General features: G+C 41.3%; 45 protein-coding genes (1 of these 45 running past the window's edge). 25 read left to right on the forward strand and 20 right to left on the reverse strand.

Translation table 11 applies throughout. From position 1 onward, the window contains the following. Nucleotides 1–61 precede the first annotated feature (61 nt). The 5 genes from RCZ04_RS10715 to RCZ04_RS10735 all read right to left on the reverse strand — a co-directional run bounded on the left by RCZ04_RS10715 (nt 62) and on the right by RCZ04_RS10735 (nt 7,008). Entirely contained in the window at nt 62–496 is a 435-nt protein-coding gene (locus tag RCZ04_RS10715) for a septal ring lytic transglycosylase RlpA family protein (protein ID WP_460486032.1), read from the reverse strand. Nucleotides 497–578: 82 nt separating this feature from the next. Continuing rightward, nucleotides 579–1,979, reverse strand: a complete 1,401-nt coding sequence (locus RCZ04_RS10720; RefSeq protein ID WP_460486033.1) for a PorP/SprF family type IX secretion system membrane protein — start codon at nt 1,977–1,979, stop codon at nt 579–581. A 9-nt stretch (nt 1,980–1,988) separates the two neighbouring features. Beyond that, a complete protein-coding gene (locus RCZ04_RS10725; RefSeq protein ID WP_460486034.1) occupies nt 1,989–5,291 on the reverse strand; it encodes a T9SS type B sorting domain-containing protein in 3,303 nt (1,100 codons plus the stop codon). Nucleotides 5,292–5,802: 511 nt separating this feature from the next. Further along, nucleotides 5,803–6,747, reverse strand: a complete 945-nt coding sequence (locus tag RCZ04_RS10730; RefSeq protein ID WP_460486035.1) for a hypothetical protein — start codon at nt 6,745–6,747, stop codon at nt 5,803–5,805. A 57-nt stretch (nt 6,748–6,804) separates the two neighbouring features. Further along, the gene (locus tag RCZ04_RS10735) at nt 6,805–7,008 is read right to left on the reverse strand and encodes a hypothetical protein (RefSeq protein ID WP_460486036.1); all 204 of its coding nucleotides are present in this window, start codon (nt 7,006–7,008) and stop codon (nt 6,805–6,807) included. A 758-nt stretch (nt 7,009–7,766) separates the two neighbouring features. On the opposite strand from RCZ04_RS10735, the gene RCZ04_RS10740 reads away from it, so the two are divergent. Together RCZ04_RS10740 and RCZ04_RS10745 are read left to right on the forward strand one after the other, a co-directional pair. Next, on the forward strand, nt 7,767–8,438 hold the full coding sequence (locus tag RCZ04_RS10740; RefSeq protein ID WP_460486037.1) for a response regulator transcription factor: 672 nt from the start codon (nt 7,767–7,769) through the stop codon (nt 8,436–8,438). 2 nt (nt 8,439–8,440) lie between these two features. Further along, nucleotides 8,441–9,715: a sensor histidine kinase gene (locus RCZ04_RS10745; RefSeq protein WP_460486038.1), complete on the forward strand. Its 1,275-nt coding sequence runs from the start codon at nt 8,441–8,443 to the stop codon at nt 9,713–9,715. A gap of 99 nt (nt 9,716–9,814) precedes the next feature. Here RCZ04_RS10745 and RCZ04_RS10750 read toward each other — a convergent pair whose 3' ends face one another. From RCZ04_RS10750 to RCZ04_RS10785, 8 genes are all read right to left on the reverse strand, one after another. Next, nucleotides 9,815–10,579, reverse strand: a complete 765-nt coding sequence (locus tag RCZ04_RS10750; RefSeq protein WP_460486039.1) for an exodeoxyribonuclease III — start codon at nt 10,577–10,579, stop codon at nt 9,815–9,817. Then, nucleotides 10,579–11,241 (reverse strand): 2-deoxyribose-5-phosphate aldolase, encoded by a 663-nt coding sequence (gene deoC, locus RCZ04_RS10755; RefSeq protein WP_460486040.1) that lies wholly within the window; start codon nt 11,239–11,241, stop codon nt 10,579–10,581. The genes RCZ04_RS10750 and deoC overlap by 1 nt, the downstream gene beginning before the upstream one ends. A 197-nt stretch (nt 11,242–11,438) precedes the next feature. Continuing rightward, nucleotides 11,439–12,083, reverse strand: a complete 645-nt coding sequence (locus tag RCZ04_RS10760; RefSeq protein ID WP_460486041.1) for a hypothetical protein — start codon at nt 12,081–12,083, stop codon at nt 11,439–11,441. A gap of 5 nt (nt 12,084–12,088) precedes the next feature. Further along, the gene (locus RCZ04_RS10765; RefSeq protein ID WP_460486042.1) at nt 12,089–13,093 is read right to left on the reverse strand and encodes a hypothetical protein; all 1,005 of its coding nucleotides are present in this window, start codon (nt 13,091–13,093) and stop codon (nt 12,089–12,091) included. Nucleotides 13,094–13,133: 40 nt separating this feature from the next. Next, nucleotides 13,134–15,272 carry a S46 family peptidase gene (locus RCZ04_RS10770; RefSeq protein WP_460486043.1) on the reverse strand — a complete coding sequence of 713 codons (2,139 nt, stop codon included), beginning with the start codon at nt 15,270–15,272 and terminating at the stop codon, nt 13,134–13,136. A gap of 42 nt (nt 15,273–15,314) precedes the next feature. Further along, a complete protein-coding gene (locus RCZ04_RS10775; protein WP_460486044.1) occupies nt 15,315–16,001 on the reverse strand; it encodes an LOG family protein in 687 nt (228 codons plus the stop codon). Nucleotides 16,002–16,109: 108 nt separating this feature from the next. Beyond that, the gene (locus RCZ04_RS10780) at nt 16,110–17,276 is read right to left on the reverse strand and encodes a vWA domain-containing protein (RefSeq protein ID WP_460486045.1); all 1,167 of its coding nucleotides are present in this window, start codon (nt 17,274–17,276) and stop codon (nt 16,110–16,112) included. Continuing rightward, entirely contained in the window at nt 17,273–18,016 is a 744-nt protein-coding gene (locus tag RCZ04_RS10785) for a porin family protein (protein WP_460486046.1), read from the reverse strand. The genes RCZ04_RS10780 and RCZ04_RS10785 overlap by 4 nt, the downstream gene beginning before the upstream one ends. 926 nt (nt 18,017–18,942) lie before the next feature. Here RCZ04_RS10785 and RCZ04_RS10790 point away from each other — a divergent pair. The 4 genes from RCZ04_RS10790 to metF all read left to right on the forward strand — a co-directional run bounded on the left by RCZ04_RS10790 (nt 18,943) and on the right by metF (nt 24,073). Beyond that, nucleotides 18,943–19,917 carry a homoserine O-acetyltransferase family protein gene (locus RCZ04_RS10790; RefSeq protein ID WP_460486047.1) on the forward strand — a complete coding sequence of 325 codons (975 nt, stop codon included), beginning with the start codon at nt 18,943–18,945 and terminating at the stop codon, nt 19,915–19,917. A gap of 188 nt (nt 19,918–20,105) precedes the next feature. Continuing rightward, on the forward strand, nt 20,106–22,520 hold the full coding sequence (gene thrA / locus RCZ04_RS10795; protein ID WP_460486048.1) for a homoserine dehydrogenase family protein: 2,415 nt from the start codon (nt 20,106–20,108) through the stop codon (nt 22,518–22,520). A gap of 25 nt (nt 22,521–22,545) precedes the next feature. Next, on the forward strand, nt 22,546–23,148 hold the full coding sequence (locus RCZ04_RS10800) for a GrpB family protein (RefSeq protein WP_460486049.1): 603 nt from the start codon (nt 22,546–22,548) through the stop codon (nt 23,146–23,148). Beyond that, nucleotides 23,117–24,073, forward strand: a complete 957-nt coding sequence (gene metF / locus RCZ04_RS10805) for a methylenetetrahydrofolate reductase (protein WP_460486050.1) — start codon at nt 23,117–23,119, stop codon at nt 24,071–24,073. Before RCZ04_RS10800 ends, metF begins: the two co-directional genes overlap by 32 nt. 20 nt (nt 24,074–24,093) lie before the next feature. On the opposite strand, the gene yihA is transcribed toward metF, so the two are convergent. The 5 genes from yihA to RCZ04_RS10830 all read right to left on the reverse strand — a co-directional run bounded on the left by yihA (nt 24,094) and on the right by RCZ04_RS10830 (nt 28,968). Beyond that, a complete protein-coding gene (gene yihA, locus RCZ04_RS10810) occupies nt 24,094–24,693 on the reverse strand; it encodes a GTP-binding protein (RefSeq protein ID WP_460486051.1) in 600 nt (199 codons plus the stop codon). Between the two features lie 3 nt (nt 24,694–24,696). Further along, a complete protein-coding gene (locus RCZ04_RS10815) occupies nt 24,697–25,452 on the reverse strand; it encodes an alpha/beta fold hydrolase (RefSeq protein ID WP_460486052.1) in 756 nt (251 codons plus the stop codon). Between the two features lie 217 nt (nt 25,453–25,669). Beyond that, on the reverse strand, nt 25,670–26,026 hold the full coding sequence (locus tag RCZ04_RS10820) for a hypothetical protein (protein WP_460486053.1): 357 nt from the start codon (nt 26,024–26,026) through the stop codon (nt 25,670–25,672). 1 nt (nt 26,027) lies between these two features. Next, nucleotides 26,028–26,669, reverse strand: a complete 642-nt coding sequence (pdxH, locus tag RCZ04_RS10825; protein ID WP_460486054.1) for a pyridoxine/pyridoxamine 5'-phosphate oxidase — start codon at nt 26,667–26,669, stop codon at nt 26,028–26,030. A gap of 181 nt (nt 26,670–26,850) precedes the next feature. Then, nucleotides 26,851–28,968 (reverse strand): peptidylprolyl isomerase, encoded by a 2,118-nt coding sequence (locus RCZ04_RS10830; protein WP_460486055.1) that lies wholly within the window; start codon nt 28,966–28,968, stop codon nt 26,851–26,853. A 954-nt stretch (nt 28,969–29,922) separates the two neighbouring features. Between RCZ04_RS10830 and RCZ04_RS10835 the strand changes: the two genes are divergently transcribed. From RCZ04_RS10835 to rpoB, 8 genes are all read left to right on the forward strand, one after another. Next, nucleotides 29,923–31,305 (forward strand): leucine-rich repeat domain-containing protein, encoded by a 1,383-nt coding sequence (locus RCZ04_RS10835; protein WP_460486056.1) that lies wholly within the window; start codon nt 29,923–29,925, stop codon nt 31,303–31,305. 242 nt (nt 31,306–31,547) lie between these two features. Continuing rightward, nucleotides 31,548–31,733, forward strand: a complete 186-nt coding sequence (secE, locus tag RCZ04_RS10840; protein ID WP_460486057.1) for a preprotein translocase subunit SecE — start codon at nt 31,548–31,550, stop codon at nt 31,731–31,733. An 11-nt stretch (nt 31,734–31,744) separates the two neighbouring features. Next, a complete protein-coding gene (gene nusG / locus RCZ04_RS10845) occupies nt 31,745–32,296 on the forward strand; it encodes a transcription termination/antitermination protein NusG (RefSeq protein ID WP_002673668.1) in 552 nt (183 codons plus the stop codon). A 48-nt stretch (nt 32,297–32,344) separates the two neighbouring features. Beyond that, a complete protein-coding gene (rplK, locus tag RCZ04_RS10850) occupies nt 32,345–32,782 on the forward strand; it encodes a 50S ribosomal protein L11 (RefSeq protein ID WP_460486058.1) in 438 nt (145 codons plus the stop codon). A gap of 12 nt (nt 32,783–32,794) precedes the next feature. Continuing rightward, nucleotides 32,795–33,484, forward strand: a complete 690-nt coding sequence (gene rplA, locus RCZ04_RS10855) for a 50S ribosomal protein L1 (protein ID WP_460486059.1) — start codon at nt 32,795–32,797, stop codon at nt 33,482–33,484. Nucleotides 33,485–33,506: 22 nt separating this feature from the next. After that, nucleotides 33,507–34,022 carry a 50S ribosomal protein L10 gene (rplJ, locus tag RCZ04_RS10860; protein WP_460486060.1) on the forward strand — a complete coding sequence of 172 codons (516 nt, stop codon included), beginning with the start codon at nt 33,507–33,509 and terminating at the stop codon, nt 34,020–34,022. A 53-nt stretch (nt 34,023–34,075) separates the two neighbouring features. Continuing rightward, complete coding sequence (rplL, locus tag RCZ04_RS10865) at nt 34,076–34,459, forward strand: ribosomal protein bL12 (RefSeq protein WP_460486061.1); 384 nt, start codon at nt 34,076–34,078, stop codon at nt 34,457–34,459. Between the two features lie 222 nt (nt 34,460–34,681). After that, nucleotides 34,682–38,491, forward strand: a complete 3,810-nt coding sequence (gene rpoB / locus RCZ04_RS10870) for a DNA-directed RNA polymerase subunit beta (protein ID WP_460486062.1) — start codon at nt 34,682–34,684, stop codon at nt 38,489–38,491. Nucleotides 38,492–38,616: 125 nt separating this feature from the next. On the opposite strand, the gene RCZ04_RS10875 is transcribed toward rpoB, so the two are convergent. Then, a complete protein-coding gene (locus RCZ04_RS10875) occupies nt 38,617–39,756 on the reverse strand; it encodes a PDDEXK-like family protein (protein ID WP_460486063.1) in 1,140 nt (379 codons plus the stop codon). 243 nt (nt 39,757–39,999) lie between these two features. Between RCZ04_RS10875 and RCZ04_RS10880 the strand changes: the two genes are divergently transcribed. The 8 genes from RCZ04_RS10880 (at nt 40,000) to RCZ04_RS10915 (ending at nt 51,666) form a co-directional block, all read left to right on the forward strand. Then, nucleotides 40,000–40,512, forward strand: coding sequence for a GNAT family N-acetyltransferase (locus tag RCZ04_RS10880; protein WP_460486064.1), 513 nt, complete (start codon nt 40,000–40,002; stop codon nt 40,510–40,512). A 116-nt stretch (nt 40,513–40,628) separates the two neighbouring features. Next, nucleotides 40,629–41,693, forward strand: coding sequence for a hypothetical protein (locus tag RCZ04_RS10885; RefSeq protein WP_460486065.1), 1,065 nt, complete (start codon nt 40,629–40,631; stop codon nt 41,691–41,693). 167 nt (nt 41,694–41,860) lie between these two features. After that, entirely contained in the window at nt 41,861–42,232 is a 372-nt protein-coding gene (locus tag RCZ04_RS10890) for a hypothetical protein (RefSeq protein ID WP_460486066.1), read from the forward strand. Nucleotides 42,233–43,186: 954 nt separating this feature from the next. Continuing rightward, nucleotides 43,187–47,476 (forward strand): DNA-directed RNA polymerase subunit beta', encoded by a 4,290-nt coding sequence (rpoC, locus tag RCZ04_RS10895; RefSeq protein WP_460486067.1) that lies wholly within the window; start codon nt 43,187–43,189, stop codon nt 47,474–47,476. A 3-nt stretch (nt 47,477–47,479) separates the two neighbouring features. Then, a complete protein-coding gene (locus tag RCZ04_RS10900; RefSeq protein ID WP_460486068.1) occupies nt 47,480–47,791 on the forward strand; it encodes a DUF3467 domain-containing protein in 312 nt (103 codons plus the stop codon). A 437-nt stretch (nt 47,792–48,228) separates the two neighbouring features. Beyond that, the gene (locus RCZ04_RS10905) at nt 48,229–48,561 is read left to right on the forward strand and encodes a PadR family transcriptional regulator (protein WP_460486069.1); all 333 of its coding nucleotides are present in this window, start codon (nt 48,229–48,231) and stop codon (nt 48,559–48,561) included. A gap of 3 nt (nt 48,562–48,564) precedes the next feature. After that, entirely contained in the window at nt 48,565–49,923 is a 1,359-nt protein-coding gene (locus tag RCZ04_RS10910) for a PspC domain-containing protein (protein WP_460486070.1), read from the forward strand. 111 nt (nt 49,924–50,034) lie between these two features. Further along, nucleotides 50,035–51,666, forward strand: a complete 1,632-nt coding sequence (locus RCZ04_RS10915) for a S8 family peptidase (RefSeq protein ID WP_460486071.1) — start codon at nt 50,035–50,037, stop codon at nt 51,664–51,666. A gap of 110 nt (nt 51,667–51,776) precedes the next feature. On the opposite strand, the gene RCZ04_RS10920 is transcribed toward RCZ04_RS10915, so the two are convergent. Then, entirely contained in the window at nt 51,777–52,382 is a 606-nt protein-coding gene (locus tag RCZ04_RS10920) for a superoxide dismutase (RefSeq protein ID WP_460486072.1), read from the reverse strand. Nucleotides 52,383–52,545: 163 nt separating this feature from the next. Here RCZ04_RS10920 and RCZ04_RS10925 point away from each other — a divergent pair, with 163 nt between their 5' ends. From RCZ04_RS10925 to RCZ04_RS10935, 3 genes are all read left to right on the forward strand, one after another. Further along, nucleotides 52,546–53,418, forward strand: a complete 873-nt coding sequence (locus RCZ04_RS10925) for a hypothetical protein (RefSeq protein ID WP_460486073.1) — start codon at nt 52,546–52,548, stop codon at nt 53,416–53,418. Nucleotides 53,419–54,130: 712 nt separating this feature from the next. Next, complete coding sequence (locus tag RCZ04_RS10930; protein WP_460486074.1) at nt 54,131–56,722, forward strand: DNA gyrase/topoisomerase IV subunit A; 2,592 nt, start codon at nt 54,131–54,133, stop codon at nt 56,720–56,722. Nucleotides 56,723–56,727: 5 nt separating this feature from the next. Continuing rightward, on the forward strand, nt 56,728–57,671 hold the 5' portion of the coding sequence (locus RCZ04_RS10935; protein WP_460486075.1) for a DUF6377 domain-containing protein. It continues 667 nt past the right edge of the window; only the first 944 of its 1,611 coding nucleotides appear in the window; it begins with the start codon at nt 56,728–56,730; its stop codon lies beyond the right edge, outside the window.

The raw sequence follows: 57,671 nt of genomic DNA on the forward strand, positions 1-57,671 counted from the left end.
GAGAGTATGTCGCCGCCTTCTTACAAAAGTCCCCAAAAGCGTATGCTTTTGGGGACTTTTTCTATTCTACTATTTCTATATCTACTTGTATTAATCCTTTGTTCTTGCTCTCTGTAATTTCCATAAAGGCTCGTTTAGTGAGGTCAAGCTCCCTGCCTTTGGTAAAAGGGCCCCTATCGGTAACGGTTACTATCACTGACTTACCATTCACACGATTTGTAACTTTCAACTTTGTACCAAAAGGCAACGAGGGGTGCGCTGTAGTGAGCTTACTATTACTAAATACAGCCCCACTGGCAGTCTTTTTCCCGTTGAACTTATCGTGGTAATAGGTCGCAGTCACATTGGTCTTATATGCACCTGTTTTTACATTAGCACTTTTTTTTGTTACTGCTTTTTTCCCGTCCGAATATCTATGACTATCTACAGTACTACAAGCTTGTAATACTAATAGCCCTATAAGGCATATTGCTATTTTAAAAAAGTTATTCTTCATATATTTTTTCTATTATTAGTATTAAAAACAAAACGATGCTTTACATTAGCAAAGCATCGTTTTTTATATTACTTAAAATGCCTTATAAATTTCCTACTTTTAGTACCCAGATATTAGAGTTCTTAAATTCAGGGCGCTTGAGCAAGTTCAGTAATGCTTCTCCTGCTTCTCCGCGCGATTCAAAAGGTCTATCAATGTAGATATAAGTCATATTATTCTGACTGTTCTTAAAGGTAAATACCTTGATACCTAAATTCTCTATATCTCGTCTCATTTGGTAGGCTCCTTTGGCATTTTGGAATACCCCTGCAATTACGTAATAACCTTGCAATACGCCATCTATTTTTGGGTCTTCAACTACAGTTATACGTTTGTCTAATTCCTCTTGAACGGTAGGTGGTTTAGGAGGCTTAGGAGGTTCTACCGTACGGGTTTTCGTTTCTGTTACCGTAGGAGTTACTACCTTAGGCTCTGGCGGTGTTACCACAGGAGGTTCAGGTGGTTTTTTGTTAATAGGTTTCTTAATATGATGTTTGCCACCAAACTGATAAGAAACTACCACGTCATAACTTCCTCCCAACTCAGCTACATAATTAGCAATGGTTTGTTCGTAGCCAAACCCTACGCTTAGATGATTAGTTACGTTGAAACCTAATCCACCGAAAGCCCCATATTTCTGGTCGTAGCCAGCATATGCCCAACCTAAGGGGACATCTAACATTACGTGTCCACCTAATTGGAAGTTGTCTTTTGTCTTCTTGCCTTTAGCATATACAGTAAAAAAGCCATCTTCTAAGAAATCACTGCGAGAATCTAACTCTTTGCGGTACATCACGTGAGCGGTGAGCGATTTCTCGTTAAAAGGTACCGCCATTTCTCCTGCCGAAAACGAATAGTCTAACAGGTTCTCAGCGGTAATACCAAAGTGCCAAAAGTTAAAGTTTACATCTACCCCTGGTTGTAGGTTGATGATACTCGTAGGCTTTGCATTTTCTATCAAGGGGTCTTGCACGTTTGCGCGCACTTTGTTTCTATCAATGCTACTGCGGGCAAAGGCCATGTTTAACCCTAAGCGCAAAAAGTTATCGTCTGATATTTCTACTTGGTGCACGTAGTTCCCCAGTATTCCTATATTAGCAAATATACCTGCCGTACGTTGAAAAACCAACCCGTGTGCCATATTGTTGCCGTCGTAGTAATCATTCTTTCTTCCGGCATCGCCACCCCATTTCTTACCATAAGAAAGTCCAAAGGTATTAAACTTATCCTCCTTAAAGCCCATCCACTGGTTACGGTGAAAAAAGGTAATTTGCGACTCGTTCTTGCTAAATATCGGGAACGCAGGGTTCATCAGGTAAGTGTTGTATTTTACAGCCGTGTGCCCAGGCATTTCGTAGGGTAAGTAATTACCATCACTTTGTGCAAATAAAAACTGAACACTAAGCGCCAACACTGCTATCGTTATGTTATGTATTGTCTTCATCGTCAATTCTTATTTAAGTATTGTAATGGTTCCTTTCTTATCCACGCTTCTCGTTTCACCGTTTTCGGTAATCTCACCTTTGAGGGTGTAGATATAGATAAGTGCGCGCTTGCCAAGGTCGTTAAAGGTGCGCTCATCGGGCCACGTATTCTGGTAGTTGTTCGTTGAGAGCACTTCCTTACCTTCTTGTGAGTATATGGTAACCTTCACTTTAGGAGTGAGGTATACCGATGGTATTTCCCATTTGTCGTTAATACCGTCGCCGTTAGGGGTTACCACATTAGGCACTTCCACCACTTGGTAGATATTCAGTTCAAACGGCAATACATTCTCGCCTGCCGATGGGCACGATTCTTCCCTTAGCGTATAAGCACCCGACATATCCTCAGAGGTCACCTCCAAAGTCGTGCCGTATTTCACCGTGCCGTCGTCTTTTGTCCAGCTGAATTTATTACCGCCTTCGGCTACCAATTTATCACCTATGCGTACGTCGAACCTGCGCTCACGGGCAGTACTGGTTTGGTATACTTGTTTCACGGGAGCAGTGCCTTGACTCTCGCGCACTAAACTTAGTTTCAAACCGCCTACTTGGTAGTTCTTCACCTGTATGTGTGCGCGTTTGGGGCAACCGCCATTATTGATTTCCAAATAGTACTCGCCTATTTCGTTCACGCTTGCCGTTGGGTTCTCACTGCCTATAGGGGTGTCCTCCTTATAATTGGCACTCGTTACTTTCTTCCATACGTATGAAAAACTATCGGCTACTGATGAATTAGGGTCGAAGCTATCAGGGGCTACCGTAAGGCTAATAGTCCCGCCTTCACAAAGGTATACCGTGCCTTTCGCTCCGTCAGCTGATGATATCTCAAAATCTGGAATAGGAGTAAAGGCTACCGGCTTTTCATCCGATGTCTTGATAATCGTACCATAGCTCACTCGCACTGAATATTTAGCCGACTCCGAGTTGCCTGCACGCGATACTACAAACTGCTGTCGGGTCTCCCCTGGCACATCGTTGCCGTCTTTCAGCCATTGGAAGTTAAAAAACTGATAATCTACTTTCTTTACTTCCACTTGCTCACCACTACTGCTGAGCTGTACCGTTATTTTCTGTACCTCAAGGGTGGTTTGCGTACGGGTTTCGCAGTTAGTAGTGGCCACCGTTCCCACTTTCACGCCTTTAATATCAGCAATGGTTTCAAAGTAAATAGGGGTAAGGCTGATACTCGTTCCACAAGTGCCACCATCGGTGATTTTTGCTTCGTATACGTCAGCCGATACAGGCGTATCAGTAACTGTGTATTCCACACCCGTAGCGCCTGTTATTACGGTGCCGTTTTTCTTCCATTCCACAGTAGGGTTGGTCATATTGTGCGATATTTTCAGTACCGTAGTTTTTGCAGGGTAGTAAATCTCGCGAGTGTTCATATCTTCCGCCCAACGTGCTGTGATAACAGTGCGCTTTGCCACTACCGAGTTGGACGTAGCGGGGCAACCTCCGCCCGTACCGCCTATGGTAGCGTAATACACTCCTGTGGTAGTTACCCCATATTGGGTCATTCCTACCCCTTGTGCTATTTGCACGCGGTCTTTAAACCAAGTGTAAGTAGCTGTAGGGTCGGCACCAGTGGTAACCGTGAGCGTATACACCTCTCCACAGAAATCCACATTGTCTACACTGTTGTTAATGCGTAACGCATTGCTGTCCTGCAATTGAATATCCAATACATTCGATTCAGGAATGGCAGGAAACCCCGAAGCCGTTATTTTCAAGCGGTATTTGCCGTTTTGGGTAGCGCTGTTAAGGGTGATTTCTTGCGTGGTATTGATATCGGTAAATGCACCGCCCGTTTCTCTTTGCCATTGGAAAGTGAAAAACGAATAGTCGCTCGGGTCTATTGCAAGCTCAGTAGCACCCGATACGGCTGTGATTTTGTCTACCGTGAGGTCTATGCTGTTCGTCTCGCAAGGCTGATAAGAAGTTTTAGGCTTGATGCTCACCTTGAAGCTATCAGGGGCTTTAAGTTCGTACTCCTCAGTTTCTACCGTCGAGGCACAACTGCCCGTTTGGGTTACTTGGGCTTTGTATTTGCCTGCGCTGGTGGCTACATAAGTATTGGCAGTTTGCCCCGGTATTTCCACCCCGTCCTTAAACCATTTGTACGACGGATTTTGGGCAGTAGTGTTTACGCTGAGGGTACGCTGTTTGTTGGGTAACAATACATTGCCCCCCGTGGTAGTAATATTAGCTTTAATAGCATCTTTATGTTTTATTTCTATCTCATTGGAGCGCACATCGCAGGCACTGCCGTTGCCTATCTGTACGCGGTATTTACCTGGAAGATTATTGGGGGGCGACACCACATAGGTAGCCACCCCGTTAGTTTCGCCCAATTTAGTATTGTCGCGATACCACGTATAAGTCTCATTGCCCGCAGGAGCAGCAGTAAGGGTAAAGCTCTCTGAACTACATATCTCAGTAGCCGAACTACTCAATATTAACGACTGCCCACCGCCTGCAACTTTTACAGTGATGTTGTTGGACTTTGAATAATTTCGGTCAAAGCAGTTATCGCCGTAATCGATAGCTACTATATATGTTCCTTCTTCAGTTACAGTAAGTTTAGGACCTGTTTGATTAGGTATTTTAATTCCCCAAGAACTACCGTGGTAAGAAGGGTCAAAAGGTTTTCTATACCAAACATACTTGTAGTCAGAAATATTGGTACTTCCAACACTAGTAAAAATTTGTGCTACTGATATTTCTAATGACTGTCCAGGACAAAGATTTATATTACCTGAAGGAGTAGTTTTTAAAGCTTGTGCTACATTCATATAAGAACCTTCAAATTCCTGATTAGGACTACTACCAATAGTAGCTATTATTTCGCTCGCAGGGTTGGTTGAACGTACGCGAATCCGGTATTTTTTACCCTTTAAAGTCTTAGGGAAAGTTACATAGGCTTCAAAGGTCTGGGCTGTATTTAATGTCTTTCCAGGCCAAAATTTTTCATTCTGAGTTTGTAGTACAGTTGGGTTATTGAAACTTCCATTAGCATCGGAAAGTTCAAATATATATTTATTATCAGCATTTGGAAGAGGGGGTGACCAACGTACACTAATTCTAAATCCTGAATCATCTTTTGGATTGTTTGGCTGAAGTTTCCCATTGTTAGTAGCACTTGCACAAACAAAAGAAAAATTTGTTTTTGCAGAAACTAGTTTATTATCTTGTCCTTGCACTCCTTCTATACCAAGGAAGTATAAGAGCAGAAAAACACTTATGTATTTAAAAAAATTGCTTACTTTCATTTTAAAATACGAATTAAAACATTGCTAAAAATACTATAAATCATACCCACTGGGTACTATACACGGTGCAAAGATACGAAAAAGAAATATCTACACAAAAATAATTGTCCATTTTTTTTACACTCTTCTGTTACCTTTACTCAACGTCCTTACCTGCTTTCTGTTATAACTCGCTGAAAATTATACACTTTTTACTATATAATCCCACTTCACATTCCCTATACCATCGCGCTACTCCTGTGAAATTTTAAGCATCAATTAAGAATCTTTTAAGAATGTTTAACGCAAAGCTTACGCAGGTAAAAGCTAATAGGTAAAACCACAACCGATATAATCCCCGTCGCTACTTTCCCCCTTTCCGTCACTATTTCCCTCACTATTTCCGCCACCACATTTCTCCTCTCCTTGTGAGAAGTCTACGAATAGGAGAGTATGTGATTGGGGGGAGAATATTAATCAAAAAAGGTACCCAATCTTTGGATACCTTTTTTACTGAGAATGTAAATTGTCTCTAATCTTCTATAAAAATAACTTTTTGAGCCTCTGGGTTACTTATCACATCTTTTAAAATAGAAACATAGAAGTTATAAGGTTCTATATCAGAGAATACAAGAAAAGATTGTAAGCTACCACAATCATAAAAAGCTATAGCTTTATTTTTAGGCATTAATTTTATATTTGCAGATCTCAAGCGTATAGCACCTCTTGGTTGAGAGTCTCCTATACGTATACCTAAAAGGGGAGGATAGCCTGGGTCTATTACCACAGAGATAGCTTCTTTATAATAGATTCCTCTAGAAATGGCATCTTCTTTATAGTAATTCTCAAAGCGGTATTTGCCAAAAAGAATATTTTTATAACGAGCATTTAAAACTTCTTTAGAGTCTTTTGAATTATAGAACGAGAAAGGAACATCTGGATCCGAAAGAGAGGGACACTTTGCTCCACTGATATTTTTAGGAATAAAAGGAGGAATAAATCTATCTATTTTTTCTTCATTTGACACAACCAATCCTATGTCTAAATGATTAGCATATAATATCAAAGGAAAGTTTTTTTGGTGCAAGTCAAAGAAATGAAATTTTTCAGTTTCATCAACGTATACAGATTTTAATAGTTCTACATATTCCTTATAGGCATCATCTGTTGGAAAAATGTAAAAACAAGTTGCTTTATAACGAAACTCATTCTCAAAAGAATAAGCAGGATAAAAATTAAAATTAATGGAAAAACTATCATAGAAAACAACAATACGCTCTTTTTCCATTAAACCAAAATTTAAGTTTTGAGGAGTATTTTCTCCTTCTTTTAAATTACAAGTAGCTTCAAATCTTTGTGGGTATTGAAAGAATTTTTTAGCCTTTAATTCTTTAGGAATAAGATATCCTGTTTCAGTGTGTGTAATTTCTTTTCCTTCTGGATTAACAATCTCATATTTTGCAAAAAAGGAGTCCAATAATTTGTTAGACCCTTTTAATGTTGTTTCTTCATTTGGAATAGCACATTCTGTATTCTACCAAGTAGGATAATTTTCAGGGATATATTCAGGAATATTAAACCTCTTAAAGTCTTTTGCATATCCCAAAATAATTTGGTTAGTTTTTACGGTAGGGGTAGCGGTACCGTTATTACCGTTGTTATCACAGTTGCAATCTTTGTCTTTACTACAAGACGCTAAGGCTAACCCAATAGCCAAATAGAATAAAAATTTCTTCATAATGTTGTAATTTTATATGTTATTTATGCCACAAAAGTACAACATATTTTTTAACTGTGCAATTTTTTTCAGTTAAAAGTTACTAAGAGGGTAAATATAAAATACTTGCATCTCTGTTATAGCTGTAATCCCCGTCACCATCTTCCCCCTTTCCGTCACTACATTCCCCCTCTCCTTGGGAGAAGTCTCCGAATAGGAGAGTATGTGATTGGGGAGAGGATTCCCTTCCCCGTCACCACATTTCCCCTTTGAACGGAAGTCCGCGAGAGCGGAGTATGTGTAAAGAGGAATGTTTCCTCCTAGTGCCTATGGCCTAAGGCCTATCACCTATTCCTCTTTCTTTCGCCTCGAAACCCCGTTTTTAACATTTTTAGCCTTGTTGTATTATATTATTAATCAACTACTTATATACCCTTTCTATACCAATCGTCCAAGATTCGTATAAGCTTCCTATAAGCTCTCTATAAGCTACCCCCACCCTCCTTACAGCTCATTTTTTATCTTTTACCTGAATTACTTCTTCCGTTCTTCTCCGATATCTTCCGAATCCTCCAATCTCTCCTCTAACCTGTCCGACCCGTCCATTCCCCTTGGTGGTATTATCAGTATTTTTGGCATTTCTGGCATTATTGGTATTTACCCCATTCTCTAATTTGCTAATTTTCTCATTTTCTCATTTGCTAATTTGCTAATTTCCTAACTAACCATTAACCATTAACCATTCTTCATTCGCAATTATTTATTATCTTTGCCCCCGTATGAAAATCCTGATCATAGAAGACGAAAAAGAACTGCGCCTTACCCTGCGTCAGTTTCTGGAACAAGAACACTTTCTCGTAGAAACGGCAAAAGACTATCGCGAAGGGCTCGCTAAACTCGCCGATTACGACTACGATTGTGTGCTGTTAGACATTATGCTCCCCCGTGGTACAGGTATGCAACTGCTCGACGAGCTCAAAGCGATGAAAAAGAACCATTCGGTGCTCATCATCTCTGCCAAAGACTCGGTAGAAGACAAGGTGTTGGGTCTCGAAAAAGGCGCTGATGATTACCTTGCTAAACCCTTTCACTTAGCCGAACTCTTGGCACGGGTGAAATCCATCATACGGCGCAAAAACCAACAAGGCGAGGAGATAATTACGCTCAAAAACGTACAACTTTTCCCCGAAACGCGCACCGTAAAGGTAGGCGAAGCAACCCTTACCCTCAACCGTAAAGAATACGACCTGCTCTATTATTTTATCATTCGCCCCGACCGATTGGTAGAGAAAACAACCCTTGCCGAAGCCGTGTGGGGAGACTATATCGACCAAGTGGACAGTCTCGACTTTATCTATTCACAAATTAAAAATCTCCGTAAAAAACTTAAAACTGCTGAAGCCGAAATCGACTTTCAAGCAGTGTACGGTATTGGCTATAAACTCGTATAACGATGAAAATTTCACTGAAAAACTACACCCTGCGCTACCTTACCCTCGCCTTCCTGCTCATCTTGGCGGTGTGGGCTGCCGTGTTCTATGCTTATATTTTAGACGAGGTGTACGACAATATCGATGACGGACTGAAGGACAAGAAGACACTCATCATCCAAAACATCCTCCGTCACCCCGAACTCTTAAAGATAAACGAATTTGGTATTGAGGACTTTAGGGTATATCCTTCACAAGAAGATTTCACGAACCGCAACATCCTCTCAAACGCTTTCTTCTATATGCCTTTTGACGATGAAGACGAGCCCTATCGCGTGCTCAAAACAGGCTTCTACGACCGCGATATGAACCCTTATGTGCTTGAAATACGCACCTCAACGGTAGAAAAAGACGATTTGCTATTCAACTTGGCAGTGGCATTAGGAGTGCTGTACGTGGTGTTAGTGCTCTCAATGTATCTCATCAACTTATTGTTGATTAACAAGATATGGAAGCCTTTTAAGAAGATAGTAAATGCAATTCAGCAATACGAAGTGGGCAACAAAGCAGCGCTACAACCCATTCACACCGAGGTAATAGAATTCAACGTCTTGCACGACAACATCAAGCAGATGTGGCAACGAAATGAAGCTATTTTTGAAGAACAGAAAACTTTCATTGAAAACGCGTCACACGAACTGCAAACCCCTTTAGCTATCACTCTCAACAAGTTGGAACTTTTAACCAACGACCCTACGCTTAGCGAAAAACAATTGGTACAACTCAGTGAACTCAAGCAATCGCTAATGCGAATGACCCATTTAAACAAGTCGTTATTAATGCTCACACGCATTGAAAATCATCAGTACAAGCAGAGCGAAAAAGTGTCGTTTACAACACTTACAGCCAATATCACAGAAGATCTAAGTGATTTAATTGCCTTTAAAAAACTGAATGTTACTACACAAGCAATCGGTGATTTTCAAGTAGAAATGAATAACGATTTAGCAACTGTACTCGTTTCCAATTTACTGCGCAACGCCATCAAATACGCCGAAAAAGAAGGAGAAATACAAGTGTTGATAAAAGCGAATCGCTTTCAAGTGAAGAATACCGCTAAAAACAATTTGCGCTTAGACGGTAGCAAGATTTTCCAGCGCTTTCACAAAGGGCAGCAGGACGCCTCTTCTACGGGCTTAGGCTTAGCCATTGTCAAATCAATTGTGGATAGCTACCAATTGAGCATTTGTTATAGTTTTGAAGAAGGAATGCATTGTTTCACTTTAAAGAAGATATAAAAAAATAAAAGCTATCCGAAAAGTATCTTTTGCAGTATAAACAGCATAAACTTTTCGGATAGCCTTTAATGTCCTGTGCATCACACCTCACATTAACCACTAATCTTTAATCGTTAATAAGATAGGGCAGTGGTCGCTGTGTTTGGCTTCGGGGAGGATAAGTGCGCGTTCCATACGGCTTTCTAAAGGAGTAGATACCAAATGATAGTCGATGCGCCAGCCTTTGTTGTTGTTGCGGGCATTGGCGCGATAGCTCCACCACGAATACTGGTGAGGTTCCTTGTGGAAATAGCGAAAACTATCGATAAAACCACTCTTCATAAAGTTGTCAATCCACTCGCGTTCCACAGGCAAAAATCCCGATACATTGGCATTGCGCACAGGGTCGTGAATGTCGATAGCCTCGTGACAGATATTGTAATCACCGCAGATAACCAAGTTAGGCACTGTTTTCTTCAGTTCATCAATGTACTTTTGGAAATCGGCCATAAAGGTGAGTTTAAAATCCAAACGGTCGATATTAGTGCCCGAAGGCAAATACAAGCTCATCACCGATAGGGTCTCAAAATCAGCGCGAAGCACGCGTCCCTCCTTGTCCATATAGTCGATGCCCGTACCTACTTCCACGTGTTTAGGCTCTATTTTGGAGAGTATCGCCACCCCACTATAGCCTTTTTTCTCAGCACTGTGGTAATATTGGTATTTGTAGCCCAATTCGGTGAAAACCTCCGTAGGAATTTGGTCTTGAGTAGCTTTGATTTCCTGCAAGCAGAGTACATCAGGGTCAGCACTTTTGAGCCAATCGGCTAAGCCTTTAGTGAGCGCAGCCCTAATGCCGTTCACATTATAACTGATAATCTTCATTAGTACCCCGTTCCTTTCTCTCCTTTTAAGATTGCAATGCCATTGGAAGTGCCGATGCGTTGTACGCCTAAGTTTACGTACTGCATAGCGGTTTCGTAATCACGGATACCGCCAGAGGCTTTTATCTTCGCTTTGTCTTGCACGCATTCTTTCATCAGCTTCACATCGGCAAGAGTAGCGCCTCCAGTGCCAAAGCCAGTAGAAGTCTTCACAAAATCTGCCCCTGCTTCAAGAGCTAAATGGCATGCCAAGCGTTTTTCCTCATCGGTGAGGTAGCAAGTTTCTATAATCACTTTTAGCACACGGTTTGTACCTACCGCTTGTTTTAAGGCAGCAATTTCTTCACGCACCTTGTCTACTTCTCCTGATTTCAGCCAGCCCACATTGATGACCATATCAATTTCATTGGATCCGTCCTTAAGGGCTTGTTCTGTTTCAAAAAGTTTAGCTTTAGCTGACATTGCCCCTAAGGGAAAGCCTACTACGCTGCACACTTTGATATCAGTGCCTGCTAAAAAATTTTTGGCGGTTGCTACATAGCCACTATTCACACATACTGAATAGAAATCGTACTCTACAGCTTCACGGCAAAGCGTTTCAATTTCGGCAATCGTAGCCGTTGCTTTGAGAAGCGTGTGGTCAATAAGTTTGTTTAATTCCATAGTTTTTTAGATAAGAGGTAAGAGGTAAAAGGTAAGAAAATGAGATGCTAATTTCTAATGACTAACATCTAATTTCTAACTCCTATTCCCTAATCCCTATTTTAATATATTCACGTTGATTATAATTCTCTTTAAAATTTATAGGCATATACAGAAAGCTGTTTTTGCTAAAGAAAATGGGCTCTTTTTCGTCGTAATCAAGTATCCAATAAAGAAGGATAGACAGTAGCCAACTCTTTAAAATTGAGAGAGGGACTTTTATTTACTTTGTAGAGCGTTAAGAACATTATCATTCCATTGCTATATACATTCATCACATAGTTGTTGTCAGGTGATATGAAGGCTTCTCCCTCTATTTCAGTTTGATTACCTGTTTGCTTATCAATAAAAAGAATTTGTTCTGCTCTATAAACTGTATATCTCACTACATATTGGTTTAAAGCGGGAGCTTCGCCCAAATAGTCATACCTCTCGGCATCACCATCATTCTCTGACGCTTCTGTATCTTCAAGAGTAACCGTCCTATTTTTACAAGGAAGTGTAATCACCCCCTGTTGTTTTTTAATTCCATTATCTTTGACAAGAAAATCATAGCGATATTTCAAGGCTTGTAAGTACTCTTGTTCGGAGATTTTTTCAATCGTAAAGAGCTGATTAAAAGTTTTAGTATCCGATTCATTTCCCATAGTTTCCAAAAGCTCTTTCTCGGTAAGTTTGGGCTCTTCTGATACTTCTGTTGTTATTGCAGATGTTACTTCTTCTTGTTCAGCAGGTTGTTGCGACTGAAACAACTGACACCCCGTGAGGCATAATAGCAATAGGTAAAGTGTAAGGTATTTCATAACAACTATTCTTTAATTCGTATTTTGATGTACATTCGCTGATTGTTAGGCTCTCCTCTGCTGTCTAAAAAACTGTTTATAGGATTGATAGAAGCATACAGATAACCATTTTTAGCAAAGAAAACTTCATTATGTTCAATATTGTAAAATTTCCAATAGCTAAGTTCAGCAGTAATGATGTGTTTTACAACAAAAGGCCTGATACTTTCTATTTTATACAGATGAAAACTGTCAGGTTCAGAGAAATTGTCATTGGTTATCATAAAGAGATATTTTCTATTAGGCGATATAAAAGGTAGATGGTCAAAGCTAATTTTCCTACCAGTAGTTTTATCTATAGTAATCTCTCCATAACCATCTCCTACTTGGCTACTTACCACATATTGATTTAAAGTGTCTACTCTACCTACATAGTGATATTCTTCCTCTACTCCACTCAGTTTACCTATAGTGTCCTTAAATTTAACAACGGCTTCTTCACAAACAATAGTGAGGTTCTTACCTTTCTTGAGGAAAGAGGTTGTGTCCCCAATGAAAAAGTCTACCTTATTTTTAATAGCTTTCCGATACGCTTCTTTAGTAATAAAACTGATAGAAAGGTATTTAGAAAAACTTCCAGAAACACTTTCTCTTTGCTTTTCTTTTCTAATATAGTTAGAAAATTCTAATTCTTCTTGAGTAAGATTGAGTTTTTCATAGCTATCGGCATCTTCTTTTAAGATATATTCCTTTTCATATTCGTTATGACATTGATAGAAATGCTCCGAAACCCCTATTATCCTTAGTGGCTCACCATAACTATATGTTCGTCCACTTTTAATATCTTTATTAGCAACTTCATACCTGTCAGCATCTTCCTTAATCACGTACAACTCCTTCTCGACAGGCACAAACACTTCCTCCTGCTTTTCTTCAGCAGGTATTACCTCTTGCACTACTGCTTGTTGCGACTGAAACAGCTGACACCCCGTGAGGCAAAAGAGCGATATATAAAGCGTGAAGTGTTTCATTTTTTGATAATTAGGTAACAAATTCGTCATTCGTAACTCGTCATTTGATCAGTTTCATTTCATTAATCAAATACCCCGCTCCGGCGTATTTATCAATGATAAAGAGCACATAGCGGATATCTACCATTATGTTGCGACATATTTTAGGATCGTAGTGAATGTCGCTCATTGTGCCTTCCCACACACGGTCAAAATTGAGACCTATGAGGTTGCCTTGGGCATCTATCGCCGGACTGCCTGAGTTGCCTCCTGTGGTGTGGTTGGTGGCGATAAAGCACACGGGCATCTTGCCGTTCTTGCCGTAAATGCCGTAGTCTTTTTTCTCGTAAAGCTCTCTCAGTTTGGCAGGGACGTCAAACTCGTAGTCGTTAGGCACGTATTTTTCCATCACGCCGTCTAAATAGGTCATATAGTCGTAAGTTACCGCATCCGATGGCGAGTAACCCGCTACTTTTCCGTAGGTTACGCGCAAGGTGCTATTGGCATTAGGGAAAATGCGGTCGACTGGTTTTGAAAACTCTAAAATGGCTTTCATATAAGTGCGTTGCAAAGCGGTGATCTCATCGTCTAACTGGCGGTAAGTAGGCACTACCGCATCGTAAAAATGATAGACGATTTGCTGTACAAACTGTACGCCTACATCGTTTTTAAGGCGTTTTTCAAAAGCGTCATCGGGGAGGTTGAGCACCTTGTCCATTTCAGTTTTAGAAGCTAAAAACGATTCTTTATAAAGTTTTTCAGCCAAAGTGTGCGCGTCAAATTGTTGGAGATTAGGTGCTAATAAGTTTTTAGGCATTGCTTTGGCGTAGAAGGCTATCGCTTGTTCAAAAGCGGCTTTATCCACGTTCAAATCGTAGTTTTTAAACACGTTTTCAAAGTTGTTTAAAAGGTTTTTCTTGCGGTCGGCAAATGATTGTGTGCCTTTTTCGTGCAAAGCGTTTTGCAGTTGGAGCACTTTATAGCCGTTAGCCAATAGGTCGATATTGCGAAGTACAAATTCCGAATATAGGTCGGCAGCGAGGGCGTAATCTTGAATTTTGGCGTATTTTTCGGCAAATTGAGGGAGAATCTGGCCGTATTCAGCGGTTCTACCGGCTTTTTCAATCGCTTTTTGGAATTTTTGTTCTTGAGCGCGTTTGATCGCAACCGCACCTGATTTTTTCAAACCTTGGGTTTCGCCTATCCATTTTTTCCAATAGTTGGCCACACTGGCGTATTTGGAAGCGTATTTGATTTTTATTTCGTTGTTAGAGCGCATAAATCCGTCTTGGGCTTTGAGCACCACATCGCGAATGCCTATTTTGGCGGGGTTGAGCACGTTCACAATTTGCTCTACAGCTACGGCTGGCAAATACTCTTCGGTGCGACCTGGATAGCCGAAAACCATAGTAAAATCGCCTGCTTTCACGCCTTTGAGCGAGATAGGGAAGAAGTGTTTAGGCTTGTAAGGCACGTTGTCTTTGGAGTATTCAGCAGGGCGATTGTTCTTGTCGGCGTAAACGCGGAAGAGCGAAAAATCGCCCGTATGGCGTGGCCACACCCAGTTATCGGTGTCTGAACCGAATTTGCCAATCGCAGAAGGGGGAGCACCTACCAAACGCACATCTTTAAAAGTTTCAACTACAAATAGAATATATTGATTGCCTTCGTAAAAAGCGCGCACACGGTTCTCTTGCCACGCTTCTTTAGGCGAATTTTTTACCAAAGATGCGATATTGCGCTCTATTTGTGCGGCGCGTACGTTCTCATTGGCGAGATTTTGAGTATCGGCGAGTACTTTTTTAGTAACATCTTCAATGCGAATGATGAAGGTAACTTCTAAATTCTTGTTGGGGAGTTCTTCTGAGAGGTTTTTAGCCCAAAAACCACCGGTGAGATAGTCGTTTTGTACTGAAGAATGCGCTTGTATTTGTCCGTAACCACAGTGGTGATTGGTGAGTAAAAGTCCTTTATCCGAAATCATTTCGGAAGTACAACCTCCGTTAAAGTGGGGTACAGCATCTTTGAGGCTTGACTTGTTCACACTGTAGATGTCGCTTACCGTCATTTTCATTCCTAACGACTTCATTTCCTTGGCGTTCATCCCCTCCAAAAGGGAAGGAATCCACATTCCACCTTGCTGTGCTGTCGCAGGTAACAGGTAAAGGCTAAAAAGTAATAAATAGATATACTTCTTCATAGTGAGTGTTTATAATTAAAGTGCAAATATAGCGAATATTTTCTAAAAATTCGGTTTTAACTGTTGTTTGTTGTTGTAGAAATCTTCAATAACTCTAATCACTTCATCTTCGGTATCTACTAAGTGAAACAAATCCAAATCTTCAGGGCTGATATTGTTGAATTTTTCTAATAGTATCTTCTTTATCCAGTCTACTAATCCTCCCCAATAATCTGTGCCGACTAAAATAATAGGAATTTTGTCTATTTTGTAAGTTTGTACTAAAGTCAGGGTCTCAAAGAGTTCATCAAGGGTGCCAAAACCACCTGGCATTGCTACAAATGCCTTAGAATACTTTACAAACATCACCTTGCGCGCAAAAAAGTAGTTGAACTTGATATCCTTATCGTGGTCAATATAGGCGTTATTCGTCTGCTCAAAAGGCAAGTCAATATTCAGTCCCGCCGATACTCCTTTGTTGAGGTGTGCGCCTTTGTTGCCGGCTTCCATAATACCAGGACCACCGCCGGTGATGATACCAAAGCCCTCATCTACTATCTTTTGGGCGATGCGCACGGTAAGTTCGTAGTAAGGAGTTTCTGGTTTGATACGTGCCGAACCAAAAATGCACACACAAGGTCCTATAGAGCTCATTTGCTCATAGCCGTGTACAAATTCTCCCATTATTTTAAAAATTGACCAAGAGTCGTGTGTTTTGGTTTCGTTCCAAACTTTTGAATGTTTTTTCATAAAGTGAATAGTTAAAAGTGAATAGTTAAAAGTTGTATTCAACTTAGCCAAAGTTTGAAACTTTGGCAAAGTATGTAACGCTACTCATTGGCAAATTAGCTAATTGTCTCATATTTCCTTGTCTGCACGACTCGTGCCAAATTTCTTTAGGTCATTGCCTTTGAGAGCATTTTCTACCAATTCAGGCAGGCGGTCAGGAGTACAGGCAAAGCAGACAATGCCGAGTTTGCTAATCTCTTTGCCAAGTTTCTCATCGTAATCAGGACGACCGCTGTCGGATAAAGCTAAGAGCACCAATACCTTTACGCCATCTTGGTGCATCTCGTTGAGGCGACGCAAGAGTCCTGAGCGTACCCCTCCTTCGTAAAGGTCGGAAATAAGAATAAACATCGTTTTACGCGGATTCTCAATGAGCGTTTGGCAATACGCCACCGATTTGTTAATATCCGTTCCGCCACCTAATTGTATCCCAAAAAGCATATCCACAGGGTCTTCACGGCAAGCTTCGGTAAGGTCGGTTACTTCGGTGTCGAACACTACCACATGCGTGTCAAGGGCTGGCATACTCGCAAAGATAGATCCCATTACAGACGAATAGATAATCGAATCGCACATCGAGCCACTTTGGTCGATGTCGAGAATTACTGTCCAGTTCTTTTGGCGCTGAGTGCGTTCAAAAAAATAGAACTTTTCGGGAATAAGTCGCTTGGTAGCGGTATCGTAGTTCTTGAGGTTGCGCTGGATCGTGCGCTTCCAGTCGGTCGATGAGAAGTTAGCAATGGGCGTATGCGCTTTTTTGTTCAGTGCCCCAGTAACCGCACGGCGCAGGTCTTGCTCCATACGCTTCATAATCTCGTTCACTACCTCTCTTATCAATTCGCGTGCCGTGTCCTTACTCTTAGCTGGAATCTGTCCTTTGAGCGCCATTAGCGTACCCACCATTGAGATATCGGGTTTTACGTTCTTGAGAGTTTCGGGTTCAAATAGTAGTTTGGTGAGCCCTTTACGCTCAATAGCATCGGTTTGAATCACGCTCACCACATCAGGAGGGAAGAACGAGCGCACATCGGTAAGCCACTTCGCTAAATTAGGCGACGAACTGCCTAAGCCCGCCGAGCGCTTGCCTCCGCCGTTGCCGTTGCCGTCGGTATCGTCGTAAAGCGCCGCAAGGGTAGCATCCATCAGTGATTGTTGTTCGTTCAGAGGCACCTCGCCCAAAGCATTAGCATCCTGCCCCAAGATGAGTCGCCAGCGTGTAAGTGGATCGTCTGTCATAAAATATAAAAAAGTAATCCTAATTGTAATACATTCGATTTGAGACTGGTGCCGTCGGTAGTTTTAGCATCTTTCAGCAAGGGCGTAACGTTGTACTGCACGTAGAAGTTCAGCGCGTTATACCCAAAAGCAATAAAAGGTTTCACCTGAAAGGTATGAGCGATATCTGAGTTCTGAAAAGCTGTTGAAACGCCATTAGCAGTATATAGGCTTCGTCCACTGAAAATATAAGCAAAGCGCGCACCTGTATACACCCTCCAAAACTTATGACTGTAGGGGGTAGAGGTACGAAAGCGGAACTCTACAGGTATTTCTACCGAATGTGTCTCGAAGAAGTTACGAGTGATGTTCAAGTCATTAAAATGTTCCACAATCTCATAGGTAATGCTAGAAGTACTTTTGTTAGCCACCATATTGTTGTAAACCAAATCGTAGGCATACCCAATACCAACCCCAAAGCCCACGTTGCGCGCTTTGTTTACAGGCAAATCACGCACGAATCCCACGTGAATACCCCTTGAAAGATTGTGCTGCACCACACTATTTGCCTTGCCAGCCAGATAGTCGTAAGTAAGCCCAAAATAGAATTGGTCTTCAAGATAATGCAGGTCTGCCATTGTATTGGTAGCCGTAGCCGTTCCTGAAGTGTTAATCATTCCGTCGTCGCTGTCCTCTTGAGAGTAAGTAAAGAGCGAAAAGTGAAGAGCGAAAAGCAACAGTATCGTATTTAGTTTATTCATCTCTTTTCTTCTATATTTTGGGCAAAGGTACAAATAATTAGTAAATTAACAAATTTGTCAATTATAATGTAACTCTCGCCCTTTCGTCACTACATTCCCCCTTTAGAGGTTGTCCGCGAGAGCGGAGTAAGTGAATAGGGGAATGTTTCTCTCACTTTTCCGTCACTACAGTCCCCCCTCTGCGAGGGGGTTAGGGGGAGGTTTCCTCGTCATTCGTTCGTCAATTCTTCATCTTCTCATCATACGCCCGTGCGGCTCGCACTGCTACAATTCCTCCTTTGGAGGTCGTCCGCAAGAGCGAAGTAAGTGAATAGGGGAGGGGATCTCTCACTTTTCCGTCACTACAATTCCCCCTCTACGAGGGGGCTAGGGGGAGATTTCCCTCGTCATTCGTCCCTCGTCATTCGTCCCTTTTCTCCTATTGCCTATTGCCTAATGCCTATTGCCTCTTCTCTTTCTTTCGCCTCGAAACCCTATTTTTAGTATTATTGGCATTATTGTATTATGTTATGAATCAATTTCTTATATACCCTTTGTATAACAATCGTCCAAGATTCGTATAAGGTTCGTATAAGCTTTGTATAAGCTAAGCATACCCTCCTAATAGCCTTTTATCTTCAAAACCCCTCTCAAACCTCTTGTGAAAAACTTCTTTTTCTTCCGATAGCTCCTGCCTCTTCTTATATAAACAGTTAGTCTGTTGAATGTCAGTAAAAAAGAATCTCTTTCTAAATAATTGAAAAAAATGTAATTAAAACTATTTGCTTACATAGAAAATTATTCTTACTTTTGCCCCATTCAAAATCAATATAAAAATAATAATATTTTTTAAACAGAATTATTTTCCTGTTATAATATCTGAAAAAAGAAAATAATTCTGAATATGGTTTAAATATTATCTATAAAAAGTATTTTTTCACGCCTTTATGTCCGATATCCTGCATTACCAGCTCACTGATTTCGTCACCTCTTGCGGGGTGCGCATCCCTGCTCTTAGGGTGTATTACCAAGTGTTTGGTCGCACCTTGGGCACGGCTCCCGTAGTGGTGGTAAATCACGCTTTTACAGGCAATTCTCAAGTAACAGGTGAGAGCGGTTGGTGGCAAGAAGCCATAGGTGAAGGTAAACTCATCGATACACTTCAATACACCGTAGTGGCGTTCAACATTCCTGGCAATGGCTTTGGGGCAAGTGAAGAGGATTTGATTACCAACTACCAGCACTGGTCGGCAGTAGATGTAGCGCGCATTTTCAACGATGGGCTCACTCAGCACTTAGGACTAACAGAAGTGTTTGCCCTCGTAGGCTGCTCGTTAGGTGGTGGTATTGCGTGGGAAATGGCTACTCTCGCCCCCACTTTATTCAAAGAACTCGTGATTGTAGCTGCCGACTGGAAAGCCACCGACTGGATTATAGGCAACTGTCTGTTGCAAGAGCAGATACTCAAGAACTCTACTCACCCCCTGCACGATGCACGTTTGCACGCAATGTTGTGTTACCGCACACCACAATCGCTAAAACTGAAGTTTGAGCGCACGACCAACATCCCTTTGCAGTTGTACAATGTAGAGAGCTGGCTACTGCACCACGGCGAAAAACTCAACAAGCGCTTTACGCTCGCTGCCTACAAGCTGATGAACCAACTCGTAAAAACCATCGACATCTCAAAGGACAAAGGCAGTTTTGCCGAAGCGGTAGCCCCCATCACAGCGCATATTACCTTAGTGACTACTGATTCTGATTTGTATTTCGTCCCTCAAGAAAACCGCGACACAGTAGCTGAACTCCGTGAAATGGGCAAGCCCGTAGACTATTACGAAATCCATTCCGTGCACGGGCACGACGCTTTTTTGATAGAACACAAACAGTTAGAACAGTTTTTGAAGAAAATTTTTAAGTAGTGAATAGTGAATAGTGAAAAGTCGCATTGTCGTTTTTGCGTCACTACAATTCCCCCTCTTTGAGGGTTGTCGGCAATTGCCGAGTAAGTGAATTAGGGGGAGGTTATATTAAACTAAGTTGAAACTAAAATTCATACGTTTGACCTACATTTGTTAATTATTAATTGTTAATTGTCAATTGTTATATAATGAAGATATTAAAATTTGGTGGAAAATCAGTTGCCAATGATGGCATCGAAAAAGTACTCAGCATTATTGCTGACCTTGCTCAAAATGAACCTATAGCAGTAGTAGTCTCAGCACGTGGTAATACTACAGATGACTTAGAAGCCTTGCTTGAAAAAGCGAGTAAAGGCGAGGACTATAGCGCCGATTTGCAGCGCTTGAAAGACGAACAACGGTACGACTCAAGCGTGAACTTTGAACCTGAATTTCAGTTGCTCGAAAAACTCTTGGAAGGGGTGTCGCTGCTCAAAGATTACAGTGCGAAGACGAAAGATTTAGTTTTGGCTCAAGGCGAACTAATGTCGGCTAAGCTGATTACCGCTTTGTTACAATGCAAGGGCTTGAACAGCACTTTTGTAGACAGCCGCGAAATCTTTAAAACCGATGCGGTAGTAGGCAATGCGCAAATCATCAACTCAGTGTCCGAAAAACTCACCAAAGAACGCTTTGCGAACATTCCAACTAATTGTGTGGCTGTGGTTACGGGCTTTATCGCTTCCACCGAAAAAGGCGATACTACCACTTTAGGGCGCAACGGCAGCAACTATTCAGCAGCTCTTTTAGCCAACTACTTAGACGCTAATGAACTGCAAAACTACACCCACGTCGATGGTATTTTCACCGCCAATCCTGAATTAGTACCTGAAGCCAAAATCATTCGTCAGCTTTCGTACGAAGAAGCCAATGAGTTGGCTAATTTTGGGGCTTCTATCCTGCACGCGAAGACTATTATCCCACTCATTGAAAAAGGGATTCCTTTACGCATCAAAAACACTTTCAACAGCGAAGACGAAGGCACGCTCATTCACAACGAAAATGTAGAAGAGGGCATCAAGTCAATTTCAGTAATTAAAGATAATGCGCTTATCGTGATGGAAGGTCGCGGACTCTTGGGTAAGGTGGGCGTAGATGCGCGTATTTTTAGAGCCTTGGCACAGAAGGATATCAGCGTGAGTATCATCTCACAAGGTTCTTCGGAGCGCGGGGTAGGTCTCGTAGTCGCCTCTAAAGATGCACAGCAAGCCAAAATTGCGTTGGACGAAGAGTTCTCACACGATTTCTATACCAATGACGTGAGCGATGTATCAATAGTAGACGATGTGGCCGTTATTTCTATTGTAGGGCAACCGCTGGCTACCTTTCACCACCCTTACAATGCACTTATCCGCAACCAGATAGTACCTTTATTGCTGAACAATGCGGTTACGGGTCGCAATGTGAGTTTGGTGCTCAAAACCGAAAAGCTCCACAAGGCATTGAACGTGATTCACGGCGAAATCTTTGGGGTATCGCGCCGTATCAATTTGGTGATTTTTGGCAAAGGTACCGTAGGAGCTACCCTCATCGACCAGATTTTGGAAGCGCACGACAATATCCTGCAACGCAAGAATATCAGTTTGCGTATCGTAGCGATTGCCAACTCTCAGCAATTGCTCACCAATGCGAAAGGAATTGGTAATAATTGGCGCGAAACATTCGATAAAGAAGCGGTACCTTATACTTTGGACACCCTGCAAACTTTTGTAGATAAAAATCATTTAGAAAACCTTATCGCGGTGGACGTAACCGCCAGCAAAGATTTTGTAGTGAACTACATTCCGCTGATAAAGAGTGGTTACGACTTGGTTTCAGCCAATAAAATTGCCAATACCATCTCCTACAGTTTCTACCAAGAGTTGCGCAAAACCCTTAAACAACACCAAAAAAACTACCTCTATGAAACCAATGTAGGTGCCGGTTTGCCACTGATTGACACTATCCGACTCCTGCACCATTCGGGCGAGAACATCACCCGCATCAAAGGGATATTTTCAGGAACACTCAGCTACTTGTTTAACACTTTTTCAGCGGAAGACAAGCCTTTTAGTGAAGTATTACAGCACGCTATCGCCAGCGGTTATACCGAACCCGACCCACGCGAAGACCTCTGTGGCAACGATGTAGGGCGCAAGCTGCTCGTTTTAGCCCGCGAATTGGATTTAGGTAATGAGTTCAGCGATGTGAAGATACAAAACCTCATTCCTGAGCACCTACGCGAGGGCTCGGTAGATGATTTCCTCAAGCACTTAGACGATTTCAATGCCCCTTACCAGCAAATCAAAGCAGCCCAAGCTCCTGACCACGTACTGCGTTACGTAGGCGACCTCCACGGTGATTTGGCCTCTACCGAAACCGTGCAATTGGACGTGTCGCTCGTATCGGTACCTCGCAACAGTGCGTTGGGACAAGTAAAAGGCGCTGATGCCGTGTTTGAAATTTATACCGAATCCTATGGCGATAACCCCATCGTAATACAAGGAGCAGGGGCAGGAGCTTCGGTTACCGCACGCGGGGTGTTTGGAGATATTTTGAGATTAGCAGAAAAAAGCAGGTCTTAGGTGTTAGGCCTTAGGTTTTAGAACTATGAGTCAAGAAGAAAATCCTTTATTAAAAATGTCACTGCAGGAATTGTGGCAACTGTTTCCTATCGTTCTTACGGAACACAATCCTTTGTGGAAAGAATGGTATGAAGAGGAAAGCTGTTTTCTTTTAAATCAACTTCCCTCTGATGAAGTAGTGCGACTGAGTCATATAGGTAGTACGGCAGTAGAAAACATACAAGCTAAGCCCATTGTAGATATGTTGTTAGAAGTAAAAAAAGGTAGTTCATTTCAGAAGTTGAAAGAGCTCATACTACAATCAGGTTATCTATGTATGAATGAAACAAATGATAGGATTTCTTTTAATAAAGGTTATACCGTTAATGGCTTTGCAGAACGTGTATTTCACTTGCACTTGCGTTATGAAGGCGATAATGACGAACTGTATTTTCGAGACGAATTACAAACACATTCTCAGGTAGCCAAAACTTATGAAACGCTTAAACTGTCTCTTTGGAAGCCTTTCGAGCACGACCGCGATGCTTACACCGCTCACAAAACAGATTTTATAAAACAATATACACTTATAGCTAAAGAAGAATTTAAAGGACGATATGAAGATCACAGAACATATAGAAAAAGCTAAGGGGAAAACACTCTTTTCATTTGAAGTAGTGCCTCCTAAAAAAGGAAACAGCATCGAGTCGCTGTACCAGAATATTGAACCGCTATTAGAGTTCAATCCTCCTTTTATTGATGTAACCACCTCACGTGAGGAATACTTTTATATAGAACACCCCAACGGACTTTTGGAGAAGAAAATCACCCGTATGCGCCCTGGTACGGTGGGCATTTGTGCGGCTATCCAACACAAATACGGGGTAGATACCGTGCCTCACGTGCTGTGTGGAGGTTTTTCAAAAGAAGAAACTGAATACCTGTTGGTGGATTGTTTTTATTTAGGCATTGACAATGTAATGGCGTTGCGTGGCGATGCGATGAAGGAACAACGTTACTTTCAGCCTACTGCGGGCGGACATACCTACGCCTCGGAGTTGGTTACCCAAATAGCCAATCTCAACAAAGGGATTTACCTGAACGAAGTGAGTGAAGCCGACCAAAAAGCGGATTTCTGCATTGGCGTAGCTGCTTACCCTGAAAAACACATCGAAGCACCCTCCCTCACCTCCGATCTCGCACGCCTGAAAGAAAAAGTAGATGCCGGCGCCGATTATGTGGTAACTCAAATGTTCTTCGACAATCAAAAATACTTTGAATTCGTGGAGCGTGCCCGCGAAATGGGCATCACCGTGCCTATTATCCCAGGGATTAAACCTATTGCCATTAAAAAACATTTAAATTTGCTTTCACAAGCCTTTAAAATCGACTTTCCTGAGGAGCTCATCAAAGCTGTAGAAGCCTGCAAGAACAACGCCGAGGTAAAACAAGTGGGCATAGAATGGGCGATACAGCAAAGCAAAGAGCTGAAAGACGCCGGTGCGCCTGTGTTGCACTACTATTCAATGGGAAAATCGGATAATATCGTAAAAGTGATAAAAGAAGTATTTTAACAATTGACAATTGATAATTATCAATTGTCAATTGATTTATTAATTTCTTCAATATAATTAATGAGTTCGTCTTTGCCGGTTTTGTCTTCGGCGGAAGTGATGAAGTAAGGCGGGAATTCTTCCCAAGTTTCGAGGAGTACTTGCTTGTAAGTTTCTATATTGCGCTCAATAGCCAACGGTTTGAGCTTGTCGGCTTTGGTGAAGACAATAGCAAAGGGAATGCCGTGTTCGCCTAACCATTGCATAAACTCTACATCTATCTTTTGAGGTTCGTGGCGTACATCTACCAGCACAAACGCACAAACCAACTGCTGGCGTTCTTCAAAGTATTTGGTAATAAACTGTTGGAATACCTTTTTAGTAGTTTTGGACACCCGTGCATAGCCATAGCCAGGCAGGTCGACTAAGAACCAGCTATTGTCGATTTTGAAGTGATTGATGAGTTGGGTTTTTCCAGGACGGCCAGAAGTTTTGGCCAAACCTTTGTGATTGGTAAGCATATTGATGAGCGACGATTTCCCTACATTGGAACGCCCTATAAACGCGTACTCAGGGAGGTTGTCCTTAGGGCACTTGCTCACCTGAGAGTTGCTCATCACAAATTCAGCTTTTTTGATCATCTGTTACCTATTTTCAAGCCAATTGTTTAAAATTTCGTTGAACTCTTGAGGGTGTTCCATCATAGGGGCGTGGCCACATTTGTCAATCCAATGGAGTTCAGAATTAGGCAATAGTTCGTGAAATTCCTCGGCTACTTTAGGAGGAGTTACATTGTCGTTTTTACCCCAGATGAGGCAAGTAGGAGTGTGCATTTTAGGCAAATCCTTCGCCATATTATTGCGGATAGCACTTTTGGCAAGTGCGAGAGTTTTAATCAGTTTCGAGCGGTCGGAAATGTTAGCAAACACCTCATCTACAATCTCTTTGGTAGCTACAGCAGGGTCGTAGAACACCTCTTCGCATTTCTTTTTGATAAAGTCATAATCCCCACGGCGAGGGTAGCCATCACTCATTGCACTTTCGTACAAGCCAGAACTTCCGGTAAGTACGAGTCCTAACACGTTTTTAGGGTGCATTTTGGCATAGAGCAAGCCCACGTGACCGCCGAGAGAGTTGCCCAGCAGTATCACTTTTTCAAATTTCTTGTGTTTGATGAATTTCTGTATATATTTGGCCAAAGTTTTCACCGAAGTAGTGAGCAAAGGCATAGTGAACAGAGGCAGTTCGGGAACTACCACTTTGTATTTATTGGAAAAAAAAGAAATTACGTCTTCAAAGTTACTAAGCCCCCCCATCAAGCCGTGTAGGATAATGATAGGAGTGCCTTCTCCTTTTTCTATGTATGAAAATTTACCTTCTTTTTTTACTTCTGTTGTCATTGGAATTTGTCAAAAAGTTTTTTTGAGCTACAAAGGTAATATTTTTATTTTTATTTACGTGCAGGAAAGTGAAAATATTTTTTATCATCTTTCCTTACTATAAACGCAATTAGTTATTTATTAGTGAGATAGAATAAGAAGGTTTATTATTTAACGATGCTAATTTCAACGGTAAAGGTAAGAAATAATTATCAAATTACTCATTTGATAGGTTTTATTACAACCTATGTTTAATTTCCTCTAAATTATTATTCCGTCTAAATGAATATTCTTTACTGTTATGATTAAGATATTCTATAATATCAGCAGTTTTTTGAAGGGTAGTTTTATCATCAGAAGAAAGGAATAGTATTTCTGAAATGATTTCTAGGGTGTCTTCACTGTCTTTATACGCTGAAAGTATTGTTTCAGTAGGAGTATTGATAAAATAAGTAAGAGTATGTGGTGTATATTTTTCAGTTAGATAATTTAACTGCTTGAGTTGTTCTTCCTTTGCAGGTTTTTTACTCAATAACGCTGTAAGTTCTTCAAAGAAACGGTCGATTTGACGTTTAAGGTAGTCTTTTTCTATCATATCAGGGTGCTAATCGTTCTAATTTCCAATCGTAGTCTTCGGTAAGGGTGTAGCGCAAGCGGTCGTGCAGGCGATTAGGACGACCCTGCCAAAACTCTATGCTTACGGGGCGTATCAAGAAGCCTCCCCAATGTTCAGGACGTGGGACTTCTTTGCCTTCGTATTGTTTTTCTAATAGGTGCAAGTGTTCTTCGAGGTATTCTCTCGAAGGAATTACTTCACTTTGAGGCGATACCACAGCACCTAACTGACTGCCGACAGGGCGTGATTCAAAATAACCATCGGAGGTATTAGCGGGTACTTTTTCGGCAATACCTTTGATGATGATTTGTCGCTCAAGGGAAGGCCAGAAAAAGGAGAGGCACAGGTGTGGATTAGCGAGAATGGCTTTGCCTTTTTCGCTGTGGTAATTGGTGTAAAAGATAAACCCTTCGTAAGTGTACTGTTTGAGGAGTACTACGCGGGTTTTTGGGAAACCGTCGAGACCTATTGTACTTACCGACATTGCGTTAGCTTCGTCTACGCTATCGCTTTCATCGGCTTCGTAAAACCACGTTTGGAAGAGTTGCATAGGGTTTTCGGGTGCATCGCTTTCTAAAAGTGCGCGCTTGTCGTAAGTTTTTCGGTAGTTGCTTAAATCCATTTTATTAGGTAAAAGATAAAAAGTAAAAGGTAAAAGGTTGGTGGGGCAAAGGTAAAAAATAATTAGGGAATTAGCAAATTAGTGTGTGACATAAAAAACAAGGAGTTAAAGAAATCAATCTTTAACTCCTTGTTTTATCTTTATCAGTAAGGTGGCTTGTTACTTGCTACCTGTTACCTGATTAATAGAATGCGCTTAAGTTTTCTTTGATAGTGGCGCTGTTCTCTAATGACTTAAGAATACCTTGTGCGGCACGTTCAGTGCGCACTTGCTCAACGGTTTGCGCCTGAGTTTTATAGTTATCCAAAGCTGGAGCTACGGTAGCTGAGGTAAGTTGGATTACATACACTGCACTTTCACCGTCGATAGGTTTAGAGATTTGCCCTTGTTTGAGTCCGAAGGCAGCTCCTACTACTTTAGGTTCGCGACCTTCGCCTATGATAGTTGGGTTTTTCATTATCAAACCTGTGGCACTTTTCACTTCGGTTTTGTTAGCCGAAGCGATGGCTTGGAGACTATTGCCTTTGGCTTTCTGTTTTAAGATAGCTGCTTTTTTCTCGCGAATGAGAATGGGTTTTACGATAGGAGCAGCTTCTTGTACTGAGCTGATGCCTTCTTCGCCTTGTTTTACCAATTGAGCTACAATATAATTGCCACTGCTGGTGAATTTCTTGATATCACCTACTTTGGTATCTTTTTGGAATAACCATTGTACGATAGAGCGGTTAGAGCCTAACCCGATAATTTGGTCGTCGTTTTTGTGAAGATTATCGGCACGGAGGACTGAAAGCTCAGCTTTTTTAGCGATATTCGCAAACTCTTTAGGGTTTTGAGTGGCTTTCATCTCGAAGTTAGTTACCTTAGCAAAAAGTTCGTTTACGGTAGCGTCAGAAGGTTCTACTTTACGGCTAATAGTAGCGATATTCACTGCTTCGGTTTTATCAGTTACTTTTACTACGTGGAAGCCAAAATCGGTTTCAACTATGCCTATATTACCTACGGCATTGCTGAAAGCGAAGTCTTCAAAAGGTTTTACCATTGCACCTTTAGAGAAGAAGCCGAGATCACCAGCACTGTAAGCAGCACCTGGTTCTTCAGAGTTTTCACGAGCGAGTTGGGCAAAATCAGCGCCTACTGCTTTAGCCTGAGCTAAAAGCTCTTCGGCTTTTGCTTTTGCTTCTTCCTTAGTGCGGGTGGTATTAGGGGTAGCTGCTTGACTACCGGTGTAGGCGATAAGGATATGGCTTGCCTTTACTGCTCCACCTGCTTGCTTAGCTACCATACGGCTGAGTTTGAGGCTTCCGTCTTCTTCATAAGGTCCGAACACTTTGCCTACCGGAAGGTTGAAAAGTGTATCGGCGTAAGATGTGCGGAGGTTGTCTTTATTCACAAAAAGACTGTCGTAAGGCACATCGGAATGACGGTCTACAAATTCTTTGATATTTTTAGTTTTAGCAAAGCCTGCAATGGTGTCGTTACTATTGGTTTTGCTATTGAACACTACTTCGGGTTGCAAGAGCTTGAGTAGACTTTCTCTTTCGGCTTGGATATCGGTTTGAGATGGTTTTTCGGTTACTACTATATATTGTATATTGCGGTAAGCCTCTTGTTTGAATTGTTTTTCGTGTTTTTTGATGTAATCTCTAATCTCGTTATCGGCTACGTTTATGCTTTTATCATCGATAGAGCTGTATTGCAAGGCTACATAGCTGATATCGGCGAGGTCTTTTTCTTGGTGGTATTCGATTTCGGCTTCGGCATTGGTAACGCCGAGACCTGCGCGAATAAGGCTGAAATACATTCGCTGTTTAGCATCTTCTACAAGAGCGTCCTCTTGCATTTTCCACTGAGCATAAGCTTGGGGATTGGTGTTTTTGAGGGTAGCCAAGTAGTTGGTAAATTTATTAGCGTCGAACACGCCATACTCATTCACAAACTGAGGGTTTTGAGCGAGTGGTGTTTTAGCAAGAATAGCCAAAATCTGGTCTTTTTCTATACTGAGACCGAGTTTTTCGATTTGCTGATTGAGGAGGATTTGTTGTACGTTTTGCTCCCACACGTATTTAGCGGCTTCGATGCTGCTAGCTTGCCCATTAGCTTGACGGGTAGCATTTTCGACTTGCTGACGAAAAGCATCGACAGACACATCTTCGCCATTTACGCTACCTACTTCGTTAGGGGTATGGTTGCTAAAGCGCCCTTTACCTATGAAATCGGAAATGATGAATGCGAAAAGGGCGAGCCCAATAATCGCGATAAGGAATACGGTTTTACTTCTAATCTTTTCGAGTACTGCCATTGTTTATAAATCGTTTATAAAAGTATGAATTTGTATTGGTGTTATTAATCGAACGGCAAAAGTAATGCTTTTTGTGGAAATGCAAAAATAATTCGGAAAAATTATTTAAGTAAGAGGTAAAAGAAAAAAAGTAAAAGGCTGTTGATTAAATGGTTAGTGGGTGTGAGCCACACGGGCAGGTGTGAGCCACACGGGCAATAAGGGGGAGATTGGTTGGAGTTGTTAGGACAGATCGGGCAAGTTGGACAAATCGGACTTGTTGGAGAAACTCTGGAAATTAGCAGATGGGGAGATTGTTAGGACGAGTGGGACGAGTCGGACATTTCAGATTTGTTGGGGAAAGTTTCAAAAATTCTGAGGGTCTTAGGAAAGAGATGAGGAAGGAGAAAGACATCGGAGGAATTCGGAAGAGAATTTTTAGGTAAAAGATAAAAGGTAAAGGGTAAAATGGGTATGCTTAGCTTATACAAAGCTTATAGGATGCTTATACGAATCTTGGACGATTGTTATACAAAGGGTGTATAAGTAATTGATTCATACTGTAATACAATAATGCTAAAAATGCTAAAAATAGGGTTTCGAGGCGAAAGAAAAAGGAAGTGCGAGCCGCACAGGCAGATAATGACGAGGGACGAATGACGAAGAAAACATCCCCCCTACCCCCCTTCAAAGGGGGAGGTGGTGACGGGAAGAGGACGAGTCAGACCAGTCGGACGGGGCGGACGGGGTGGAGAGGGTAGAGAGAAGGGGAAATAATAGTAGAAACATCCTCCCTACCCCCTTCAAAGGGGGAGATGGTGTCGCTTAATATACTGGTAGTATATTGATAGGAACATCCCCCTATTCGCTCTCGCGGACAACCTTCAAAGGGGGATGTGTGGGAATAAAAGTTTGGAGGGTGTTTGTGAGATATGCTAAAAATGTGTACTTTTGCGCCCTAAAAACATCAGAATAATGACTACCGCTATCTACAAATACTTCTTTTTAGGGTTACTACTTCTAAGCGAACTCACGTTTGCACAAAAAGGTTTGGAAGCGCTTACCATCAGTGATGGGGTGCTACTGAAATGTGACAACAATAAGTTGCCTCGCGATGGAAGTGTAGAGCTCCCTCGTACAGTGAATGTGATTGGCAAAGAAGCCTTTAAAGATTGCCTTCAACTTAAATCTATCAGCATTGCAGGAACGGTGACAACTATTGGAGAAGGGGCATTTTCGGGCTGTACGAATCTTACGAAGGTGGAAATGTTTCCTAATTCGGTAACTGAAATAGGGGCTCGTGCTTTTGCGAATTGTGCTAAACTGTGGGCGATTGAGTTGCCTAATTCGGTTATTACCATAGGGGAAGAGGCTTTTAGGGGTTGTTCTTCACTGAAAAAGATAGGGATTCCGGAAAATGTGAGCGACTTGGGCAACCGTGTTTTTATGGATTGTTTAGGCTTGCAACAAGTGAACTTTCTGGGAGGAAGGCTAACGGTGATTTCTTCTGGGGCTTTTTACCAATGCAAGCAGTTACAAAAGTTGGTACTTCCTGAAAGTATAAAGAATATAAGGAGTAGTGCTTTTGCGTACTGTGAGAACCTTTCTTCGGTAACTTTTCCTAAGGAATTGGAGAGTATAGGCGATGATGCTTTTGAGTATTGCAGGCGGTTGATGAGCATTGATATCCCTGACAGTGTAGTGTTTGTAGGGGCAAGTGCTTTCAACAGTTGTAGTAGTTTGATGAAGGTAAAGTTGCCGTATGGATTGAGGCATATACTAAATGATACTTTTTTGGATTGCACGAGTTTGACAGCAGTGGTTATCCCCGATACAGTGGAGAAGATAAATATGCAGGCTTTTAAGAATTGTAGTTCGTTAGTACGAGTGCAGATGCCATTGGCGCTCACCGATATTTATTACGGGGCTTTCTACGGATGCAAAAGTTTGCAGTATCTCATATTGCCTGATGAGGTGAAATACATAGGTGGTTTTGCTTTTGCTGAATGTGAGCGTATACAAGAGGTGGAATTGCCTAAAGCGGTGACTGTGGTGGCTTCGAAGGTGTTTTACAACTGTACAAATCTCACGGAGGTTAGGTTATCGAAGTTTACGACCTCAATAGGGGTGCAGGCATTTTACGGTTGCGCTAACCTAAAAGAGCTGAAATTGCCGAGCACTATAGAAAAGATAGATTTGGGTGCCTTTGAAAACAGCGGACTTGTGGAATTGCACAGCAAGGCTACAACACCTCCTGCGATAAATAAGATGGGCTATCGGGGTAAAGTGGTGGTGCCGAGTAAATCATTGAGTTTATACAAGCAAGCGATGGGGTGGAAGGATTGTGCTTTGGAATAGTGCGAGGTGCGAGCCGCACGGGCAGGTAAAAGGCAAAAGGTAAAAGGTAAAAGGTAAAGCCAGCGAGGGCTTATAGCGGGATATGTGAGTAAAGGTAAAAGGTAAAAGAATGGGGTAGGGGAGTACAAAGGTTGAAAAAATATTATAAAAAGTTTGGTGGATTGAAAAATTCGCCGTACTTTTGCCACCCAAAAGCGCACATAAATAGGCGTAATATTACTCATTTATAATACTAATAGGTTATGATTCAATACATTAAAGAGTCTTATGAAGAGCTAACGAACCACGTTACGTGGCCTGCTATTTCGGATGCACAGAGAGAAATGGTGGTAGTAGTGGTGTTTTCTATTCTATTTTCCTTAGTAATTTGGGGGATGGATTCTTCATTTGAATACCTTATAGGTAAGTATTTTGAATTTATGAAATAAAAACAGCGAGGATGTCTGGATTAATAGAAAAAAAATGGTATGTAATTAAAACCGTTACCGGTCAGGAGAACAAAATAAAGAACTATATAGAGAACGAAACCTCACGTTTGGGTTATGCGGACTATGTGGAGGAAGTATTAGTGCCTACTGAAAAGGTGGTTCAGGTGCGCAATGGCAAGAAGACCACAAAGGATAGGGTGCATATGCCTGGTTATGTAATGGTGAAGGTTCACTTAGCGGGTGAGGTAGTGCATATCATTAAATCTATACCAGGAGTAGTAGGTTTTTTAAGTGAGACCAAAGGGGGAGACCCGCTACCCTTGCGCAAAGCTGATGTAAGCCGTATGCTTGGTCAGGTAGATGAATTAGCAGAGACGGTAGAAACGGTAGCGATTCCGTTTGAAGTAGGTGAAATGGTGAAACTTATAGATGGTCCATTCAATGGCTTTAATGCTACCATAGAGCGTGTGAATGAAGAGAAGCGCAAACTTGAGGTGATGGTAAAAATCTTTGGGCGCAAAACACCATTAGAGCTAAGCTATACCCAAGTAGAAAAACTGTAACAAAGCCCTCGTAACAGAGGCATTTAAATAAATTATTAATTATAAACAATGGCAAAAGAAGTTAGTAAAGTAGTTAAACTACAAGCTCGGGGAGGTCAAGCGAATCCTTCGCCACCAATTGGACCCGCATTAGGTGCTGCCGGTGTTAATATTATGGAGTTCTGCAAGCAGTTCAACGCACGTACGCAGGACAAACAAGGGAAAGTAATTCCTGTGGTTATCACCGTTTACAAGGACAAGTCATTTGATTTTGTTATTAAGACTGCGCCTGCTGCTGTTCAGCTGTTGGAAGCCGCTAAGGTTAAAGGAGGTTCTGGAGAGCCAAACCGTAAGAAAGTAGCAAGTATCACTTGGGAACAAGTGAAAGCAATTGCAGAAGACAAGATGCCTGATTTGAATGCATTTACAATTGAATCTGCAATGAGTATGGTTGCTGGTACGGCACGCTCAATGGGTATATCAGTAACTGGAGAAAAACCTTTTTAATCGCAAAGCAATATGGCAAAATTAACAAAGAAACACAAAGAAGCTCTTGCAAAAGTTGATAGAAACAAGCTCTATACACTGAAAGAGGCTTCAGCATTATTGAAAGAAATCACTTACACTAAATTTGATGCTTCAGTGGATATTGCGGTGCGTTTAGGGGTAGACCCACGTAAAGCAAACCAAATGGTGCGTGGCGTAGTTACGCTTCCTCACGGGACAGGAAAAGACGTGCGAGTGCTTGCCTTAGTAACTCCAGAGAAAGAAGCGGAAGCTAAAGCTGCTGGGGCTGACTATGTAGGGCTTGATGAATATCTACAAAAGATAAAAGACGGCTGGACTGATGTAGACGTAATCGTTACAATGCCTGCAGTAATGGGTAAATTAGGTCCGTTAGGACGTGTGTTAGGTCCTCGTGGCTTGATGCCTAACCCTAAAACCGGTACCGTTACTATGGAAATTGGTAAGGCTGTACAAGAAGTAAAGTCAGGTAAAATCGACTTTCGTGTAGACAAAACAGGTATTGTACACGCTTCGATTGGTAAAGTATCATTTACTGCTGAGAAGATTGTAGACAACGCCAACGAGTTGATTCAAACATTGATAAAGATGAAACCTACGGCTGCTAAGGGTACGTATATGAAATCGATTTACCTTTCATCTACAATGAGCCCAAGTATTGCAGTAGACACTAAAACAGTTTAATTTGTAGTTAAAAACCGGAATTATGACAAGAGAAGAAAAATCATTAGTAATAGACAATTTAACTGCACAGTTAGCTGATAGTAATGTTATTTATGTAACAGATTTAACTGGTTTGAACGCTCAAGACACTACGGCATTGCGTCGTGCTTGTTTTAAAGCGAATATCAAATTGGCAGTTGTGAAGAATACCTTGCTTGCCAAAGCAATGGAAGTTTCAGAAAAAGAGTTTGGTGAATTACCAAGCATTCTCAAAGGGAACACCTCATTGATGTATGCTGAAGTAGGGAATGCCCCTGCTAAGCTCATCAAAGAGTTTCGCAAGAAATCAGATAAACCTATCTTGAAAGGGGCTTATGTGGATGCCGCTGTATTTATTGGCGACAATCAATTAGACACCTTATCAGCTCTTAAATCTAAGAACGAAGTTATTGGCGAAATCATTGGCTTGCTCCAATCACCTGCCAAGAACGTGGTTTCAGCCCTCAAATCAGGAGGAGGAAAATTGGCTGGTATTATCAAGACTTTATCTGAAAAGTAAAACAGAACGCACAGAATTTATTTTTAAACAATTAAACAAAAACGATAGAAAAAATGGCAGATTTAAAAAATTTCGCAGAACAATTAGTAAACTTAACCGTTAAAGAAGTAAACGAGCTTGCACAAATCTTGAAAGATGAGTACGGCATTGAACCAGCTGCAGCAGCAGTAGCAGTAGCAGCAGGAGGTGGAGCCGCAGGAGGTGCAGCTGATGCAGGTGCTGAAAAAACAGAGTTTGATGTATTCTTAAAATCAGCAGGAGCTAACAAATTAGCGGTTGTTAAATTAGTAAAAGACTTAACTGGTCTTGGACTAAAAGAAGCTAAAGAAGTAGTAGACGGCGCTCCTTCAAAAGTAAAAGAAGGAGTTTCTAAAGAAGAAGCTGAAGGGCTTAAAAAATCTTTAGAAGAAGCTGGTGCAGAAGTAGAATTGAAATAATTTTACTTATAAACCCTATAAGGTTTAGGTCTTTTTTAATAGAAAAAAGGCCTAAACCATTTTGTAATTTAAGGCGACAATACAACAACGATATTATGGCGAGAGATTTATGCCATATTCACTTTAAAAAAAGTTTAGGACTTTGACAAAGTCTTAACTATGCCAAACTCACGACTAACGACTTACTACTAACGATTAAACAATAATATTAAAGTAAAGAAAATGCTTACGAATCAAACCGCAAGAGTGAATTTTGCTTCCGTGAAACACGTTCCTGAATACCCTGACTTCTTGGATATTCAAATCAAATCGTTTCAAGAGTTCTTTCAGATGGAGACCAAATCGGAAGACCGAGTGCACGAGGGATTATATCATACCTTTAAGGAGAACTTTCCTATATCGGACACTCGCAACCAATTCGTATTGGAGTTTCTCGACTATTTCGTAGATCCTCCACGCTACTCTATTCAAGAATGTATAGAGCGCGGTCTTACCTATAGTGTACCTCTGAAAGCTCGCTTAAAGCTTTATTGTACTGACCCTGAGCACGAGGATTTTGAAACTATTGTGCAAGATGTTTATTTGGGTACAATTCCTTATATGACAGCAAGCGGGACATTCGTTATCAACGGGGCGGAGCGAGTAGTGGTTTCGCAGCTACACCGTTCACCTGGGGTATTCTTCGGACAGTCGTTTCACGCTAATGGTACTAAACTCTACTCCGCACGTATTATTCCTTTCAAAGGTTCGTGGATTGAGTTTGCTACCGATATCAACAACGTGATGTACGCCTATATCGACCGTAAGAAAAAACTCCCTGTTACAACACTCTTCCGTGCGATTGGGTTTGAACGCGATAAAGATATATTGGAAATATTCGACCTTGCAGAAGAAATAAAGGTTTCTAAAACAGGGCTTAAAAAATACATCGGTCGTCGTTTGGCTGCCCGTGTACTCAATACTTGGCACGAAGACTTCGTAGACGAAGATACCGGAGAGGTAGTATCTATTGAGCGTAATGAGATTATCCTCGACCGCGATACTGTACTCGATGAAGATAACATTCAAGAAATCTTAGAAGCTGATGTAAAGACCATTCTTCTTCACAAAGAAGATAGTCAGGCTACTGATTATACCATTATCCACAATACTTTACAAAAAGACCCTACCAACTCTGAGAAAGAAGCAGTGGAACACATTTACCGACAGTTGCGTAATGCTGAACCACCCGATGAGGAAACCGCTCGCGGTATTATCGACAAGCTATTCTTCTCAGACCAACGTTACAACTTGGGAGACGTAGGGCGTTACCGTATCAACAAAAAATTGGGATTGGATACCCCTATGGAAAAGCAAGTGCTTACCAAAGAGGATATCATCACTATCGTGAAATATTTGATTGAGCTCATCAACTCTAAAGCAGAGGTAGATGATATCGACCACTTGTCTAACCGCCGTGTGCGTACGGTAGGAGAGCAATTGGCAGCTCAGTTTGGCGTAGGTCTTTCTCGTATGTCGCGCACTATTCGTGAACGTATGAACGTACGTGACAACGAGGTATTTACTCCTATCGATTTAATCAATGCGAAGACTCTTTCGTCTGTGATTAACTCGTTCTTTGGTACAAACCAATTATCTCAGTTTATGGATCAAACGAATCCATTGGCTGAGATTACTCACAAACGCCGTTTGTCCGCCTTAGGACCTGGAGGTTTGTCGCGTGAGCGTGCGGGCTTTGAGGTGCGAGACGTACACTATACTCACTACGGACGCTTGTGCCCTATTGAAACCCCAGAAGGACCAAATATCGGTTTGATATCTTCGTTGGCGGTATTCTCGAAGGTAAACGGTATGGGCTTTATAGAAACGCCTTACCACAAAGTTACTAATGGGAAGGTAGATCTTAAAGATATGACCTACCTCACTGCCGAAGACGAAGAAGGACTCAAAATTGGTATGGCTAATATCGCATTAGACGATAAAGCTAATATCACTGAGGAAAAAGTGGTTGTAAAAGAAGATGGTGACTTCCCTGTAATTGAACCTAACGAAGTACAATATATAGACGTTGCTCCTAACCAAATCGCTTCTATTTCGGCTTCCCTTATTCCGTTCTTGGAACACGACGACGCGAACCGTGCGTTGATGGGCTCGAATATGATGCGTCAGGCAGTACCTTTGTTAAGACCTGAAGCGCCTATCGTAGGAACAGGTTTGGAACGCCGTGTAGCTTCAGATGCCCGTGTGCTTATGAACGCAGAGGGTGATGGTACAGTTGATTATGTAGATGCTGATAAAATCATTATCACTTATGACCGTACTGATGAACAAAAATTGGTAAGCTTTGATGCTGATGAAACAGTATATAACCTTATCAAATTCCAAAAAACAAACCAAGGCACTTGTATCAACCTAAAACCGATAGTAGAAAAAGGTGAGAGAGTGAAAAAAGGTCAGGTGTTGTGTGAAGGTTATGCTACTGAAAACGGAGAGTTAGCACTCGGTCGTAATATGAAGGTAGCATTTATGCCTTGGAAAGGTTATAACTTTGAGGACGCGATTGTGATTTCGGAACGCGCTGTACGCGAGGATTTATTTACTTCTATCCATATTGATGAATACGCTTTGGAAGTGCGTGATACTAAATTGGGAGCCGAAGAGCTTACTAATGATATTCCTAACGTATCGGAAGATGCAACCAAGGATTTGGACGAATACGGTATGATTCGCATTGGAGCAGAAGTACGCCCAGGGGATATTCTTATCGGTAAGATTACTCCTAAAGGAGAATCAGACCCTACCCCTGAAGAGAAACTCCTCCGTGCTATCTTTGGTGATAAAGCGGGCGATGTGAAAGACGCTTCTCTAAAAGCTTCACCTTCACTTTATGGGGTGGTTATCGACAAGAAATTGTTCTCACGTGCGGTAAAAGACAAACGCAAACGCAGTAAAGATAAAGAAGACGTAGCACAATTAGAAGCTGATTACAACGCTAAGTTTGAAGCTCTTCGCTCTAAATTATTGGAAAAATTATATAGCTTGGTAGCTGAAAAGACTTCGGAAGGAGTAGTGAACGACCTCGGTGAAGAAATTGTGCCTAAAGGTAAGAAATATACTAAAAAAGTGCTTGAAGGCATTGAGGATTATGCTCACCTTACTTCTGCAGGTTGGACTGACGATAAGCACATCAACGGTCTTATAGACGACCTTTTGCACAACTATCGCATTCGTGAAAATGACCTGCAAGGAGGATTACGTCGCGATAAATTTACCATTGCTGTGGGAGACGAATTACCTGCAGGTATTCTAAAATTAGCTAAAATTTACGTGGCTAAGAAACGTAAGCTAAAAGTAGGTGATAAGATGGCAGGTCGCCACGGTAACAAGGGTATCGTAGCACGTATCGTTCGCGATGAGGATATGCCGTTCCTTGAAGACGGAACTCCGGTAGACATCGTGTTGAACCCTCTTGGGGTACCTTCACGTATGAACATCGGTCAGATATACGAAACTGTATTGGGTTGGGCAGGACAAAAGCTCGGTAAGAAGTTTGCAACTCCTATCTTCGATGGAGCATCATTAGAGCAAATCAATGAGCTTACTGATGAAGCAGGCGTACCGCGTTTTGGTCATACTTACCTATACGATGGTGGTACCGGTGAACGTTTCGACCAAAAAGCAACTGTAGGTGTGATTTATATGATCAAACTCGGACATATGATTGACGATAAGATGCACGCTCGTTCTATCGGTCCGTACTCACTTATCACCCAACAACCTTTGGGAGGTAAAGCCCAATTTGGTGGACAGCGTTTTGGAGAGATGGAGGTATGGGCATTGGAGGCTTATGGAGCTTCTAGTACCTTACGCGAAATCTTAACTGTAAAATCCGACGACGTAGTAGGTCGTGCCAAAACTTACGAAGCGATTGTAAAAGGTGAGACAATGCCAGAACCAGGATTGCCAGAATCTTTCAATGTATTGATGCACGAACTTAAAGGTCTTGGATTGGATATTAGACTTGAAGAATAATGATTAATGGTTAAGTTAATAATTAATTGTTGAAGTTATAATAAAATTCCAAACTATTGAATATTCAGTAGTTTGGAATTTTTGTTTTTATGTAGGAGTTAGTTAGCAATAAGATAGATTATTTACTACAATTTTAATCCTTTTAAGGCATCTAATAGTATTTCTATTTTTTGTGTACAACTCTTGAAGAAAGCTTCACTTTTTACAATATCTCTCTCCCAAAGCTCTACTGTTAAGTTGCTGATGTTTTCATAAAAAGGATACCATTCTGTTTCACGAATAGGAATTCCTTTTTCTTGCAAACGTTGGTGCAAAGTTGTTTTATTTTCTTCTGAAATTTGATGCTTTTCGGGGTCATTATATACTCCGTAGTAATAACCTCCTTCTTCAAAATCGAAGCTTATATTTACTTTATCTTCCCATTCTTTACAACTAAGATAAAAACTTATATGTGATTCGTGAGCTTCCTCGTAATGGTATTCTAATTTTCTGTCCTTAGCAAAAGAGTCCATTTTAGGGTTCAAATGTGTTTGGGCTAAGTAATTAAATACTTTGGGATAGTTCAGGAAAATGCTTTGTACGGCTTCTAAGTTGCCAAAATCACCTAAAGTTTTTACTATTTCTTCTTGATTTTTGGTGTTCATATCTTGATTTGTGAGTGTTTTTAAATGGTTACTGTACTGAATGAGGGTTTCACGTACTATGGGCAAGCGAGCTGATAGGGTAATACATTGGTCTAACCACTTGATAATAGTATCAGAATAAGAAATGGGGAGGTAGTTTACCCCTTCACCGCTTTGCTCTGAAGCCTTATCTCCCAAGAGTGTAAGATAATAAATCTTATACGCCTTATACTGTTTTTGAGCATATTGGTTGTAGCGTTTTAGTTGTTCGCGTTGGTCAGGTGCGTAGATTTTATTTTCTATGATAAGAGCATTCTTTTGGTCGTCTTCTATGAGGATATCTATACGTCCGTTATCGGTAGTATATTCGGTGTAAGCAGTTGTTGTTGAGGGATTGAATGTAGTGGGTATAGAATCTTTGTCGATTAGGTTTAAAAAGGCTTCGAGGAAGGCTGATTTTAGTGAATGAGAGCCCTTGGGGTTTAGCAATTCGGCAATAATGGCAGAATGAGTATTTTCATAATGATTTACCCCACAGATGCGAAACATATTAAAGCGCCCTCCCGTAGCGTCCAAAAGTTCGTTGTTCTTTTGGGTGATAGTAGCGACTTGCTGTAATAGATTTTTTAGTTCTTTCATCATTATTCTTTTGGGATACAAAATTAGGAAATTAAAGTCAAAATATTGTTTTTCGCTGAAAAAAATGTATATTTGTGCGTTTTCTTTCTAAACAACAACTTACTTACACCACTGACGATAATACAGAATATCAACCCTGATTACTTTTTGGGGCACTTGATGAATATAAGGCTCAATGATAACTATCGCCTTAGCTTAGAAATTATTAGCGGATAATAATACTGAACTACAACTTAATATACCAATATGAATATACGTCCTACCATCACAACTGATATAGCCTTATTGCAGGCTATTGGCAAACAAACTTTCTATGAAACCTTCGCTGATACTAATACTCCAGAGGATATGGAGCAATACCTCACTACAAGTTTTGCGACAAGCAAAGTACAGCAAGAACTATCAAATCCAGATTCTCTTTTCTTCTTTGCTGAAGAAGAAAACAAGGTGATAGGTTATTTGAAGCTTAATTTTGCCTCTGCTCAAACAGAACCACAAGACCCTAATGCAATGGAAATAGAACGTATCTATGTGTTGAAGGAATTTCACGGCAGTGGGGTAGGTCAAGCGCTTTATCAAAAAGCTATTGAAGTAGCTAAAGAGCGAAGAGTACCCTATGTATGGCTGGGGGTATGGGAGAAGAACAAAAGAGCCTTACGTTTTTACCAAAAAAATGGATTTGTAGCTTTTGATACCCACACCTTCGTCTTAGGTTCTGATGCTCAAACCGATATATTAATGAAACTGTCGATGTTTTAAGATATGAAAATGTTATATGCAAAAAGAACATACAAGGTTAAGATAAGGATCGGCAATACAACTCTCTTTGAGTTGATTTTTTAGAGGAGAGTATGAAATCAATAGAAATATTTAAAATGATACGTAACAAAACACTTATTTTCTTTTTACTCATATTATCTGCTTGTGGCAAACAAGCAGGAGAAGATGAACAGCAGAAAGGGTATTATTATACGGGAAGTCTCTTTGATCCTTATATAGCTCAGGGGTCTATTTTCACAAGAGAAGTTAAAAATATGCCTTTAGCAACGAACTCGGCTGCCATAGCTGCTTATATGCCTAAAATGCCCGCTGAATATCTGCCTGAAAAATTCAAAAAAACGGTGCTAACTTCATTGTGTACAACATCTTATAATATCCCTATTTATGTGGTAGATTCTAATAATCCTCATCAGGAATACGCCTATTTTGAATCTAAAGATAATAGAGTTATTTACAGACAAGATCTTATTAAGTATACTACGGGACGTATTCCCTTGCCTAAATATGCACAACCGGCAGGCGGAGGGGATAGAGCTTTTGCCGTTTATGACAGAGCAACAGGAATAATGCGAGAATATTTTTACGCTGTTAAAGATGAGAAAGGTACTTGGCATTTTGCTGCTTCGGGATATTTTAAAGCAAAGCCAAATTTCAAAGATTTGGGTAAGGACAACTTTGCGATGCAACACACCACAGGAGGGTCGGCAGTAGTGTGTATGCTCAATCCACTCTCTCAAATAGGCATCGCAGAGGCACGAAAAGGCGAGATAAAACACGCTTTGTCATTTACTATTGCTAATGCAGGAAAAGGCTTTTCTTACCCAGCAAAACAAGGAGATGGAACTTCAACAAACCCCAATGCTCCCTTGCAAGGACAATGGTTTCGCATAGATCCTAACATAGACCTTAACAAGCTAAAACTTCGTTCTTTTACTCTTTTGGTAGCCAAAGCGGTACAGAAATATGGAGGTTATGCAGCCGATAAGAATCTTTTTTGCCACGCCTTTACTGCTGAACACCCTATAAACGAAATGGTACAAGGGAAGCCTAACCCTTGGGAAAAAGGTGGGGATATCTATGAGAAATACAACGGAATAGACCTTAATGATTTTCCTTGGCATCTTACCCAATGGGCACCTGTTGACTGGGGGAAAAAATAAACGTAGGAATCTTTTGGAGCAAATCTTTAATATTAGCCTACAAGAAGCTAATACCATTGCAGATGCTTTTATGAGTGCTATTGGTAATACCCATAGAGGCGTGTATTGTGTGGAATATAAGTGGGCAATTGTACAAAATTTTCAACCTAATATCCTACAAACATATTATGAATATTACACAAGCCCTTAAAACAGAGATTTACCACACCCTTTCGGACTTTTTAGAAGCTTATAAAGCCGAAGATACCCAAGTATTAGCTGAAAAATTTGATATTTCAGGAGAGTTTTTAGAAGAAATCTATGAAATGCTCGATTTTGTAGAAGATAAAAGCGTGTTGCACCTTTTCCCAATAGAAGAAATGGATAAAAAAGAAAGAGGAGGGATAAACTTAAGCGTCTATAACTTCAATAATGACGATACTACGGTAGGAATAGAAGCTCATTTGTGGGAGGAGAAGGAATATTTTGCTATCATCAAAGGATATTACAACCTTGGTGAGCAATTCCCTAAGTTTGTATTTCACTATTTTAGTGTTTAATATGCACTGCCACACTTTCCCAAAGGTCGTAGCATGACGGGCAGAGAAAATTAGCAGATTGGAGAATGAGATAAATGCCAATAAAACCAAATAATACCAATAATACCAGAAATAATCAACTTTGCCAAAGGTGCGAGCCGCACAGGCTGTGTGAGCCACACAGGCAGCCGTAGCACGGCAGGCGGGGAAAAATTAGCAAATGGGGAAAGGTTGAGGAATTCGGAAGGAAACGGAAAAGTTCGGAAGAGGGGAGGAAGGGTTTTTGATGAAAAAAGGCTGTAAGTAGGGTGGGGTTAGCTTATAGAGAGCTTATAGGAAGCTTATACGAATCTTGGACGATTGGTATAGGAAGGGTATATAAATAGTTGGATAATAATATAATACAACAACACTAAAAATGTTAAAAACGGAGTTTCGAGGCGAAAGAAAAGGAATCCTCCCCCCGTCCCTCTCCCAAGGAGAGGGGGTGTAGTGACGAGTAGAGAGCGACGAAAAAAGGGGAATGTGGCGACGGAAAAGAGAAGGGATAATTAGAGAATTAGTAAATTGGGAAATGAGAAAATGAGGTGGTGTGGGGTCTTAGGGCATAGGCACTAGGGGGAAGATAGCGACGGATAAGGGCAGAAATGACGAGTGACCAGGGAAGAATGATGAAGGTAATACGGAGGAGATTTCAACTTTGAGAAAGGGCATAGCACGACAAGCAAATTAGAAACTTTGGCAAAGGTTGTAGCAGGACAGGCGAGTAGAAACTTTGAAAGTGTAAAAGTTTGAGACTTCGATAATTTTTATGCTACTAACTATCAACCTTTTAAAATATTCTTCTAAAAATATTACGAAAAAATAATTGCTATTTTAAAAAATAGTTGTACTTTTGCACGATATTTTGTAAATAGGCTTCGTGGGGAGACCTCTATGAAGCCCGATAAATTTATTATATTCACCATAAATAATATGGCAAGAGAAAAAAATACAGCTGTTCCTAAATTTGATAAGATTTCGATTGGTTTGGCCTCTCCTGAATCTATCTTAGCCGTTTCACGCGGTGAGGTTACTAAACCTGAAACTATCAACTATCGTACTCACAAACCTGAACGCGACGGGTTGTTTTGTGAGCGTATTTTTGGTCCTGTAAAGGACTATGAATGTGCTTGTGGTAAATACAAACGCATTCGTTATAAAGGCATCGTCTGCGACCGTTGTGGCGTGGAAGTAACCGAGAAAAAAGTACGCCGCGAAAGAGTAGGACATATCAATCTTGTGGTACCTATCGCTCACATTTGGTATTTCCGCTCATTACCTAACAAAATAGGTTATTTGTTAGGGCTTCCTTCGAAAAAGTTGGATATGATTATCTACTACGAGCGCTATGTAGTTATCCAACCAGGTATTGCCAAAGGACTAGAAGGTGAAGATTTACAATACTTAGACTTCCTTTCAGAAGAAGAATATCTCGCTATTACTGAGAGTCTTCCTGCTGATAACCAATATTTAGAAGATACTGACCCTAATAAGTTCATCGCTAAAATGGGGGCTGAGTGTCTTCTTGAACTCTTAGAACGTTTGGATTTAGACGCACTTTCTTACGACTTGCGTCACAAAGCTAATAACGAAAGTTCTAAACAACGCAAAACTGAAGCTCTTAAACGCTTACAAGTGGTAGAGGCGTTCCGCGAATCTCAAAGAAACCGCGAGAACAAACCTGAATGGATGATAATGAAGGTGATTCCTGTGATTCCGCCTGAATTGCGCCCGTTGGTACCGCTCGATGGGGGACGTTTTGCGACTTCCGACCTTAACGATCTTTACAGACGTGTGATTATTCGCAATAACCGTTTAAAACGCTTGATGGAAATCAAAGCGCCTGATGTGATTTTGCGCAATGAGAAACGTATGCTTCAAGAGTCGGTAGATTCACTTTTCGACAACACACGTAAATCATCAGCTGTAAAAACAGAGTCTAATCGTCCGCTTAAATCACTTTCTGACTCATTGAAAGGTAAGCAAGGGCGCTTCCGTCAGAACCTCCTCGGTAAACGTGTAGACTATTCAGCACGTTCGGTAATTGTGGTAGGTCCTGAACTCAAAATGTACGAATGCGGTTTGCCAAAGAATATGGCAGCCGAACTCTATAAGCCGTTTGTAATACGTAAGCTCATCGAGCGCGGTATTGTGAAAACGGTGAAATCAGCTAAGAAAATCATTGACAAGAAAGAGCCCGTAGTATGGGATATTTTGGAGAATGTAATTAAAGGTCACCCTGTACTACTGAACCGTGCTCCTACTTTGCACCGTTTGGGTATTCAGGCATTCCAACCTAAGCTCATCGAAGGGAAAGCAATACAGTTGCACCCGCTTGTATGTACAGCGTTCAATGCCGACTTCGACGGTGACCAAATGGCGGTGCACTTGCCATTAGGTCCTGAGGCTATCTTAGAGGCACAACTATTGATGTTGGCTTCACACAATATCCTCAACCCTGCGAATGGTTCGCCTATTACTGTACCTTCACAAGATATGGTCTTGGGGCTTTACTACATCACCAAAGGTCGTAAGTCTACCCCTGAACATCCTATTAAAGGGGAAGGCTCAGTTTTTTATTCAGCAGAAGAAGTGAATATCGCTTATAACGAAGGAAAGCTCAGCTTAAACGCTTTTATTAAAGTGAAAGTGCGTGACCTCGACGAAAATGGCAATGTGTATTATCCCGTAGTAGAAACTACCACTGGACGTGTGCTCTTCAATGAGCTTGTACCTTTGGAAGTAGGCTACATCAACGAGGTACTTACCAAAAAATCATTGCGTGATATCATCGGTCGTATCCTCAAAGCTACTAGCATTCCTGTAACGGGAGACTTCCTTGACAAAATCAAGAATATGGGATACCGTTTTGCCTTTAAAGGTGGATTGTCGTTCAGTTTAGGGGATATCATCATTCCGCAAGAAAAAGCTGATATGATAGCCGAAGCTAACGGACTCGTAGATGGTATTATGATGAACTATAATATGGGGCTCATCACCAACAACGAACGTTATAATCAGGTGATTGACGTGTGGACATCTACCAATGCGCAACTTACTGAATTGGCAATGAAACGCATCAGTACAGACCAACAAGGATTCAACTCAGTGTATATGATGCTCGACTCCGGAGCGCGTGGTTCAAAGGAGCAAATTCGTCAGCTTACCGGTATGCGTGGTTTGATGGCAAAACCTAAGAAATCGAGCGTAGGGGGTGGTGAAATTATCGAGAACCCTATCTTGTCGAACTTTAAAGAAGGGCTATCTATCCTCGAATACTTTATCTCTACCCACGGTGCCCGTAAAGGTCTTGCCGATACCGCTTTGAAAACAGCCGACGCAGGTTACTTAACTCGTCGTTTGGTAGACGTATCGCAAGACGTGATTATTAATACAGAAGACTGTGGAACCTTGCGTGGGGTGGAAGTGCGTGCCCTCAAAAAGAACGAGGAAGTAGTAGAAACTCTTGGCGAGCGCGTTTTAGGACGTGTATCGCTCCACGATGTATACAATCCTCTCACCGAAGAACTTATTGTGGGTGCTGGTGAAGAAATTACTGAAAAAATAGTAGATAAAATAGAAGCCGCTCCTATCGATATGATAGAAGTACGCTCGGCACTTACCTGTGAAGCAAAACACGGTATTTGTGCAAAATGTTACGGTCGAAACCTTTCTACCGGACGTATGGTACAGAAAGGGGAAGCCGTAGGAGTAGTAGCTGCCCAGTCTATCGGTGAACCAGGTACCCAGCTTACCTTGCGTACCTTCCACGCAGGTGGGGTTGCGGGTAACGTATCAGAAGAAAATAAGACTGAAGCCCGTTTTGACGGTGTACTAGAAATAGAAGACTTACGGGTAGTTCGTGGTAAAGACAACGAACAAACCCCTGTGGACGTAGTAGTGCGTTCATCTGAGCTCCGCGTGCTTGACCCTACTACCAAAATGGTACTTCAAACACACGATATTCCTTATGGAGCGCATATCTTTGTAAAAGACAAAGAAGAGGTGAAAAAAGGAACTTTACTCTTCCAGTGGGATCCCTATAATGCGGTAATCATCTCGGAATACTCTGGTAAAATCGCTTATGAAGATATCGAACAGGGAGTTACTTACCAAGTGGAAATAGACGAGCAAACAGGCTTCCAAGAAAAAGTGATCGTGGAATCACGTAACAAAAAGCTCATCCCTACGTTGCTTATCGTTGATAAAAACGGCGAAACACTCCGCTCTTACAACTTGCCAGTAGGTGCTCACATTATGGTGGATAACAACAGCAAGATTGAAGAAGGTAAAGTACTCGTGAAAATACCGCGTAGCTCTGCCAAAGCGGGCGATATTACTGGGGGGCTCCCTCGTGTTACCGAGCTTTTCGAAGCGCGTAACCCATCGAACCCTGCTATCGTTTCTGAAATTGACGGGGTGGTGTCATTCGGTAAAATCAAACGTGGTAACAAAGAAGTTATTGTTACTTCACGTTCGGGTGAAGAACGCAAGTACTTGGTGAAACTCTCAAGCCAAATCTTGGTACAGGAAAACGACTTTGTACGTGCTGGTAAACCGCTCTCCGATGGCTCTGTAACTCCTGATGATATCTTGCGTATCAAAGGCCCTTCTGCCGTTCAACAGTACTTGGTGAACGAAGTTCAAGAGGTATACCGCCTCCAAGGGGTAAAAATCAATGACAAACACTTTGAGGTAATCGTTCGCCAAATGATGCGCAAAGTGGAAATCCAAGACCCAGGTGATACTCTTTACCTCGAAGGTCAATTGGTACACAAAGATGACTTTATCACCGAAAACGACCGTCTATTCGGCAAAAAAGTAGTGGAAGATGCTGGTGATTCTGAGAACTTGCAAGCGGGACAAATAGTTACTTTGCGCGAATTGCGCGATGAGAACTCTCTCCTCAAACGCTCCGATAAGAAATTGGTAATCGCTCGTGATATCATCCCTGCTACCGCTATGCCGGTGTTGCAAGGTATCACTCGTGCTTCATTGCAAACCAAATCGTTCATCTCAGCAGCTTCCTTCCAGGAAACTACCAAAGTGTTGAACGAAGCTGCCGTAAGCGGCAAGGTCGACTTCCTCGATGGCTTGAAAGAGAACGTAATCGTAGGTCACCGTATTCCTGCGGGTACTGGTCTTAAAGAGTACGAGAAAATCATTGTGGGCTCTAAAGCCGATTTGGAACCTGTAGTTGTTGAAAAGAAAAAATCGAGATAAACAATGGACGAAGTAGAAGAAAAAGAAGGTCAGTTGAGCATTGAACTCGACGACAAAATCGCTAAAGGAGTGTACTCCAATTTAGCAATTATCAATCACTCGTCTACCGAGTTCGTAGTTGATTTTGTAAGCGTAATGCCTGGAATGCCTAAAGGAAAAGTGCGTAGCCGCATCATCCTCACTCCTGAGCACGCCAAACGCTTGCTCTTCGCTTTAGATGATAACATCCAAAAGTTTGAACAAGCTAATGGAACTATAACAAATAGCGACGACCGCCATACTATTCCTCTGTTTGGCGTTACAGGTCAAGCCTGATTTAATTACGAATAATCATAACTTTGCCAAAGATGTTAACCGCCTATGCGGCTCACACCTTTGGCAATTTTTTTATTACACTTTCTTCAAAAGCAATTTCTTTTTTAGCTTTTCACCTTTTATCACACTACTAAACTTACTTTTAATATCGTTTTTCTTCGCTCTCTACTGCCTTCATACATAGTGTGTTATATACCCCTTGTATAACAATCGTCCAAGATTTGTATAAGGTTCGTATAAGCTTCCTATAAGCTCCCAATACCCAAAATACATCTCTACCACCAAAAAAATATATCTTTTTCTTTCCATTTGTTTCTGTCAATAAATCAGCAACTTAAGTATTTTTACTGAAAAAATATTAATTATTTTTGGTACTATGTATTGCATAATACTTATTTTTGTCTTATCTTTGCCCCGAATTTAAAAACATCAAAACTATGGAAGAATTTAATGTCGAAAAAACAAAAACACAAATGCGTAAAGGCATCTTGGAAATGTGTATTCTTTCCATTATTAACAAAAACAAAGAAGCTTATGCTTCCGATATTATTGAGGCGCTCAAAACCGCTAATATGATAGTAGTAGAAGGAACGTTATACCCTCTGCTCACCCGTCTGAAAAATAGCGGACTTCTTAGCTATCAATGGAAAGAATCTACCTCTGGTCCTCCTCGGAAATACTATGTGCTAACCGAATCAGGTAGACGCTTCCTAAACGAAACCGTTAAAGCCTGGCGTGATTTACAAACAATGATTGATAAAATTATTTAAATTATGGACAAAGTAAAAAACATCAGTTTAGGTGGTTTTTCTTTTATCATCGAAGAAACCGCCTATAATGCCCTCAATAACTATCTCACTGAGGTGCGTAATCATTTGAACCAAAATACCGATAGAGAAGAAATTCTCTATGATGTAGAGCAACGTATGGCTGAACTACTGAAAGACCGTATGGCTCAACGCGAAGTAGTAATCGGTCAAGACGTACAATATCTTATAGAAGTATTAGGTCGCCCCGAACAATACGTCGAAGGTGAAGAAAACCCTCCCACTGAAACAAAATTTACCTTTTCCTCTTTAAAGGGTCGAAAACTATACCGCGATATCGACGATAAGAAAATCGGAGGCGTACTCTCAGGCATAGCCCATTATCTCCAATACGATGTGACTTGGGTGCGCGTCTTCTTTTTGTTGGCTTTTCTGGTAAATGTGTTTATTCTCCACTTCTTTACCTCTACCTTGTTGCTTTTGTATATTATCTTCTGGGCAGTAGTACCTCCCGCACGTACTGCTGCCGAGAAATTAGAAATGAAAGGCGAAGCCGTAACCATCGACACCCTTTCCAACTTCTCGTTTACAGGTAAAGAACCTCTAAAACCCCAAGGCAACGGCTTCCCTATCTTACTGAAAGTAATACTCTACTTTATCGCAATCCTATTGCTATTGCCCTTGCTCATAACCTTAGTCGCCATAGTGCTCTCCTTATTTGGCGTAACGATATCTGGAGGCATCGTTTTGCTCGCCGGTAACGATTTTCTCCCCTTTATAGTAACGGCAACTTGGCAACGCTCTTTGTTGTATCTATCAGCTGCATTATTGCTCTTGTTCCCCGTTTCGGTGGTCTTACTGCTTTGCTTTAAACTTTTTGTAAAAGGCTTCCGTACACCTAAAAGTTGGATAGTGTTTAATGTATTGAGCTTAGCTGTAGGAATCATAGGCACTTTCATCGTTTTAGGGACTGTTCTAAGAGATTTTACTTCCGAAGCCGTTATGCAAGAAAAGATCCCCGTTCTCACCACTTCTGATACTCTTGTACTACACAAAGAATATCCTCGTCAAATAAACCTTATGAGCCTTAAAAACGATAGTCTTATAGTCGCCGATTGTAATTTCAATATTAATGAATTGCTCGAAGATACACAACCCTATATTGAAGTCTCTACCCATTCAAGAGGCAGAACCGTAGAGCAAGCCGAGCGGTACACTAAGAATGTGCATTATATCCTGCAAGTGAAAGATAACCAAATTACGATTCCTAAAACCTATCAAATATCAAAAGGCGATATCTATAGAGGGCAACGCCTGCAAATCACCCTTTTTGTACCTAAAAGTAAGGTAGTAAAGACAGATTGATATATTTTTTCGTCGTTTGTCATTCGTAATTCGTAATTATTTTGTAATTTTGCACGATTTTTGTTGTGAGATGGAAATCTATAAAACTCAAATACGTAATTAACTAATAGAATGAAAAAATCATTTATCTGGGTTGCCTTAGCAACTTTCTTATTCGTAGGCTGTCGGGCTACTAAAGTTAGTGCCGATATGGACAAAGCTCCTGCCACGTCTTCAGCTCAGAAATCTTACAATGATGCTACCCTCAAAGGTTGGCCTCACGAAGGGTTTAAACAAAACTTCCCTGGACTGAACTTGCAAGAAGCCTATGCCCTACTCAAAGGTCTTACCCCTAAAAAAGTAATCGTAGGAGTGGTAGACTCCGGCGTGGATATTAACCACGAAGACCTTAAAAACGTCATCTGGACAAACACTAAAGAAATTCCTAATAATGGAATTGATGACGACAAAAATGGCTATGTAGACGATGTACACGGCTGGAACTTCCTCGGTAATATCGCTCAAGAAAATACCGAGATGACTCGTATTTACAAAACTAAGGATAGAAAAAATCCTGATTATGCCAAGGCTAAAAAAGAATTCGATAAGGAAACTTCTGAGACTAAAAAACGCAAAGGCTATTACGAACAACTTATCCAAATTACTGAATTTGCCGATAACAACTTGCGCAAACTAACCGGTAAAGAAGTCTATACTATTGAGGATATTGATGCCGCTACCAAAGGCAAAACCTTTGATGCACCTACTACCGAGATGATTCAGTTTATGAAACAGCTATTAGCAGATGCTTCTAATTCTGCCGAAATCAAAAAAGAACTCAACAACGCTATTGAGTACTTCGATACAAAATTGAAATATCACCTCAACCCCGATTTTTCACCTCGCAAAACGATCTTAAAAGATGATGAAAACGACTTTTCCAAAAAGTATTACGGCAATAACAACGTAATAGGTCCTAATACCAAAGACGCCTTACACGGTACACACGTGGCAGGTATCATTGCAGCTGAACGCAATAACGGAATCGGTATGAACGGGGTTGCTGATAATGTGCTCATTATGGCTGTACGCGCCGTCCCCGATGGTGATGAGTACGACAAAGATGTCGCCCTTGCTTTGCGCTATGCAGTAGATAACGGAGCCAAAGTGATAAACACCAGCTTCGGTAAAGGATTCTCTCCTCATAAAGAATGGGTCTATGATGCTATCAAATACGCAGCTTCTAAAGATGTCCTTATCGTAAATGCTGCAGGTAATGATTCTGAAGATATCGACGTGAAAGAAACTTATCCTAACGACGAAGTAAACAAGAAAGAAATCTCCGATAACTTCCTTACCGTAGGGGCTTTGAACTATGAATATAACAAGAATTTAGTAGCTTCTTTCACAAACTATGGTAAACGCAATGTCGATGTATTTGCTCCTGGGGTAAAAATCTATTCTACCACTCCTGAGAATAAATACGAATTCTTGCAAGGTACCTCAATGGCTTCTCCCGAAGTAGCAGGAGTTGCTGCTTTGTTGCGCTCTTACTTCCCAACTCTCAGTGCAGCCGAAGTGAAGAAAATCATTATGGACTCTGGTGTAAAAGTAGATATGAAAGTGTTTATAGGTGAAGATGATGAAGGTAAAAAGCGCAAAGAAATGAACTTCGCCGACCTTTCTACTACAGGTACTATTGTAAATGCCAAAAATGCAGTAATCTTAGCTGCTAAAATTACTAAAACAAAACTCAGTAAATAGAACATAATTATTAAATGAAAAAGCCGTATGAAAATTTTCTCATACGGCTTTTTATTTACATCTTATTCACATAGTTGTCAGCTTTTTTACTGCCTGTCGTGCTACGACTGCTACGACTGAGTACTATAAAGCTCAGCAACTTTTGCCCAATTAATTACATTAAAGAACGCTTCAATATAATCAGGACGGCGGTTTTGATAGTTTAGGTAGTAAGCGTGCTCCCATACGTCTAAGCCTAAGATAGGGAAACCACCGCAACCTGTGTTAGGCATTAAGGGGTTATCTTGGTTAGGGGTAGAGCAAACTTCCAATTTGCCTCCTTTGTGTACGCAAAGCCAAGCCCATCCTGAACCAAAACGAGTCGCTGCAGCCTTGCTGAAAGCTTCTTTGAAAGCTTCAAAACTACCAAAAACCTCATCAATAGCCTTTGCTAATTCGCCCGTAGGTTTACCTCCGCCATTAGGACTCATCACTTCCCAAAAAAGGTTGTGATTGTAGAAACCACCCGCATTGTTGCGAAGAGCTGCATTGTTCATATCGAGGTTTTTGAGAATTTCCTCAATCGTTTTGCCTTCTACTCCTGCAGGAGCCAAAGCTGCATTTAAGTTAGTAGTATAAGCGTTGTGGTGCTTTGTATGGTGAATTTCCATCGTGCGCGCATCAATGTAAGGTTCAAGCGCATCGTAAGCATACGGTAATTTAGGTAATGTAAACATAGTATTTTCTTTTTTAAATTTTTAGCAAAGGTACTATAAAAAACCATAAGTTGAAATGCTGTAGTAATAGATTTTTTTTATATAGCTATAATTTTATTTGCAGAATACTATTATTTTTATACTTTTGTCCTCAAAAGAACTTGCTAATTTACTAATTTTAATTATGAAACATTTTGCACTTTTCTTCTTTTGTAGCCTTATGTGGGCTACTTATGCTCAAGAGCCTCAGCTCTTAGACCGCCTTTCTGCTATCAAAAACGGCGGTAAAGATTTTTATGCTATCGACGGTTATATAATTACCAAAGAAGATTTTAACCTCTCTTTTGACGAGAAAGGTTTTAAGAAGGCTTACCGCAAACTAAAAGTAACCCAGCAAGAAGCTGCCCCCAATCCTCGTGTGCTCGTTGATAACTATATGATAGTTAAGGAAACTAACGAGAGTGTCGAAAGTTTGTATTTTGTAAAAAACAAGGCAAATAATATTACTGTTATTTATTTTGCCAAGCTGAGAAACAGAGAGCCCGAGGTCGAAGAAGCCTTGGTAAATCTGATTATAGAAGATAAAATCCCAGCTGAAAAATATGCTCCTGTTGATGCGAGTAGTATCAACTTCGCTGGCAGAATGATTCCGCTAATGGGTGATTGCTATTTTACAGGTATCAATATCGTCCAATGCCCCTACAATGGCGAAATGAACTGGGATATATACCGCACCTTAGAAGATGCGCAACAAGCCATAGCCGACCAATTTACGGTCAATACACAGCGCAGAAGTGTCAAACCAATACAAGAAGAAGAGGTAGACGTGATTTTTGAAGATGTGCCTACCAAAGCTAAAAGAGTCGTGTTTGACCTAAAAGGGGTTACTTCAGTCTTAGCGGGAATGTCAGGTGGCAAGACGCTCACAGTGTACTATGTCGCACAAGTGGTGCGCAACCGTCCTGTAGGCTGTGTAATGAGCTTTTGGAATAACGACAATATCAATCCAGCTACAGGTTTACCTTTGCTTTTAAGCCGAGTAATGCGATTAAAATAAACGTCACTTTTGCGTCACATCTCCCCTTTTTAAGGAAGTCCGCACCAGCGGAGTATGTGAAGAGGGGGGATGTTTATCCCTCTTTTTCCGTCACCACAATTCCCCCCTTGAGGGGGGCTAGGGGGATGTTATCCCCCTCAACGAGGGGGCTAGGGGGGAGGTTTTCCCCGTCATTCGTTTCTCGTCTCTCGTCCATTTCCCCCTATTGCCTATGGCCTAATGCCTATGGCCTCTTTCTTTTCTTTCGCCTCGAAACCCCGTTATTGGCATTTTTAGTATTATTGTATTACAGTATTAATCAATTATTTATACGCCCTTTGTATAACAATCGTCCAAGATTCGTATAAGCTTCCTATAAGCTTTGTATAAGCTAACCATACCCCTCATACAGCCCATCTTTTACCTTTTATCTAAAAACTCCCTTCCGAATTCTTTCATTTCCTTCCGACATCCTCAAGCCTTTACTGCCTGTCGTACTACGACCTCATTCCTCATCCTAACTCCTCAGAATTTCCAAAAAAATCCCACTCTGCCAGAAAAATCTGATACCTCCAAAAAAATCTGATACCTCCTATCAATACATTACAACCCACACCTTCTCATTTACTAATTCTCTAATTTTCTACCTGCCTGTGCGGCTCGCACCTAATTTTCAAATTTGCTAATTTCCTAATTATCCCCTATCTTTGCACTTTCAAAAGAATCAGTATCGATGGAAGACAATACACTTCAAAACACTACTCCTCAAGGAGATAGCATTATTAAAATCACGGGAATGTACCAAGATTGGTTCTTGGATTACGCTTCGTACGTAATCTTAGAACGTGCAGTACCCGCTATTGAAGATGGCTTTAAGCCCGTGCAACGTCGCATTATGCACTCACTCAAAGAGCTCGACGACGGTCGTTACAACAAGGTGGCGAACGTGGTCGGCAATACAATGCAGTATCACCCTCACGGCGATGCGAGTATAGGCGACGCTATTGTGCAAATCGGTCAGAAGGATTTGCTCATCGATACACAAGGTAACTGGGGAAATATCCTCACCGGTGATGATGCAGCAGCCCCTCGTTATATCGAGGCTCGCCTCTCCAAATTCGCCCTCGATGTGGTCTTTAGCCCTAAGGTAACCGAATGGCAATCCAGCTATGATGGGCGTAAGAAAGAGCCTATCAGCCTGCCAGTGAAGTTTCCCTTGCTCTTGGCACAAGGAACCGAAGGAATTGCCGTAGGACTTTCTACCAAAATATTACCTCACAACTTCATCGAACTCATTGAGGCTTCTATTGCTTACCTCAAAAACAAACCTTTTGAACTCTACCCCGATTTCCCCACTGCAGGTATAATGGACGTGAGTGGTTACAACGATGGTGCTCGTGGAGGACGTGTGCGGGTGCGTGCCAAAATATCGCAACTCGATAAGAGTACGCTTTGCATCACCGAAATCCCATTTACCACCACCACCACTTCGCTCATCGACTCTATACTCAAAGCCAATGAAAAAGGCAAAATTAAAATCAAAAAGGTAGACGATAATACCGCTGCCAATGTCGAAATATTAGTGCATTTGCCTGCGGGCACATCACCCGATAAAACCATCGATGCGCTCTACGCCTTTACCGCCTGCGAGACGGCTATTTCACCCATTACCTGTGTGATTGAAGACAACAAACCGCACTTCCTCACCGTTTCAGAAGTCTTGCGTCGCAGTACCGACCGCACCGTGAGTCTACTCAAACAAGAGTTGGAAATAGAGCTTTCAGAATTAGAAGCTCAATGGCACAGCGCTTCCTTAGAAAAGATATTTATCCGTGAGGAAATGTACATCGACTTCAAAAATTACAGCGATAAAGAAGGCTTGTACCAATACTTATACGAGCGTTTTGAGCCTTTCAAAAAGGATTTGATCCGCGAAATTACCGATGACGATTTGGCGAAGCTTACCCAAATACCAATGATTCGCATCACCCGCTTCGATTCCTACAAAGCCGATGAAAATATTCTAAAAATTGAAGCCGATATTGAGGAAGTGAAAAACCACCTCGCCAACCTTATCGACTATGCAATCGCACATTTCGAACGCCTCAAAAAAACGTATGGTAAAGGGCGCGAACGTAAAACCGAAATCCGCGTCTTCGATACCATCGAAGCAACTAAAGTAGTGGTGCGCAATACCAAATTGTATGTAAACCGTGAAGAAGGTTTCATAGGTACTGGATTGCGCAAAGATGAGTATGTAGGTGATTGTAGCGATATCGACGATGTGATTGTATTTACCGAAAGTGGCGCAATGTACGTGACTAAAGTAGCTGAAAAACAATATATAGAAAAAGGAATCATACACGTAGCCGTATTTAAGAAAGACGACAAACGCACCGTCTACAATATGATTTATAAGGACGGACAAACGGGCTTCTCCTACATCAAGCGCTTTAATGTCACGGGCGTTACTCGCGATAAGAAATACGAATTGATACCGCAACACAAAGAGTCACGTGTGCTTTACTTTACCGCCAACCCCAATGGCGAAGCCGAAGTGGTAACCGTGAATTTACGTCAGTTAGGCACTTTACGAAAACTGCGTTGGGATATTGATTTCGCCGATACGCTTATCAAAGGGCGCGGGGTGAAAGGCAACCTCGTGAGCAAGTATGCTATCAAGCGCATTGAGCTGAAAGAGAAAGGCGTATCTACCCTCAAGCCTCGCAAGATATGGTTTGACGACATCGTGAAGCGTCTCAATACCGAAGAGCGCGGTAAGCTACTTGGTGCATTCAAAGGCGATGACCGTATGCTACTCATCACCAAAGAAGGCGTAGTGAAAACCATCATTCCCGAATTGAGTCTGCACTTTGAGAACAATATCCTCGTAATGGAAAAATGGGTGCCCGAGAAGCCTATTTCAGTCATTTACTACGATGGTGAGAAAGAACGCGTGTTTGTAAAACGCTTTGTGGTAGAGAACGAAAACCGCGAGGAATTAGTAATAACCGAACACCCCAAATCCCAATTGCTATTCGTCTCTTCCGATTGGCGACCTATGGCTGAGGTGGTATTCACCAAAGAAAAAGGCAAGGAGAAAGAAAATCTCACCGTCAATTTAGAAGAGTTTATCAGTATCAAAGGTATCAAAGCCTTGGGCAACCAGCTCACCACCGATAAAGTACGAACCGTCAACACCTTAGAATCTTTACCATACGAAGAACCACAAGAAGAGGAAGTAGTAGAAGATTTAGGTGATGAGGAAATCACCCCACCTGCTGAAAATGAAACTGACGGCTTACAAACTGAGTTAGAGTTTTAAACATTATGAAAAGCTATATCACACTCTTTATTATATGCTTGTTGGGAAGAAATGTAGCGATAGCACAGGAAAATAAAGAGGCAGTACTCCACCAGCTAAATCAAACTATCAAGCAGAGTGCTACTTATATACAAGCCAAAGAACAACGTATCGCTTCCTTGGAAAAGGTGCTTGAAAAAACTACTCAACCAACAGAAAAATACAATCTGCACAAGCAACTGTATACTGAATACCGAAAATTTAAAGCTGATTCGGCAGTGGCTTATTTGCTCAAAAATGAACAACTTGCTCTTCAGCTAAACGACCTTGCCAAGCAGGATGAAACTCATATATTCCTTTCTAAACTCTACTCGGTAAAAGGAATGTATGTAGAGGCTTTGCAATTGCTAAAAGCTATTGATAAACACCGGTTGAATAAAGAGCTGTTGTGTGAGTATTATGATTCATTTCATATTTTCTACAGCCACTACGGGCAAAGTACTAACAATTTAGATTATTTCAGAGCTTCTGATACCTATCGCGATTCTCTACTTCTTTGCTCTAATACGTCCTCTTTAGCTTTTAAAATCAATGAGTCAATAAGGCAGTTCTACGCAACTGATAAAGAGCGCGCTACCCAGCAATTTGAAGCTTTGTTACAGCAAACTACGCCTGACAACCCTCAAAGAGCTGTGATAGCTTATTATTTAGGGTTGGCAGCTCAAGAAAAAGGAGATGACAACCTCCAAGAGTACTATTTTGCCCTTTCGGCCATTACCGATTTGCAAAACGCTATCAAGGACAACGCTTCTTTGCAAGGCTTAGCGCTCACTTACTTCAAGCGAGGCGAGGTGGCTAAGGCTTTTCAGTTCATCAAAATGGCCATTGATGATGCTGCTTTCTGCAATGTGCGTCACCGTGCCGAAGAAGGGGCTTCTTTTTACTCTATTATCAACACCGCCTACCAGCA

Source organism: Capnocytophaga sp. HP1101, from assembly GCF_054772415.1.

Bases quoted from the DNA above. Each gene is read 5' to 3' on its own strand.
- RCZ04_RS10715 (WP_460486032.1), bottom strand. From the start codon at position 496: ATGAAGAATAACTTTTTTAAAATAGCAATATGCCTTATAGGGCTATTA.
- RCZ04_RS10720 (WP_460486033.1), bottom strand. From the start codon at position 1,979: ATGAAGACAATACATAACATAACGATAGCAGTGTTGGCGCTTAGTGTT.
- RCZ04_RS10725 (WP_460486034.1), bottom strand. From the start codon at position 5,291: ATGAAAGTAAGCAATTTTTTTAAATACATAAGTGTTTTTCTGCTCTTA.
- RCZ04_RS10735 (WP_460486036.1), bottom strand. From the start codon at position 7,008: ATGAAGAAATTTTTATTCTATTTGGCTATTGGGTTAGCCTTAGCGTCT.
- RCZ04_RS10740 (WP_460486037.1), top strand. From the start codon at position 7,767: ATGAAAATCCTGATCATAGAAGACGAAAAAGAACTGCGCCTTACCCTG.
- RCZ04_RS10745 (WP_460486038.1), top strand. From the start codon at position 8,441: ATGAAAATTTCACTGAAAAACTACACCCTGCGCTACCTTACCCTCGCC.
- RCZ04_RS10750 (WP_460486039.1), bottom strand. From the start codon at position 10,579: ATGAAGATTATCAGTTATAATGTGAACGGCATTAGGGCTGCGCTCACT.
- deoC (WP_460486040.1), bottom strand. From the start codon at position 11,241: ATGGAATTAAACAAACTTATTGACCACACGCTTCTCAAAGCAACGGCT.
- RCZ04_RS10760 (WP_460486041.1), bottom strand. From the start codon at position 12,083: ATGAAATACCTTACACTTTACCTATTGCTATTATGCCTCACGGGGTGT.
- RCZ04_RS10765 (WP_460486042.1), bottom strand. From the start codon at position 13,093: ATGAAACACTTCACGCTTTATATATCGCTCTTTTGCCTCACGGGGTGT.
- RCZ04_RS10770 (WP_460486043.1), bottom strand. From the start codon at position 15,272: ATGAAGAAGTATATCTATTTATTACTTTTTAGCCTTTACCTGTTACCT.
- RCZ04_RS10775 (WP_460486044.1), bottom strand. From the start codon at position 16,001: ATGAAAAAACATTCAAAAGTTTGGAACGAAACCAAAACACACGACTCT.
- RCZ04_RS10780 (WP_460486045.1), bottom strand. From the start codon at position 17,276: ATGACAGACGATCCACTTACACGCTGGCGACTCATCTTGGGGCAGGAT.
- RCZ04_RS10785 (WP_460486046.1), bottom strand. From the start codon at position 18,016: ATGAATAAACTAAATACGATACTGTTGCTTTTCGCTCTTCACTTTTCG.
- RCZ04_RS10790 (WP_460486047.1), top strand. From the start codon at position 18,943: ATGTCCGATATCCTGCATTACCAGCTCACTGATTTCGTCACCTCTTGC.
- thrA (WP_460486048.1), top strand. From the start codon at position 20,106: ATGAAGATATTAAAATTTGGTGGAAAATCAGTTGCCAATGATGGCATC.
- RCZ04_RS10800 (WP_460486049.1), top strand. From the start codon at position 22,546: ATGAGTCAAGAAGAAAATCCTTTATTAAAAATGTCACTGCAGGAATTG.
- metF (WP_460486050.1), top strand. From the start codon at position 23,117: ATGAAGATCACAGAACATATAGAAAAAGCTAAGGGGAAAACACTCTTT.
- yihA (WP_460486051.1), bottom strand. From the start codon at position 24,693: ATGATCAAAAAAGCTGAATTTGTGATGAGCAACTCTCAGGTGAGCAAG.
- RCZ04_RS10815 (WP_460486052.1), bottom strand. From the start codon at position 25,452: ATGACAACAGAAGTAAAAAAAGAAGGTAAATTTTCATACATAGAAAAA.
- RCZ04_RS10820 (WP_460486053.1), bottom strand. From the start codon at position 26,026: ATGATAGAAAAAGACTACCTTAAACGTCAAATCGACCGTTTCTTTGAA.
- pdxH (WP_460486054.1), bottom strand. From the start codon at position 26,669: ATGGATTTAAGCAACTACCGAAAAACTTACGACAAGCGCGCACTTTTA.
- RCZ04_RS10830 (WP_460486055.1), bottom strand. From the start codon at position 28,968: ATGGCAGTACTCGAAAAGATTAGAAGTAAAACCGTATTCCTTATCGCG.
- RCZ04_RS10835 (WP_460486056.1), top strand. From the start codon at position 29,923: ATGACTACCGCTATCTACAAATACTTCTTTTTAGGGTTACTACTTCTA.
- secE (WP_460486057.1), top strand. From the start codon at position 31,548: ATGATTCAATACATTAAAGAGTCTTATGAAGAGCTAACGAACCACGTT.
- nusG (WP_002673668.1), top strand. From the start codon at position 31,745: ATGTCTGGATTAATAGAAAAAAAATGGTATGTAATTAAAACCGTTACC.
- rplK (WP_460486058.1), top strand. From the start codon at position 32,345: ATGGCAAAAGAAGTTAGTAAAGTAGTTAAACTACAAGCTCGGGGAGGT.
- rplA (WP_460486059.1), top strand. From the start codon at position 32,795: ATGGCAAAATTAACAAAGAAACACAAAGAAGCTCTTGCAAAAGTTGAT.
- rplJ (WP_460486060.1), top strand. From the start codon at position 33,507: ATGACAAGAGAAGAAAAATCATTAGTAATAGACAATTTAACTGCACAG.
- rplL (WP_460486061.1), top strand. From the start codon at position 34,076: ATGGCAGATTTAAAAAATTTCGCAGAACAATTAGTAAACTTAACCGTT.
- rpoB (WP_460486062.1), top strand. From the start codon at position 34,682: ATGCTTACGAATCAAACCGCAAGAGTGAATTTTGCTTCCGTGAAACAC.
- RCZ04_RS10875 (WP_460486063.1), bottom strand. From the start codon at position 39,756: ATGATGAAAGAACTAAAAAATCTATTACAGCAAGTCGCTACTATCACC.
- RCZ04_RS10880 (WP_460486064.1), top strand. From the start codon at position 40,000: ATGAATATACGTCCTACCATCACAACTGATATAGCCTTATTGCAGGCT.
- RCZ04_RS10885 (WP_460486065.1), top strand. From the start codon at position 40,629: ATGATACGTAACAAAACACTTATTTTCTTTTTACTCATATTATCTGCT.
- RCZ04_RS10890 (WP_460486066.1), top strand. From the start codon at position 41,861: ATGAATATTACACAAGCCCTTAAAACAGAGATTTACCACACCCTTTCG.
- rpoC (WP_460486067.1), top strand. From the start codon at position 43,187: ATGGCAAGAGAAAAAAATACAGCTGTTCCTAAATTTGATAAGATTTCG.
- RCZ04_RS10900 (WP_460486068.1), top strand. From the start codon at position 47,480: ATGGACGAAGTAGAAGAAAAAGAAGGTCAGTTGAGCATTGAACTCGAC.
- RCZ04_RS10905 (WP_460486069.1), top strand. From the start codon at position 48,229: ATGGAAGAATTTAATGTCGAAAAAACAAAAACACAAATGCGTAAAGGC.
- RCZ04_RS10910 (WP_460486070.1), top strand. From the start codon at position 48,565: ATGGACAAAGTAAAAAACATCAGTTTAGGTGGTTTTTCTTTTATCATC.
- RCZ04_RS10915 (WP_460486071.1), top strand. From the start codon at position 50,035: ATGAAAAAATCATTTATCTGGGTTGCCTTAGCAACTTTCTTATTCGTA.
- RCZ04_RS10920 (WP_460486072.1), bottom strand. From the start codon at position 52,382: ATGTTTACATTACCTAAATTACCGTATGCTTACGATGCGCTTGAACCT.
- RCZ04_RS10925 (WP_460486073.1), top strand. From the start codon at position 52,546: ATGAAACATTTTGCACTTTTCTTCTTTTGTAGCCTTATGTGGGCTACT.
- RCZ04_RS10930 (WP_460486074.1), top strand. From the start codon at position 54,131: ATGGAAGACAATACACTTCAAAACACTACTCCTCAAGGAGATAGCATT.